Origin of the sequence: Streptomyces sp. NPDC021622 (assembly GCF_040640795.1) — a bacterium.
Taxonomy (GTDB): Bacteria; Actinomycetota; Actinomycetes; order Streptomycetales; family Streptomycetaceae; genus Streptomyces.
In genome coordinates this window covers 225681-281894 of sequence record NZ_JBFACK010000009.1, presented here as the reverse complement: position 1 = coordinate 281894, position 56214 = coordinate 225681, and the positions used below count along the sequence as shown (strand labels likewise).

Genomic DNA, 56214 nt, shown 5'->3' with positions numbered 1-56214 from the left:
AGCAGCATCCTGCGCGGCTTCCACCGCATCATCAGGAGGGCGCCGCCGACCGTGCCCGCGCCGAACGCGCCGAGCGCCAGGCCCCAGGGCCCGGCGCCGCCCAGTTCGTCGCGGGCCACCAGCGGTCCGAACACCGCCTCGGCCGCGCCGACCACCGCCACCACCACGGAGAACTGCGCGACGATCGCCCAGAGCCACGGCCGGCCGATGAACTCGCGCCAGCCATCGCGCAGATCCGAGAGCAGCCCGCCGCCCGGCTCGCGCGCCGGTATGTGGCTCACGTCGAGGAACGACCGCATGGCGCCCGCGATCGCGAACGCGGCCGCGTCCACCGCGAGCACCCAGCCGGGCCCGAGCGCGGCCACCATCAGACCGCCGAGCGCGGCGCCGCCGAGCCCCGCGCCCTGCATCGCCATCCGGTACAGCGCGAAGGCACGGCCCGCCTGCTCGCCGCTGACCGTCGATATCAGCATGCCCTCGGCGGCCGGGCCGAAGAACGCCTGGCCGACGCCGCCGAGCCCGGTGAGCAGCATCATCGACCACAGCGGGGGAGTGCCGGAGATGACAAGGACCGCGAAGACGGCCTGGGAGAGGCAGTTGAGGGCGTTGGCCGCGACCATCACTTGGTGGCGCGGCAGCCGGTCGGCGACGGCACCGCCGATGAGCAGGAACAGCATGAGCGGCAGCGTGCGCGCCGCCGCCACCAGACCCACGTCCCCGCCGTCCCCACCCGCGTCGAGAACGGCGAACGCCGCCGCGATCAGGGCGCCGTGGCTGCCCAGGTTGGTCACGATCGCGGCGGCGGTCAGCAGGGTGTAGTTGCGGCCTGCCCAGGTGGGGCGGCGTGCGGCGGCGGGAGCGGTCACCTGGGGACTATCGCCGCCCGGACACCGACTTGCCAAACGGATTCAGCGCGGGAGCCGGTGGTTCAGGACTCCTCGGGGTCGCCGTGCAGACGTACCGTCTTGAGGATCTTCTGCACCGTCGCGTCCGGGACCTCGTCCTTGACGCCCTTGGCGCCGTACAGGGTCCACGCCACGTACTCGCCCTCGGAGTTCTTGAAGGCGAACGTCGTGGCCTTGCCGTCCGAGTCGCACTTGTCGTTCTTGGCGACGCCGGCGGTCGTGGAGGTCGCGACGCTGCCCTTGATGCCAGAGGTTGTGGTGAACGACTCGATCTTGCCGATCTTGATCTTCTTCTTGTCGGCCTTCTTCTGGTCCGTGTAGCCGCCGAAGACCCACCACGCGGAGTCGTTGCGCGCAACGTCCTCGGTGTTCTTGGCGCCATTCTGGCCCTTTGTGCCGACCGCGGCGAGGGACGTGTCGTCCGACGAGCCGTCCTTGTCGTCGTCGGACGTGCACCACTTCTCTTTGTAGATTGCGGGCGCCGACATGCTGATGAGGGGCTTCAAGCCGTCGCCCGCGCTGTCCTCGAATCCGATCATGGTGTCAGGCGTCTGGACGGCCCAGTCCGCGGGAACGTCAAAGGCCGTGCCCCACTTGGGGTTCACCACGACCTGCCAGCCCTTGATCGTCGGCTTCGGGCCGTTACCCGTGCCGCGCTCGGTGCCGCCCTCTTCGGTCGGGCTCGGCTTCTTGGACGCGGACTTGGAAGGTGACTTCTTCGGCTTCTCGTCCGCCTCGTCGTCCTTGTCGCCGCCGAGGACCAGGAAGCCGGTGACACCGGCGGCCACCACGACCGCGACGGCGGCGACGATCGCGGTGATCTTCGTCTTGTTCCCGTCCCCGCCCTGGCCGCCGCCCTGCTGGGGCGGCATCGGCGGCGGAGTGGGCGCGGCCCACTGCTGCGGCTGCTCGGGCTGCGAGTAGGCACCCGCTTGCGGCTGCTGCTGCTGATACCCGGGCTGCTGATACGGGTTCGGCTGTTGGTACCCCGGCTGCTGGTACGGATTGGAATTCGGGTCCTGCGGGTTCTGCTCGCCCCCGGGCGGCTGCTGTCCTGGCCACATGGGCAGTAACCATAGAGGGGCTTGTGGCCTGATGTCATCGCTGCCCTCGCGGAGCGGCCGACACATCTGGGCACAAGCCCCAGTGGCGTACTAAACGACTCAGGACAACGGCTCAGGACTCCGTGGGATCGCCGGCCAGTCGCACCGTATTGAGGATCTTCATGATCGTCGCCTCCGGAATCTCCTCCTTGACGCCCTTGGCGCTGTAGAGGTTCCAGGCGACGTACTCGCCCGCGGAGTTCTTGAAGCCGAAGGTGATCGCCTTGCCGTCGGAGGCGCACTTGCCCTTCTGGGGCGTGTTCTCCGAATGGGCACGGGCGAGGCTGCCCTTGATGCCCGTCTTCGTGGTGAAGGGCTCCGCCTTCTCGTCGAACTTGAGGCTCTTCTTGTCGGGCTGGGTGTAGCCGCCGAAGACCCACCAGGGCACCTGGTTCACGGCGACCTCGTCGGTGTTCTTCGCGCCGTTCGCCCCCTTGGTGCCGACGGCGCCGAGCGCGGTGTCGTCAGAGTTGCCGTCCCTGTCCTCGTCGTCGGAGCACCACTTCGACTTGTAGTAGGCGGGCGCCGACATGGTGATGAGGGGCTTGCCCTTGTCGTCCTCGAAGGCGATCGCCGAGTCCGGCGACTGCACCTCCCAGTCGGCGGGGACGTCGAACGCGGTGCCCCACTTGGGGTTCACCACGACCTGCCAGCCCTCGACCACCGGCTTCGGGCCGTTGCCCGTGCCGCGCTCGGTGCCGCCGCCGTTCGCCGGGTCGCTGCTCGGCTTCGACGCGGACTTCGAGGGGGACTTGGACGGCTTCGAGTCGGCCTCGTCGTCCTTGTCGCCGCCAAGGACCAGGAAGCCGGTGACACCGGCGGCCACCACGACCGCGACGGCGGCGACGATCGCCACGAGCTTGGTCTTGTTGCTGCCGCCACCGCCACCGCCACCACCGCCGCCGCCGGGCGGCGGCTGCGTGACACCCATCGGCGCGGTCGGAGCGCTCCACTGACCCTGTTGCTGGCCCTGCTGCTGATACCCGGGCTGCTGATACGGGTTCGGTGCCTGGTACCCCGGCTGCTGGTACGGATTCTGGTTCTGCGGGTTCTGCTCGCCCCCGGGCGGCTGCTGTCCTGGCCACATGGCGGGCAACGATACGGGTCTTGACGCGCGGTCAGCACGGCAACCCCAGGTGAGAGGGGCTGCGGCGGGGCGGTTGCTCAGGACTCGGGCCCATTGTCGTATTCGCGCACCGTACTGAGCATCTTCTTGACCGTCGCCTCCGGCACTTCACCGCTCACGCCCCGGGCGCCGAAGAACGACCATGAGACCAACTTCCCCTGGGAGTCCTTGAATCCGAAGGTGGTCGCCTTGCCGTTCGTCCGGCACTTGTCGTCGGCCTTCTTGACGCCGGAGACCGAGGAACTGGCCAGGCTGCCCGTGATGCCGGACTTGGTGGTGTACGACTCCACCGCGCTGGTCCGGATGTTCTTCCGGTCGGGCTGGGAGTACGCGCCGTACACCCATGTCGCCGAGTCCTTCTTGGCGATCTGCTCGGTGCTCTTCGCGCTGCGGTTGCCCTTGCTCCCGGCCTCCGCGAGCGGCCTGTAGTCCTTGGTGCCGTCCCGGTCGGGGTCGCTCGCGCACCACTGCTCCTTGAGCACGGCGGGTGCCGCCATCCCGATCAGGATGCTGTCGGGGTCGTCGGCCTCACCGACGGCTTCGACCCAGTCCTTCGACTTGAGTGCCCACCCCGGGGGCGCGTCGAAGGCGATGCCGCGCTCGGGGTTCACGACCGTCTGCCAGCCGGGGATCGTCGGCTTGGGCCCGCGGTCGTTGCCGCGTGGGTCGGACTTGTCGGATGCGGCGGGACTCGGGGACGCGGAGGCGGACCGCGTCGGGTCCGGCTTAGCCGTGTCGTCCTTGTCGCCGCCCAGGACGAGAAAGGCGGTGACGCCCGCGGCCACCACGACCGCGGCGGCCGCGACGATGGCGACGATCTTGGTCCTGTTGCCGCCCCGGCCGCTGCCGCCGCCGTCGTCGTGCGGGGCCTGCGCCGGGCCGCCGGGGACGGTGGGCGCGTTCCAGGAGGCCGGCTGCTGGTGCCCCTGCTGCTGCCCTTGCTGCTGGTATCCCGGCTGGTGGTAGGGATTCGGCTGCTGATTCGGCCCGCCCCCGGGCTGCTGCTCTCCTGGCCACATGAGCAGCAACGATAGGCGACCGTGATCCACGTCGAGTCAGTTCCTGGCCAAAGAACGCTACTCGTGGGTAACATCGCTGCCATGAGCGCAGACCAGATGTCGATCGGCGAGATGCTCGCCGCCACCGTGCCGATGGCCCGGACCCTGAACCTCGAGTTCCGTGAGACCACGCCCGAGAAGGCCGTGGTCGCCCTGCCCGACCAGGGCGACTACCACAACCACGTCGGCGGGCCGCACGCCGGAGCCATGTTCACGCTGGGCGAGTCGGCGAGCGGTGCCATCGTGCTCGCCGCCTTCGGGGAGCAGCTCTCGCGGGCCGTGCCGCTCGCCGTGCGCGCCGACATCGCGTACAAGAAGCTCGCCATGGGTCCGGTGACCGCCACCGCGACCCTCGGCCGTCCCGCCGCCGATGTGATCGCCGAGCTGGACGCGGGGGAGCGGCCCGAGTTCCCGGTGGCGATCGAGATCCAGCGCGCGGACGGCGCCGTGACCGGCGAGATGACCGTCGTCTGGACGCTGCGGCCCAATAACTGAGTCGCGTCCGGGCGTTCGTTTACGTACGTTCGTCGGGCGAACGGCGTCGCGCCGGTCGGGCACGGGGGTGCCGGCCGGTACGACGCCGTTTCCCGTTCAACTCATTGACACGAGTCATCAGCGGTCGTAGTTTCCTCGCCGCCAGTGGGTCGACATCTGCAGAGGAGTCGCCGCATGAGGAGCTTGAGGAGAACGAGGGCAGCGGGAAGAGGCAGCGGTAGCGGCGGAGGCGGAGACAGCGGCAGGCCGGGGCGGGTGCGGGCCGCAGTGTCCGGCTTCCTCGCCGTCGCCGCGACCGCCGCGGCCGTGCTCACCCCGCAGGCCGCGCAGGCCGGTCAGCCCGCGGGGAGCGACCCGCCGACGAAGGGCGCGACGCTCGTCCGAACGGACGCGGGCTGGTTACGCGGTGAATCCACCGCCGAGGGGCGCCAGTTCCTCGGGATTCCGTACGCGCGCCAGCCGGTCGGCGCGCTGCGGTGGAAGGAGCCACGGGCAGTGAAGCCCTGGCACGGCGTGCGCGGCGCCACCTCCTTCGGCAACCGGTGTGTGCAGAGCGCCAGTTGGGATCCCGGCTATGAGAATCCCAGTCACACCGAGGACTGCCTCGACCTGAACGTCTACGCCCCCGATGGCGCCGACCGGCGCCAACGCCCCGTCATGGTCTGGCTGCACGGCGGCGGGCTGACCGCGGGAGCGGGCGAGGACGTCGTCCCGGACGCCTTCGCCCGGCGCACCGGCACCGTGGTCGTGACCGTCAACTACCGCCTCGGAGCGATGGGTTTCCTCGCCGGAGAGGGCCTCGACGGTGAGGCGTCCGATCGCGTCTCGGGCAACTACGGCCTGCTCGACCAGCAGGCGGCCCTGCGCTGGGTGCGCGCCAACATCGGCTCGTTCGGCGGCGACCGGCACCGCGTCACCATCGCGGGAGAGTCCGCGGGCGGCCGCTCCGTCTGCACCCTGCTCGCCTCGCCCACCGCAGAGGGCCTCTTCCGCGCGGGCATCGTGGAGAGCGGCGCGTACGGCGACTGCGCGGCCCGTGAGCAGAAAGAAGCCGGTGCGCAGGGCGCGGCGTTCGCGAAGAAGGCGGGCTGCCCCGACCCGGCGACCGCCCTCGCCTGTCTGCGGAAGAAGTCCTCAGCGGAGATCCTCGCGGCGCAGGCCGGCTTCGACTGGGGCCCGGTCGTCGGCGGCGACTTCCTGCCGGTGCAGCCGGAGGAGGCGTACGCGCGGGGGAGCGCGTCGGACGTGCCCGTGCTGAACGGGGCCAACAGCGACGAAGGGCGGCTCTTCGCCTACGCCCAGTTCGACGGGCAGGGCAGACCGCTCACCGCCGAGCAGTACCCCGGCGCGCTCACCCAGGCGTACGGCGAAGAGCTGGGAGCCAAGGTCCTCAAGCGCTATCCGGTGTCCGAGCACGCCTCGCCGACGCACGCCTACGCCGCCTCGCTCGGGGACCGGATGTTCGCCTGCACCGCGCTGCGCATGAACAAGGCGCTCGCGGACCGCGGGCCCGTCTACGCCTATGAGTTCGCGGACCGCACGTCGCCGCCCTTCGCGTCGATCCGTGAGGCCGGCAAGACCTTCGATTTCGGGGCGACCCATGTGAATGAAGTGCAGTACCTCTTCAAGCACTTCGGGCTCGCGTCGCCGCTCAATGCCGAGCAGCAGTCGCTGGCCCGGCAGATGGTCCAGTACTGGGGCTCCTTCATCCACGGCGGGCCGCCGAGCGCCGACGGCCAGCCCGCAGCGCCCGATCAGCGCACGCGGCCCGGCCAGGTGCTCTCGCTGCGCACCGCCTCCGCGGGCGGCAACACGGTGAGCACGACACTGGCCGACGATCACCGGTGTGACCTGTGGGACTCCGCTCCGGCCGACGCCGGGTGAGCGGGTAGGCTGCCCGGCGTGCGCGAGCCAGGGGGGACCGCGCACGCCGGGTACAGGCACACCAGCACAGGAGGAACCGGCGTTGCACGTCCAGGAATGGCTGGAGACCGTACCGGCCGTCAGTATCTACGCGCTGGTGGGCGTGATCATCGGTCTGGAGAGCCTGGGCATCCCGCTGCCGGGTGAGATCGTCCTCGTATCCGCAGCGCTGCTCTCCTCGCAGCACGGCGAGCTCAACCCGGTGATCCTCGGGATCTGCGCCACCGCGGGCGCGATCATCGGCGACTCCATCGGATACGCGATCGGCCGCAAGGGCGGCCGGCCACTCCTCGCGTGGCTCGAAGGGAAATTCCCCAAGCACTTCGGCGCCGCGAACATCGCCACCGCCGAGCGGTCCTTCCAGAAGTGGGGCATGTGGGCGGTCTTCTTCGGCCGCTTCGTCGCCCTGCTGAGGATCTTCGCCGGGCCGCTCGCGGGCGTCCTGCGCATGCCGTACTGGAAGTTTCTCGTCGCCAACGTCCTGGGCGGCATCGTCTGGGCGGGCGGCACCACCGCCGTCATCTACTACATCGGCGTGGTCGCGGAGGACTGGCTCAAGCGGTTCTCGTACTTCGGCCTTGCCATCGCCGTCCTGATCGGCGTCGGTTCCATGCTGTTCGTCAAGCGCCGCGCCAAGAAGTCCGCGGAGCGCGCCGAGGCCGAGGCCGGGAGTGGCGTGCAGGCGGCCGAGCCGGTGCCCGTCCCGGCCGCCGACTGACGTCAGCCCGCGTGGGCGTCCTTGTGGGCCTTGGCCAGCTCGACGTACATCGTGCCGTTGAGGGTGATGCCCGCGCGCTCCTCGTCGGTGAGGGGCCTGCGCACCTTGGCGGGCACGCCCGCGACGAGCGAGCCTGGCGGCACGACCATCCCCTGCGGGACGAGTGCCTGCGCCGCGACCAGTGAACCGGCGCCGATCACCGCGCCGTTGAGGACCGTGGCGCCCATCCCGATGAGGCAGTCGTCCTCGACGGTGCAGCCGTGCAGGACGGCGTTGTGGCCGACCGAGACCCGCTCGCCGATGGTCATCGGGAAGCCCAGGTCGACGTGGAGGCTGCAGTTGTCCTGGATGTTGCTGTCGGCGCCGACGACGATCGGCCCGCCGTCGGCGCGGAGCACCGCCCCGTACCAGGTGCTCGCACCGGCGTGCAGGGTCACCTCGCCGATGACGACGGAGGTGGGCGCGGTGAAGGCGTCCTGATCGATCTTCGGGTGCTTGCCGCCGATCCCGGTGATGAGTGCCTCGTGGCCCATCGGATGTCTCCATTCGTACGTGTCTCGCGCCTGGCGGAACCGTACGGGACGACGGCGGGCGCGCCGCCGTGTGGGGTGAAGATCACAGGGGTCCGGGCCCACGCGTGGGCCCGTGGCTGAGTAACGTGAGCCCGTGCCGAAGAACAGGAACACGTTCTCATCCGCGGTCGCCGACTGGCGGCGCCGCGCGGCCCAGCGCGCCGTTCACGCGGGCTGGGCGTGGGTGCAGCGGACAGGCGCGGTCACCGCGCGGCGGCCGGGGCGGCTGCGGTTCGGCGCGCTCGGCGAGAACACGAAGCTCGCTTTCCCGCAGGGGACCGTCTTCGGTGAGCCGTGGATCCGCATCGGGGACCACTGCATCATCGGCGAGCAGGTCACGCTGACCGCCGGGATGATGCCCGATCTGGACCTCGGCCCCGACCCGATCCTGCGCATCGGCAACGGCGTCGTGCTCGGCCGCGGCAGCCATGTCATCGCCGACACGGCGGTGACGATCGGCGACGACTGCTACTTCGGGCCCAGCGTGTACGTGACGTCGACGAACCACTCGTACGACGATCCGCACACGCCCATCGGGAAGCAGTGGCCCCGTATGGAGCCGGTCGAGATCGGGCCCGGCTGCTGGATCGGCACGAATGCCGTGATCCTGCCGGGGGCGCGGATCGGGCGGAATGTTGTGGTGGCTGCGGGGGCCGTTGTCCGGGGTGACGTCCCCGACCATGCGGTGGTTGCCGGCGCGCCGGCGCGGGTCGTGCGGACGTGGGATCCCGAAGCGGGGTGGCAGCCGCCGTTGCGTACGCCTGCGCCGGTTCCTATTCCGGATGGGGTTACGCCGGAACAGTTGCTTGCCCTGGGGGAATTGGGGGAGGGGTAGTTCCGGCTTCCCTCGTCTGCGGGTTCGTTGGGGCTTGTCGCGCCCACGCGGCGGAGCCGCAAATGTCACAGCCCCGCGCCCCTTTCAGGGGCGCTTTCAGCTCGCCAGTAGGACCGTGCCCACCAAGGCCAGGCCTGCGCCTGCTGCTTGCACTCCGCGCAGGCGTTCCTTCAGGACCGAGCGTGCCGCCAGTGCTGTGATCACCGGGTAGATCGAGGAGAGTACCGCCGCCACCGTGATCGGGCCGTTCTGGGCGGCTGTCGAGTACGTTCCGTTGGCCGCCACATCCGCCAGGCCGACGAAGGCCAGTGCCGGGAGCGACGCCCAGATCACGCCCATGCCTGTGCCCTCGGGGAGTGCGACGCCGCCGCGCTTCACCGAGACGAACAGGGCCGCGCCGCCCGCCGCCACGTTGGTCACGCGCTGCACGAACAGGGCGAGGAACAGGCCGGTCATGGTGCTCGACGCCTCGGAGATGAGGGCCATCACCGCGCCGAATCCGAAGGCCGCGAGCAGGGTCAGCAGGACCGCCTGCCGCTGTACGGGCGCGCCGCGCAGCTCGGGCCCGCCCGCGAGCATGATGCCTACGACAGCGACGGCGATCCCGGCGAACTGCGGCACCCCGGGCCGCTCGCCCAGGAAGAGCCCGACGCCCACCGGTACGACGACGCCCAGGGAGCCGAGCGGCGAGACGACGCCCATCGGGCCGAGGGCGAGCGCCTTGTAGAAGGAGAGCATCGCGACCGGGCCGACGAGCCCCGCGCCCACCGCGAACCACAGTTGCGGGCCCCACTCCGTGAAGCCGCCGGTCGCGATCACGATCGCGCCGAGGACGATCACGGCGATGGCCTGCGAGGCGACGACGACCGTGAGTGCGGGGATGCGTCGGGTCAGCAGTCCGCCGCCGAAGTCGGCGAGGCCCCACAGGAGGCTGGTGGCCAGGGCGAACAGTGCTGTCATCGATGATCCTCGCAGTACAGTGTGGTGAACCCTTAGGTGCACCACACCGTAGTGCAGCATCGTGAACTCTGTCATCCAATATATTGGACGGAATGTGTCGGACCTCGACCAGCTCACCCAGTCGCTCGCCCGCAACCTCAAGCGCTGGCGCACCGAACGCGGCTTCACGCTCGACGCGCTCGCGGCCCGCGCGGGCGTCAGTCGCGGCATGATCATCCAGATCGAGCAGGCAAGGACCAACCCCAGCGTGGGCATCACGGTGAAGCTCGCCGACGCCCTAGGCGTCAGCATCACCACGCTCCTCGACTACGAACAGGGCTCGCACGTGCGGCTCGTGCCGCCGGAGCAGGCGGTGCGGATGTGGTCCACGGAGGCGGGCAGCAGCACGACGCTGCTCGTCGGGACGGAGGCGCGCGGCCCCTTCGAACTGTGGGCCTGGAAGCTGATGCCCGGTGAGGGCAGCGACTCCGACGCGCATCCGCCGGGGACCATCGAGCTGCTTCATGTCTCGGCGGGCGAGCTGACGCTCGTCGTGGACGGGGCGGAGCATGCCGTCGCCGCCGGGTCGGCCGCGACGTTCGAGGCCAACGTCCCGCACGGCTACCACAACAAGGGCGCAGAGCCGGTCGAGATGACCATGTCGGTGTCCGTGCCGCCCGCGCACGCCGCCTCCTACTGAGTGCCGCGGCGGGACGGTGCCCGCACCCTGAGACGGCCGAGTCGCCGCGTATGCGGCGCTGTTAGCGTGCGGGCATGCGTGCACCCATGGGAGATTTCGACGCCGTCCGTCCGGCCGCCGAGGCCCTCGACCTCCTGGTGACCCCCGTCGCCGACGCCGTGCGCGGCTGGGGCGGGGACGTCCCCGCCGAGCAGCTGATCCACGTCGACACCGACCCGCAGTGGGCCGACACCGCCACCTTCGTGGAGCACTACGGCCAAGACATCCTGGAGCAGTCCGCGAACTGCGTGGTCGTCGCCGGCAAGCGCGGCGGCGAGTCCACGCTCGCCGCCTGTCTCGTCCTCTCCTCGACCCGCGTCGACGTGAACGGCGTCGTGCGCCGCCAACTCGGCGCCCGCAAGGCCTCGTTCGCGCCGATGGACACGGCGACCGGCGAGACCGGCATGGAGTACGGCGGCATCACCCCGATCGGCCTGCCCGCCCACTGGCAGCTCCTGGTGGACGCGGCCGTCGTCGACCTGCCGTACGTCCTGATCGGCAGCGGCAGCCGCCGGGGCAAGCTCATCGTGCCGGGCAAGGTGTTCGTCGGGCTGCCGAACGCGGTCGTCCTCGAAGGGCTCGGCGTCGCCTGACCCGGCTCAGGGGCAGACACCTGCTGCACGCAGCCGGGCGATGTCGTCCGGGCCGCGGCCCAGCTCGGAGAGGATCGACTCGGTGTGCTCGCCCGCTGCCGGTACGGGATCCATGCGCGGGCTCACGCCGCTCAGATGCGCGGGCGGCAGCAGGGCCTGCACGGGCGAGGACGTGCCGGGCACGGCGACCTCCCGCCAGCGGTCGCGCTCGCCGAGGGCGGGGTGGTCCAGGAACTCGGTCACTGAATTCACTCCTGCATTCGCGATGCTGGCCTGGTCGAGCAGCTCCATCGCCTCCTCGCTGCCGAGCTCGGCGAAGCGTACGGAGATGATCGCGTCGAGCTCGTCGCGGTGCGCCACACGGTCGGAGCCGGTGGCGAACCTGGGGTCGTCGGTCAGCTCGGGGCGGCCGATGACCCGCTCGCACAGGGCCGCCCACTCGCGTTCGTTCTGCACGGAGAGCAGTACGTCCTTGCCGTCGGACGCGGTGAAGGGGCCGTACGGCGCGACCGTCGCGTGCCGGGCGCCGACCCGCGGCGGCTGCGTGCCGCCGTAGCGCGTGTAGTACGCGGGCTGGCTCATCCACTCGGCCAGTGCGTCGAAGAGGGAGACCTCGACGGCCGGGGCGCGCCCTGTCGTCGCCCGGGTGAACAGCGCGGACAGGACACCGCTGTAGGCGTACATGCCGCCCGCGATGTCGGCCACCGAGATGCCGGCCCGCACCGCCTCGTCGGGCGTGCCGGTCAGCGAGAGCAGGCCCGTCTGGCACTGCACGAGCAGGTCGTACGCCTTGCGGTCCGCCCAGGAGCCGCTCGTGCCGTAACCGCTGACCGTGCAGGGGATCAGCGACGGGTAACGGGCCTGGAGCTCTTCGGCGCCGAGCCCGAGCCGGTCGGCCGCGCCCGGGGCGAGGTTCTGCACGAACACATCGGCGCCCGCGAGCAGCTCGTGCAGGATCTCCAGGCCCTCGTCGGACTTGAGATCCAGGGTGAGGGACTCCTTGGAGCGGTTGAGCCAGACGAAATAGCTGGCCTGGCCGTGCACCGTGGTGTCGTAGCGGCGCGCGAAGTCTCCGCCGCCGGGGCGCTCCACCTTGATGACGCGGGCGCCGAGATCGGCCAGCTGGCGGGTGGCGAAGGGCGCGGCCACGGCCTGCTCAAGGCTGACCACGGTGATGCCCGCCAGGGGGAGCGGGCCGGGTGTCTGTCGTGCGGTCGCCATGACTGCCTCTCGTTCGGCGCGTGCGGGGGCCTGCGTAGGTGAGTCTGTACGGTCGCGGTCACGTTCCCGACACCGGCCGGTGGCCCGGCGGCCGGTTCATTGAACGCGACGGTCGATTGTGTGAAAAGACCGGGTCAGGGGTTTGCGGGCGTCGTTCATCTGTTGCTCATGAGGGTCCTGACCACCGGCCTCGCGGCCATCGTGCGCAGTTCAGCCGGCGCAAGGACCGTGCGGGCATGCCCTCGACACCGCTTGCTTCGGCCGCCGCCTCGACGCCCGCCGCCCCCGGCGCCGTCACCGGCTCGTACGTCACCTCCATCGCCGACTCCGAGAGCCAGATAAGGGCCGCGCAGCGCCTGCGGTACCGCGTCTTCGGCGAGGAGATGGGCGCCACCCTCCACACACCCCTGCCCGGCCACGACGTGGACGACTACGACGACCTCGTCGACCACCTGATCGTCACCGACACCACCACGGACGAGGTGGTCGGCACCTACCGCCTGCTGCCGCCCGGACGGTCCGAGCGGTCCTACTCCGACGGCGAGTTCGATCTGCGCGCACTCGCGGACCTCCGCTCGTCCACGATCGAGGCCGGGCGCTCCTGCGTGCACCCGGATCACCGCTCCGGCGCGGTGATCAACCTGATGTGGTCCGCGCTCGCCCGCTACGTCCTGCTCTCCGGTCACCGCTATCTGGCCGGCTGCGCGTCCGTGCCGCTGTCCGACGGCGGGAAGGCCGCCTCCAGCGCCTGGCTGCTCGGCACGTCCAAGCACGCGTCGCCGCCCGAGCTCCGGGTGCACCCCCGGCGGCCCTGGACACCCGCCGAGCCGACCGTGGAGCGCCCCACCTACGCCGACCTTCCCCCGCTGCTTCGGGGCTACCTCCGGCTCGGCGCCTGGATGTGCGGGGCGCCGACGCACGACCCCGAGTTCGATGTCGCCGACTTCTTCGTCCTGCTCGACATGGAACGGCTCAGCGACCGCCACCGCCGCTACTTCCTGAGGGAGACGCCATGAGCTCCTGGGCCCCGGCGAGTCTGTGCACCCCGGCCTGCGCCACCCGGTCGGCGCCGCCGGTGCCGCCGGTTCCGCCGGGCGAAGTGGCCCGCCGGTACGCCGCGTTGGCGTACGAGATCGGCAAGGGCGCGGCGCAGGGCGGCCGCCTCGCCGAGCCCGGCGCGCTGCGGGCGCGGGCCAGGGGCGTGCTCGCCGCGCTCGGCGTACGGCCGGCGGCGGACCTCGACCGGCTGACCGTCGGCGGCGGCCCCACCGGCACCCTGATCGTCGCCAACCACATCTCCTGGCTCGACGTCGTCGCCCTGCTCGCCGTGGAGCCGGTGACGGTCCTCGCCAAGCGGGAGGTGGGCCGGTGGCCGGTCGTCGGCACGCTCGCCCGGCGCGCCGGGACGCAGTTCATCGACCGTGACGGCGTGCGTCAACTGCCGCACTCCGTCGCCGAGTTGGCGGCGACCCTGCGCTCGGGACGCTCGGTCGCCGTCTTTCCCCAGGCGACGACCTGGTGCTCCGTGTCCGGCGGCCGGTTCCGCCGGGCCACCTTCCAGGCGGCCGCCGACGCGGGCGCCCCCGTACGCCCTGTCACCATCCGCTACGAACAGGACGGGACCCCCAGCACCGCCGCCGCCTTCCTCGGCGACGAGACCTTCGCGGCCTCGCTGCACCGGGTCGCCCGCGCGGGCGGCCTGACCGTGCGGATCACCGGGCACGCGCCGCTGCACGGCACCGATCGGCGCGCGCTGGCCACCGAGGCGCAAGCAGTCATCAACGCCCGGGAGTTGGCCGCCCACGGGTGAGCCGTCACCACCCGGTATGCAGCAGGTGGTTGAGCAGCAGGGCCAGCAGGGCCTGTGCGGCCAGCCAGAAGCGCTGGGTGCGCGCGGGCAGGAACGCCGCCGCGGCGAGCAGCCAGGCCGCGAACGGCAGCCAGATGCGTTCCGTCTCCGCCTTGCTCATCCCGGAGAGATCGGCGGCGGCAAGGGCGAGCAGCGCGGCGACGACGAGCAGGGCGAGCCGGTCGATGGCCGTGTCCCCTCGCGTACGCAGCCGACGGCGGACGGCGCCCGGCGCCCGGGTCACGGTCCTGCCGAGCCCCGCGACCGTGGCGAGGCCGACGACAAGGACCGTGCAGGCGAGGTTGGCCCAGACCCAGTAGCCGTACGGACGGATGCCGCCCGCTCCCTGGTAGTAGCGCTCCACCAACAGCCGGTACGCCTCCCACCAGTCGAAGCCCAGCAGGGTGAACACCAGCGGCACGACCGCCGCCCCGGCCAGGAACAGGGGCAGCGGGCGCGCGGTCCTGGCGAGCAGCAGCACCGCGGCGGCGACCACCGCGAACAGCGTCAGGCCGTAGCTGAGGTAGCAGAGCAGCCCGAACAGCAGGCCCGAGCCGAGGGCGGCGGCCGCCGGGAAGCGGGCCGTGCGGGTCGCGGCGAGCGCGAGCAGGGCGATCGTCCACGCGGCGACCGCGGCGAAGTAGCCGTCCGCCGACGTGCCCATCCACACCGCGGCCGGTGCCAGGACCAGGAAGGGCGCGGCCCGGCGTGCGCTCGCCTCGTCGGTCAGGGCGCGCACGGTGACCAGCACGGCCGCCGCGACGGACGCGCCGAGCGTGATGCACCAGACGCCTGCCCAACCACCGCCCCCCAGGCCGATGCGGTCGAGGACGACGAAGGTGAGCGTGGCGCCGGGCGGATGTCCCGCCGTGTGCGGGGGCCAGTGGTCCGGAGCGTCGATCAGGATGTGCCGGGTGAAGTCCCGCAGCGCGGCGGGGATGTCGTCGAAGCGGTCGATCACCTGGAGGTACTCGTACTTGGTGGTCAGCCGCCGGGCGATGCCCTGATGCCAGCCGTCGACGAGTGCGAGGGACCAGATCCAGGCCATGGACGCGCCCCAGCTGCCGAGGACCAGCGCACGCCACGGCAGGCGTGCGGCGAGCGCAGGGCCGTAGGCGACGGTCGCGGCGGCCACCGCGAGCGCGGCCGGGGTGCCCGGGCCGATGTGCGGGGACCATTTGGCGTACAGCGGGGGCCAGTTGACGTGCAGGGTGCCGTACTCGTCTTCCATGTACGTGCCGACGGCGACGGCCAGGGCGACGAGCAGTACGCCGCCCCCGGCGGTGAGCAGATCGCGGCGCGGCGGGGTGGCGCGTCTTTCTCGGGGGATCACCTCTGCACGCTAGGCCGGGATGCCCCGGTCAGGGGCGCTGGACGGGGCGGTGTCATCGATCTGTCAGATCTTGCGCCGCGGTACCGCAGGGCTGCACCGCTGCCTTGCGCCGTCAGAGTTTCGTCATGAGTCGCGGGCCCGTCCGGGCAGGTCGCGCGGCTTACCGTCGGCTCAGAGCGGTGGATCCCGCCTCCGCTCATGACCGCCGAGGACGCATCATGGGCGACACGACACGGACCAGGACACCCACCGGATCCCCGGGACCGCCGGGCTTCTGGCGCAGCCCGCTGCGGGGCACCTGGTTCACCTCCGTACTGGGCGCCGTCCTGCTCGTCGGGATCCCGCTGCTCTTCGTGACCGGCCTGCTCTCGTACGCCGCGTACAACCCGAACCTGTCGCCGGTGAACGACAAGACCCCGGACAAGGGCCTGCTCGGCTTCTATCTCTTCTCCTGGCCGACCGATCCGCACTGGCTCTACCGCCTCAACCAGGGTCTGCACGTCACCGTCGGCATCGCGCTCATCCCGGTGCTGCTCGCCAAGCTGTGGTCGGTGATCCCGAAGCTGTTCGAGCTGCCGCCGGTGCGGTCGGTCGGGCACGCTCTCGAGCGGCTCTCGCTGCTGCTCCTGGTGGGCGGTGCGCTGTTCGAGTTCGCCACCGGGGTGCTCAACGTCCAGTTGGAGTACCTCTTCCCGGGTTCCTTCTATCCGCTGCACTTCTACGGCGCCTGGGTGTTCTTCGGCGCTTTCGTGGCGCACGCCGCGCTGAAGCTGCCGCGGGCGGTGCGCACGCTGCGGGAGCGCGGGCTGCGCGAGCAGCTGCGTACGCACGACAAGCCGTCGGAGGCGTCGACGATGTCCCGGCGGGGTGCGCTCGGCCTGGTCGGCGGGGGTTCGCTGCTGCTGCTCGCGACGTCGGCGGGGCAGAACTTCGACGGCGCGGCGCGGCGCACGGCGCTCCTTGCGCCGCACGGGGGCGGTGAACCGGGGACGGGGCCGAACGGCTTCCAGATCAACAAGTCGGCCGCGGCGGTGGGGATCAGATCGGCCGACACGGGGCTGTCGTGGCGCCTGGTCGTCAGCGGCCGCGGTCGCGAAGTGAGCCTGAACCGGGACGACTTGCTGGCGATGGCCCAGCACAGCGCGGCGCTGCCCATCGCGTGCGTGGAGGGCTGGTCGACCTCCGACCAGTGGTGGCGCGGGGTCCGGCTGCGGGACCTGGCGGCGCTCGTCGGGTACGAGGACAGGGCGACGGTGCCCGGAGTGTTCGTCGATTCGCTCCAGCGGCGCGGCGCGTTCCGCCAGGCGGCCCTGCGCGACAACCAGGTCCGCGACCCGCGCTCGCTGCTCGCGCTCCGGGTGAACGGCGAGGACCTGTCGCCCGACCACGGCTATCCGGCACGGATCATCGTCCCGGCGGCGCCCGGTGTGCTGAACACCAAATGGGTGGCACGCCTGACCTTCGGGGAGCTGTGATGACGGGCGCCACGCTCCAGGACCGCTTCCGCCGCTTGTACGGCGAGAGCCCGCTCCAACTGCTCCTGCTGCTCGCCTCGTTCGCCCTCGCGGGATACGCGGGCGTGCGGCTCCTCGCGGACGACTGGCTCGCGGTCGCGGCCTGGTTCGTCGGTGCGGCGCTCCTGCACGACCTGGTGCTGCTTCCGCTGTACGCGATCGCCGACCGGGCCGTGCAGCGGGCGCTCGGCGGGCGCCGCCGGGACCTGGTCAACTTCATCCGGGTCCCCGCGGCGCTGTCCGGACTGCTCCTGCTGGTGTGGTTCCCGCTGATCGCCCGGACGGTGCCGCGCTACGAGTCCGCCACGGGCCTGCCGGCCGGGGTGTTCCTGACCCGCTGGCTCCTGGTGACGGCGGCGCTCTTCGCGGGTTCCGCGCTCTGGCTGCTGCTGCGGGCGCTGCGTACGTCGCGTCGTCGGCGCAGTGCGACGAAGGAGCGGCCGCCGACGCTCCACTGATCTGCCGGGCGCAAGGCCGTCGGGCGGGCGTGGCGCAGCAGCGCCGGGGTGCCGAGCCGGGCCCAGGGGAAGGTCTCCCCGGCCGCGCTCCGGCCCCGGCCGTCGTCCACGCGGACCTGGACCCGCTCGTCGACGTCCACCGGCGCGGTCTCCGCGATGAGGAGCCCGCCGGGGGCGAGCAGCCGGGCGGTCCTCGCGAGCAGCGCGCCGGGGTCGCCGCCGATGCCGACGTTGCCGTCGATGAGCAGAGCCGTGCCCCAACTCCCCTCGTCCGGAAGGGAGTCGAAGACGGAGCGGCGCAGGGCCGTGCCGCCGAGGCGGCGGGTGTGGGCGACGGCCGCCTCGCTGATGTCGATGCCGAGGGCGCGGTGGCCGAGGGCGGTCAGCGCGGCGACCAGGCGGCCGGGCCCGCAGCCGATGTCGAGCACCGCGCCCGTGCAGCGGCGCAGCGCGGAGAGGTCCGCCGCGTCGGCGGCCGCACACCAGCGTTCGACCTCGAGGGGCAGCAGCCAGCCGTCGGTGCGCCGCAGGAACAGCGGGCCGTGGCCGTTGCGCAGGGCGTCGGCGTACGGGTCGGCGCTCCACGCCACCGCGGTGCTCATCGGCGGCCGGCCGGAGTGAGGCGGGCGAGGGCATCGGCGAAACGGCTGTCCGGCGCGTCGGCGGCGACCAGCGAAGCGTCCTCTGCGGTGTCGACGTCACGGAGCACCGGCAGGTCGCGCACCCGCAGGCCGGCCGCGGTGAGGCGGTCCCGCTGGGCCGCGCCCGTGGTGGGCGTCGACATGGGGACGCCGCGCAGCAGCTCCGGGTCGGGCTCGGCCAGGCCGAGCGCCCAGAAGCCGCCGTCCACGGCCGGGCCGAACCAGGCGTCGGTGTCCCGCCAGGCGCCCGGGCCCAGGGCGGGGGCGAGCAGCGCGGGGGTCACCTGCGGGGTGTCCATGCCGATCAGGAGCGCGGGCCCGGCACACCCCGCGAAGGCCGCGGCGAGCCGCTCGTCAAGGCCGCCCACGCACTGCGGTACGACGTCGAACCCGCCCGGCAGCCACGGCCCCGCGTCCCCGGCAAGCACCAGGACGCGCCGCCGTGCGGGCGCCGCGAGCACGGCATCCAGGGTGTCGCACAGCGCGGCCTCGGCGAGGCGGGCGGCTTCCTGGGGCGTGTAAGGCGGGGTGAGGCGGGTCTTCACGCGGCCGGGGATGGGCTGCTTGGCGATGACCAGGAGGGTGGTGGTTCCCCGCCCGGGGTCGGACGGCCGCTTCGGGTGATGCCTCATCGCGCGTCCCCCGTCCCGTGCGCGGCCGCCGTCCCCGGATGAGGAGCGGCCACCGGACGCTCGGCGAGCACGCCCCGCATGTCGCGGACCGCGTGCCACGTGCCGCGCCAGGTGCCGGTGACCTTGGACTTGCCGGTGCGCGGCAGATACGGCACGTCCCGCTCCTCGATCCGCCAGCCCGCGTCGGCGGCCCGTACGACCATCTGCAGCGGGTAGCCGCTGCGGCGGTCGGTGAGGGCGAGGGCCAGGAGGGCCTCGCGCCGGGCCGCCCGCATCGGGCCAAGGTCGTGCAGGCGGACTCCGGTGCGCCGGTGCAGCATCCGGGCCAGTACGGCGTTGCCGACACGGGCGTGCGGCGGCCATGCGCCCCGGCTCCGGGGGCGGCGCCTGCCAAGCACCAAGTCGGCGCGGCCCGCGTCGACTTGACGTACGAAAGGTTCGAGCAGGCCCGGATCGAGCGAGGCGTCGCAGTCGCAGAAGCAGACGACGTCCGCGGTGGCGGCCATGAGACCGGCGTGGCAGGCGGCGCCGAAGCCACGGCGCGGCTCGTGCACGACGGTCGCGCCGAGCGAGCGGGCGATCTCCGCCGAGCCGTCGGTGGAGCCGTTGTCCACGACGATCGCGCGCCAGCCCGCGGGGATCCGCCGCAGCACCCAGGGCAGGGCGGCGGCCTCGTCGAGACAGGGCAGCACGATGTCGGCCCGCGGGGCCGGTGGGCCCGGCGGGTCTTCGGGGGAGTGGGAGGAGTGCGTCACGCCCTTCACCCTACGGAGAGAAATGGGGCATATCAGACTTCAGGTTCTTACGAAACGGGGACGTCGGCCAGTGCGGCGGGCCGGGACGCGGCACTCGCCCGAGCGCGGTGCGAGGCTTGCGGCATGGAGACACCACCGCAGGGCGGCGCGCCGCGCGTACTCGTCGTGGACGACGACGTCACCGTTGCCGAGGTCGTCAGCGGCTACCTCGAACGTGCCGGGTACGCCGTCGACCGCGCCGAGGACGGCCACACGGCGCTGGAGCGTGCTGCGGCCTGCCGCCCCGACCTGGTCGTCCTCGATCTGATGCTGCCCGGCATCGACGGCCTCGAGGTCTGCCGCAGGCTGCGCGCGCGGGGTCCCGTGCCGGTCATCATGCTCACGGCGCGGGGCGACGAGGACGACCGGATCCTGGGCCTTGAGATAGGCGCGGACGACTACGTGACCAAGCCGTTCAGCCCCCGCGAACTGGTCCTGCGCGTCGAGTCGGTGCTGCGCCGCACGGGCTCCGCCGCGGGCGGCCGCGCGGGGGCGGTGCTGAGCACCGCGGGGCTGACCGTCGACCCGCCGGCCCGCCGCGCGGCCAAACACGGCACCGAACTCGCCCTCACCGTCCGCGAGTTCGACCTGCTTGCCTTCTTCATGCGCCATCCGGGCCGCGCGTTCGGCCGCGAGGAGCTGATGCGGGAGGTCTGGGGCTGGGACTTCGGCGACCTGTCGACGGTCACGGTCCACGTGCGGCGCCTCCGCGGCAAGATCGAGGACGATCCGGCGCGGCCGCGGCTGATCCAGACGGTGTGGGGGGTGGGGTATCGCTTGGCTGTGTCGGACGGCGTGGCATCGGATGCCACCGCCCCGGCCGCCACCGACCCGGAGGCCACAGCGTCGGCCGCCACCGCCTCGCACACCGCCGACTCGTGCGCCACCGACCTGGAGGCGGTCGCGCCGGAGGCCGTTGCCCGAGAGGCGGCCGACGCGGAGACGCGAGCCCCGGAGCGGGGTGCTCCAGAGATGGCCGTTCCAGAGGCGGCCGTTCCAGGGAGGGGCGCCCCAGAGACGGCTGCCCCGGAGACGGCCGCTCCCGAGGCGGCTGCCCCAGCGACGTTCGCCCCGCAGGCCGCGGCAGCGGAAGGCGGCCCCGCACCTGCGGCCGCAGGGCCCGAGACGGCGGCGGCCCCGCATGCGTGACACCCTCCTCATCGCGCTCTACGCCTTCCTCGGTGCCGCCGCCGCTGGGCTGCTCGGGGCGGTGCTCCTGCGGGTGCTGCGGCGGCGGTCGCTCGTCGTGTCGCTCGCCGTGGTCGCCTGTGTCGCGGTGACCGCGATGCTCGCCGGCACGCTGGTGGTCGCTTGGGCGATGTTCCTGTCCCCGCACGATCTGAGCGTCGTCACCACCGTCGTCGCCATGGCCGCGGTCGTCTCCCTGGTCACCGCGCTGCTCCTTGGGCGCTGGGTGGTGGCCCGCAGCAAGGCGCTCACCCTCGCTGCCCGTTCCTTCGGCGACGGCGGTGACTTCGCGGCGCCCGGCGTGCCCGCCACCGCGGAACTCGCCGCCCTCACCCGCGAGTTGGAGTCCACCAGCGCGAGGCTCGCGGAGTCGCGGGAGCGGGAACGCGCCCTGGAGACATCGCGCCGCGAACTCGTCGCCTGGATCTCGCACGACCTGCGCACCCCGCTGGCCGGCCTGCGCGCGATGAGCGAGGCCCTGGAGGACGGGGTGGCCGCCGACCCCGATCGCTATCTGCGGCAGATCCGCACCGAGGTCGAGCGCCTGAACGGCATGGTCGGCGACCTCTTCGAGCTGTCCCGCATCCACGCGGGCGCGCTCGCTCTCACGCCGTCGCGGATGTCCGCGTACGACCTGGTCGGCGACGCCATCGCGGGCGCGGACCCGCTCGCCCGCGAACACGGCGTACGCCTCGTGGGCGACCGGATCGACGCCGTGCCGGTCGAGGTCGACGGCAAGGAGATGAGCCGGGTGCTCGGCAATCTGCTGATCAACGCCATCCGCCGGACCCCCGCCGACGGCACGGTCGCCGTAGCCGCCCGGCGTTCGACGGACGGCGTGGTGCTGTCCGTCACGGACGGCTGCGGCGGCATCCCCGAAGAGGACCTGCCCCGCGTCTTCGACACGGGCTGGCGCGGCACCCACGCGCGCACACCCCCGGCGGGAGCGGGCCTGGGCCTGGCCATCGTGCGCGGCATCGTCGAGGCACACCAGGGCCGAGCGGACGTACGCAACGTGACGGGCGGCTGCTGCTTCGAGGTGGTGCTTCCGGAGGCGGGAGCGTAACGGGGCAGGGGGGCGGGTGGGTCTGTGGCGGCTCGGGGTGTGCCTGCGACGGGGGCCGCCCGTGGCGGGGCCTGTGACGGGCCCGGCAGACGCCGTGTCTTTGCACGGGACGCCCTGCACGGGATGGGGGGCCTGCGGCGGGGTGTGCCCGCGAGGGGCACCGCTCGGGGACGGGCCCTGCGCTGGGGTGCGCCCGAGATGGGCCCGGTACTGGACGTCGCCCGCCCCTCCTACCCCCGCATCCCCGCCCCAGCGAACTCCCGCATCCCCGACTGGAAGTCCACCTCCGGCTTCCAGTCCAGGTCGGTTCGCAGGCGGGTGGAGTCCGCTGTCACATGGCGGACGTCGCCCAGGCGGTATTCGCCGGTCACGACCGGTGCCGGGCCGCCGCACGCGTCGGCCAGGGTCCGGGCCATCTCGCCGACCGTGTGGGGGTCGCCGCTGCCCGTGTTGTAGGCCGTGAACTCCCCGTCGGCGCGGTCCCGCAGCGCCTCCAGCGTCACGGCGTTGGCCGCCGCCACATCGCGTACGTGGACGAAGTCCCGGCGCTGGCCGCCGTCCTCGAAGACGCGCGGGGCGCGGCCCGCGGCCAGGGACGAGCGGAAGAAGGACGCGACGCCCGCGTACGGGGTGTCGCGCGGCATTCCCGGGCCGTAGACGTTGTGATAGCGCAGCGACACCGCGCGGCCGCCGGTGGACCGTGCCCAGGCCGCCGCCAGATGTTCCTGGGCGAGCTTCGTCGTCGCGTACACATTGCGCGGATCGACCGGGGCGTCCTCCGTGACCAGGCCCGGCGTCAGCTCGGCGCCGCAGGAGGGGCAGCGGGGCTCGAAGCGGCCCGCCGCCAGATCGGCCGGCGCGCGCGGCCCCGGGCGCACCACGCCGTGCCGGTCCGCACAGGTGTAGCGGCCCTCCCCGTAGACCACCATCGAGCCGGCGAGCACCAGATCCTGCACCCCCGCCCGGGCCATCGCGGCCAGCAGCACCGCCGTGCCCAGGTCGTTGCAGGCGACGTACTCGGGCGCGTCCGCGAAGTCCTTGCCGAGGCCCACCATCGCCGCCTGATGGCACACCGCGTCGACGCCGCGCAGCGCACCGTCCACCGCTTCCGGATCGCGTACGTCGCCGACGATCAGCTCCCCGGCGACGCGTGGCCGCTCCGTCCCGGAGTGCGCCGACGCGAGCAACGCGTCGAACACCACGGGTTCGTGTCCGCGCGCCGCGAGCGCGTCGACGATCTGTGACCCGATGAACCCGGCGCCGCCGGTGACCAGTACACGCATGCCGCCCACGCTAGGCCGCCGCCACCGCTTCATCGATGCGTCGGGGCCTCATGTCACCGGTCCGTAAGAACCTGGCCTTTGTGAGGTAGTCGGGGCGATGCGCCGTCCAGTTCCCGCCAACTGGTGTGGTGTGGCTCACAAGAGGGGATGTGTGGGCGGGGTGAGTGGAAAGGGCGTACCCCTCCGTGAAGAGAGTGACGCGGATGTAAGGATGAGCCGCCATGAGTGCTGGATGGTGTTGTCGAGCGGGACGGGCCGCGGTGTTCGCCGCCGTCTGTGTACTGCTCGCTGCCCTGGGGCACGTCATGATGTCCGGAAGCCCGGTGTCCTGGTGGGCGCTGGGCGCCGGAACCGTCGGCGCCGGCGGCGGTGCGTGGGCGCTGGCCGGGCGTGAGCGAGGGCTGCCGGCCGTCGTCTCCCTCGCGGTGGCGGCGCAGGCCGCACTGCACTCGGGGTTCTCCCTGGCACAGACCCTCGCCACGCCACGGACCGGTGGCACGTCCCTCGTCCGGCAGTGGGTGCGCAATGTGCTGTGCCTGCCGTCGGCGGACATGGGGTCCATGAACATGGGCTCCATGGGCCGGGGGACGGGTGACGGCTCGGCGATGTCGTCCGCCATGACCGGCATGCAGCACATGCAGCACATGCAACACGGTGAGCCCATGCAGCACATGGGCGATGCGGGGCAGGCCGCCGCGCACATGCACCACATGGGCGGCATGTCGCCCACCGGGATGCTCGCCGCCCACCTCCTGGCCGCGCTCCTGTGCGGCCTCTGGCTCGCGCACGGCGAGCGTGCCGTCTTCCGCATCGCACGTTCCTTCGCCGGCTGGCTCGTCGCCCCGCTGCGGCTGCCCGTCGCGGCTCTCGTGCCGGCCCCCCGGCCGCGGGTCCGCCCGCGCCGCAGTCGTTCGGTGCGCACACCGCGGCAGTTCCTCCTCGTGCACGCCATCACTTCTCGGGGTCCGCCCGCGGGAACCGCTGTCGCCTGACAGCCGGTTCCCCGACGCCGTCCGCGCGCCGCGCCCCGCGCCGCGCGCCCCGGTCGGCTCGGGCATCGGCCGTACGCATCCGTACGGCTGTACCCCCAACACCGGACCCGCACCGGACCGGCACCGTGCCCGCCGACGCGCGCACGGCCGGTCCGCTGCACGGAATCCCGGATCTCCGGACTCCCGAGAAGGACACCAGGTGATCATTCCTGCCTTGCCCGGCTCACCCGACGAGTCGATAACGGCCTGGGCGCTCGCCGCCCGCGGCGGCGACCCGGAAGCCATCGAGCAGTTCGTGCGCGCGCTGCACCGCGACGTCCGCCGGTACGTGACGTACCTGGGCGGCGACCCGCAGGCCGCCGACGACCTGACTCAGGACACATTTCTGCGGGCACTCGGCAGCCTGCACCGTTTCGAGGGGCGCTCGTCCGCCCGTACGTGGCTGCTGTCCATCGCCCGCCGCGCGGTGATCGACAGCCTCCGGCACGCCGCCGCCCGGCCGCGTCTTTGCGACACGGACGACTGGCAGGCCGCTGCGGAGCGCGCCCAGCCCATAGGTCTTCCGGGCTTCGACGACGGCGTGGTCCTCGCCGATCTGCTCGCGGAGCTGCCCGACGAGCGGCGTGAGGCCTTTGTCCTTACCCAGCTCCTGGGGCTGCCCTACGCGGAAGCCGCGCTGCTCACCGGCTGTCCGGTGGGCACGGTCCGTTCGCGGGTGGCGCGTGCCCGCCTCTCGCTGATGGAACGGCTGCGGGACGCCGAACGCCCCGCGCTCGCGGGCGCGGCGGCCTGACGGGTCGCGCGTGTTCGCGCCGCGGCCGCCCGGCAGTCACGCCGGGCGGCCGCGGCACCCGAAGGACCTACCTGTCAGGGGTGCATCAATGTCCTCGTGACGGGCGCCAGAGTCGCGTCAAGGGCCGTGTCCACGGCGCCGGGAGGGCGTTCGGTGGAGGAATCTCCCCGAGGGCACTTCCCCCGCTCCCGCGGAAGGCGCCCCGAGCCATCACCCAGGGGAGAAACAGGAGTTGAGCGCGAGCCCATGAGCGGCGTACGGCCCGGACAGTTAAAGGTCTACCTCGGGGCGGCCCCCGGCGTCGGCAAGACCTACCGCATGCTCGACGAGGGCCGCCGCCGCGCAGCCCGCGGCACGGACGTGGTGGTGGGCTTCGTGGAGTGCCACCGGCGCCCGCGGACCGAGGCGATGCTGGCGGGCCTGGAGGTCGTCGAGCGCCTCGACTGCGGCTACCAGGGCGGCGGCACATTCCCGGAGATGGACCTGAAGGCCGTCCTCGCCCGGCGCCCGCAGGTGGCGCTCGTCGATGAACTCGCCCACACGAACGTCCCCGGCGGCGGCCGCAACACCAAACGCTGGCAGGACGTCGAGGAGCTCCTCGCAGCCGGGATCGACGTCGTCTCGACCGTCAACATCCAGCACCTGGAGTCCCTCAACGACGTCGTCGAGAAGATCACCGGCGTGCCGCAGAGCGAGACCGTGCCCGACGACGTGGTCCGCCGCGCCCAGCAGATCGAGCTGGTCGACATGGCGCCCGAGGGCCTGCGCCGCCGCATGGCGCACGGCAACATCTACGCCCCGGCCAAGGTCGACGCCGCCCTCGCCAACTGCTTCCGCCCCGGCAACCTCACCGCGCTGCGCGAACTCGCCCTCCAGTGGGTGGCGGGCCAGGTCGACGTGGCCCTCCTGCGGCACCGCTCCGAACAGGGCATCGCCCGCGTGTGGGAGGCCCGCGAACGCGTCGTCGTCGCGCTCACCGGCGGCTCCGAGGGGGAGACCCTGATCCGCAGGGCCGCCCGCATCGGCGCCCTGCCCCGGGCGCTCACCTTCGTCCGGGCCGGGCAGACCGCGCCGGCCCGCGGCGATCTGCTGGCCGTGCACGTCACGCGCAGCGACGGGCTCGCCGCCGGGGCCTCGCACTCCGCCCTGGTCCGCCAGCGCCGCCTCGTCGAGAGCCTCGGCGGCAGCTATCACTCGGTCGTCGGGGACGATGTGCCCACCGCCCTGGTGGAGTTCGCCCGCGCGGAGAACGCCACCCAGCTCGTCCTCGGCACCAGCCGGCGCGGCCGCCTCGAACGGTTCCTCACCGGCAGCGGCATCGGCGAGACAGTGGTCGCGCTCTCGCGGGACATCGACGTCCACATGGTCACCCACGAGCGGGCGGGCCGCGGCAGGCTGCTGCCGTCCCGCCGCCGTACGCTGCCGACCTCGCGCCTGGTCGCGGGCCCGATCGCCGGTCTCGTCCTGCCGGTGCTGCTGACCTTCGGGCTCGACGGTCTGCGCGGTCCGCTGAACCTCACCAGCGAGGCGCTGCTGTATCTCCTGGCCGTGGTGGGCGTGGCCTGCATCGGGGGCGTCGCGTCGGCGGTGGTCGCATCGCTCACCGCGTCGCTGCTGCTCAACTACTGGTTCATGCCGCCGGTCGGCGAGTTCACCATGGCCGACGCGAACAGCATGCTCGCGCTGGGTGTCTTCGCCGTCGTCGCGGCGACGGTCGCGGCCGTCGTGGACCGGTCGCTGCGGCTTTCGCGGCGCTCGGCCCGCGCCACGGCCGAGGCGGAGACGATGTCCTCGCTCGCGGGCAGCATCGTCCGCGGCGACGAGGCGATTCCGGCACTCCTGGAACGTACGCGGGAGACCTTCGGCATGGAGTCCGCCGAGCTCGTGGAGGAACCGCCGGGCGCAGCTGCGTCGGGGACGGGCGGCACCCTGTCCGTGCCGGTCGGCACCGGCAACTGGCTGCTCCTTCGCGGCCGTACGCTGCCGTCGTCCGAGCGCCGGGTGCTTGCCGCGTTCGCGGCGCACGTCGGCGCCGCCGTGGAGCGGGCCCGGCTCGCCGAGCGGGCGGCCGAGGTCGAACCCGTCAAGGCCGCCGACCGGATGCGCACGGCGCTGCTGAGGGCCGTCGGCCACGATCTGCGGACTCCGCTCGCCGCGGTCATGGCCGCCGTCAGTTCGCTGCGCAGCCGTGACGTGGACTTCTCCGCAGAGGACCGCGACGAACTGCTCGCCTCCGCCGAGGAGTCCCTGGCCAAGCTGGACCGGCTGGTGGAGAACCTCCTGGACCTGAGCCGTCTTCAGGCGGGCGCACTCACCCTCAAGACGCGCGCCACAGCTCTGGAGGAGGTCCTTCCGCTCGCCCTGGACTCGCTTCCGGGGCACACGGCGGACATCGAGGTGCGGAGCCTGGAGGAGATCCCGGCGGTGCTCGCCGACCCGCCGCTCCTGGAACGGGTCATCGCCAACCTCGTGGGCAACGCCGCCCGGCACTCGCCGCCCGGCGCACCGGTCCTGGTCTCCGCGAGCGCCCTCGGCGGCCGGGTCGAACTGCGCGTCGTCGACCGGGGCCCCGGAGTGCCGCCCGCCGACCGGGAGCAGGTCTTCGAGCCGTTCCAGCGGCTCGGCGACACGGACAACACCACGGGCCTCGGCCTGGGGCTGGCCCTGTCCCGAGGACTCACCGAAGCGATGGACGGCACGCTCACCCCGGAGGAAACCCCGGGCGGCGGACTCACGATGGTCCTCTCGCTGCCGTTCGCGGGGGCCGCAGGGAAGGGGGTACACCGATGACGCGGGTGCTTGTGGTGGAGGACGACGTCCAGCTGGTCCGGGCGCTCGTGATCAACCTGCGGGCCCGCGGGTACGGGGTCGAGACCGCCCCCGACGGTGCGACGGCCCTGCGGATCGCCGCGGCGCAGCGGCCCCACGTCATCCTCCTGGACCTGGGCCTTCCGGACATGGACGGCATCGACGTACTCACGGGTCTGCGAGCCTCGACCCGGGCGCCGATCCTCGTGCTCACCGCGCGGCGTGCCGCGCCGCAGAAGGTCGCGGCGCTCGACGCGGGAGCCGACGACTACGTCACGAAGCCGTTCAGCATGGACGAACTCCTGGCCCGTCTTCGCGCCGCCGTCCGCCGCACCCGGGCCGTGCCGGTCACCGGCGACGCGGTGGTCGTCACGACGGACGAGTTCACCGTCGACCTGGCCGCCAAGAAGGTGCGCAGGCACGGACACGACGTACGGCTGACGCCGACCGAATGGCAGCTCCTGGAAATACTGATCTCCCACCCCGGGCGGCTCATCACCCAGCGCCAGCTCCTCGCGGACGTATGGGGCTCGTCCCGCAGCGACAAGACCAACTATCTCCGCGTCTACATGGCCCAGTTGAGACGCAAACTCGAAGCGGACCCGTCCCGCCCGCGGCACCTCATCACGGAACCGGGCATGGGGTACCGCTTCGAGAGCTGAGAGCTGGAGGGCTGACGGCTCAGAGCTGAGAACCGAGCGCCGCGCGCTGGGCCGGCGTGAGGCGGTCCGGTCCGGCCTGCCGCAGGGCCTCGGCGACGCGTGACGGGGGCCAGTCCAGGGCCGCCGCCAAGTGGTCCGCGGTGGGCGGCGCGGTCGAGTGGAGCAGGGCGGCGAGCACGGTCAGGGCGTCGTCGACGGCCGTGGGGCCGCCGCTCATGTCGTCGCTGAGCGTCGCGAAGAATCCGCTCATCTGGGCCAGGCGCGCCCCCGCCGGTGTGGCCGGGTCGAGGAGATCGACGCCCCGCAGCGCGATGTCCGCCCACTGCGCGTGCGTCTGGGCGCTGGTCGTCCAGGCCCGCAGCCACACGTCGTCGTCGACGACGTACCGCTCGCGCCGCCGTCCGGGCTCGCGCACCCGGCGGATCACGCCGAGGGACTCCAGATAGGCGACGGCCTTGGACACCGACGCGGCGCTGACCCGCAGCCGCCGGACGAGTTCGGCGGCGGTGAGACTGCCGGAGTCGTCCGTGATCAGGCGGGCGAGCACCCGCGCCGGCATCCGCGGCAGCCCCGTGCCGGCCATCAGCGCGGCGAGCTGCTCGGCGAAGCCGGCGACGACGTCGGGGTCGCGGCCGTGGGCGTCGGGCGTCGCCGAGGGGTCAAGGCGCGGGCGGGGCGTGCGCCGCCGGGCGCGCCGTTCGGTGGCCAGATGGGCGTGGTCGACGCGGTAGGCGGCGGGTCCGCCGTTGCGGGCCACCTCCCGGCTGACGGTGGACGTCGGTCTGCCGAGCCGCCGCGCGATTTCGGCGTAACCGAGCCCGTCGGCGAGGCCCGCGCCGATGTCCCCGCGGTCCTGGTGGGTGAGCCTGCCTCCGGGCACGCGCACCGCCTCCTTGCGTTTTGCGGCAATGCTATTGCAACGAATGCCGTGAAATCCCTTGTTGGGGCAGCTTACTTGGCGGCTTCTTCTTTAATGACCCACTGAACGCAACGTAGCTTCGCGGCTGTATCAAGCGATCCGGCGATGACTTGAGGAGCTGACGTGACGACGACCGGCAAGGACGTCGTGCTCGATGTCGAAGGGCTGCGCATGCGGTACGGCGCGACCGACGTCCTGCACGATGTGACGTTCCAGGCACACCACGGAGAGGTGGTGGCCCTGCTCGGGCCGAACGGTGCGGGCAAGACCACCACCATCGAGATCCTGGAAGGGTTCCGCCTCCGCTCGCGGGGGCGGGTCGCGGTGCTCGGCACGGACCCGGCGGACGCCTCCGAGGCCTGGCGTGCCCGGATCGGTGTCGTGCTGCAGTCCTGGCGCGACCACGGCAAGTGGCGGGTGCGGGAGCTGCTCGCGCATCTGGGCACGTACTACGCCCCGTACTCCACCGACACGCGCCGGCGCCCGTGGGACACCGACGAGCTCGTGGCCGCGGTCGGGCTCACCGCCCACGCGGGCAAGAAGATCAAGACGCTGTCCGGCGGGCAGCGGCGCAGGCTCGACGTGGCGATCGGCATCGTGGGCCGCCCCGAACTGCTCTTCCTCGACGAGCCCACCGCGGGCTTCGACCCGCAGGCGCGCCAGGAGTTCCACACCCTCGTGCACCGGCTCGCCGCCGACCACGAGACGACGGTCCTGCTCACCACGCACGACCTCGACGAGGCGGGGAAGCTCGCCGACCGCATCATGATCCTGTCCGGCGGGCGCATCGTCGCGGACGGTACGGCCGACGATCTCGCCCGGCGGATCGCGGGCGAGGACGAGGTGCGCTGGACGCACGACGGGCAGCGGTGCGCCGCGTCCACGGCCGACTCGACGGCATTCGTACGCGGCCTCTTCGGGCGGTACGGCGAGGCGATCGGTGAACTGGAGGTCCGCCGGGCCTCGTTGGAGGACACCTACCTGGCGCTGGTGCGCGAGGGCGAGGTGGCGGCCCGATGAGCGGCACGCACGCGATGGCGACGAAGGCGGCGGGCGCGACGGGTCCGGCGGCCGTGGCGCTGCGCGCCGGCTGGACCCGCGGCCTGATCGAACTGCGGCAGTCGTTCACCAACGGCGCCGACCTGCTGTCACATCTGCTCTGGCCGGTGTTGATGCTGATCGTGCTGTTCTTCCTGCGGGACACGACCTTCGGTACGAGCGGACTCCTGCTCGGCACCCTCGCGCTGCCCAGCATCCTGGGGATGAACGCCGCGATGGGCATGGTCACCATGAGCCAGGTGCTCACCGCCGAACGCGAGGACGGGACACTGCTGCGGGCCAAGGCGACGCCGAACGGGATGCGGGGCCACCTCATCGGGAAGGTCATCTCGGTGGCGGGCGGACTCCTGGCCGACCTCGCGATCCTGCTGATCCCGGGCGTCCTTCTCATCGACGGCCTCGCGGTGGGCGGCGCGGGCGCCTGGCTGACACTGACCTGGGTGCTCGTCCTCGGCATGGTGGCGACCCTGCCGATCGGCGCCGTCCTCGGCTCGGTCTTCACCAGCGCGCGCAGCCAGGGTCTTGTCCAACTGCCGGTCCTCGGCCTGATCGCGGTCTCCGGCATCTTCTACCCGGTGACCGCGATGCCGCAGTGGGTGGAGTGGCTCGCCCAGTCGTTCCCCATCTACTGGCTCGGCCTCGGCATGCGCTCCGCCCTGCTTCCGGACGGCGCGGCCGCCGTGGAGATCGGGGAGTCCTGGCGGCACTGGGAGACCGCGGGGGTCCTCGGCGCCTGGGCCGTGGCGGGTCTGCTCGTGGCACCGGTCGTCCTGCGTCGCATGGCCCGCAGGGAGTCGGGCTCGAGCGTGGCGGAGCGGCGGGAGCGGGCGATGCGGAGGGTGGGGTAGGCGCCCCCGAAGGGGCGCGGGGCTGCGACATGTGCGGCTCCGCCGCGTGGGCGCGACCAGCCACGACACAGCCGCAGCCGACCGACGGCACCCTCGCGCCCGGCTCTCGCTGATCGAGCGACCGCGGGAGGCCGAGCCCCCGGGGCTCGTGGACACCGCAGCCTGAGGGGGCCCGGCGGCCCTCAGCCCCGCCGGCGCCCGGCCAGCTCCGCGCGGGCCGCGCAAACCTCGTCCACGGCCTGCCGGTGCCCTCCCTCGTGGGCACAGCGCTCGGCCCGGTCGAGAAGCGAGCGGGCCGAGTCCGGATCGGTGGCCGCGCGGACGCGGGCCAGCGCCGTGAGTGCGAAGGCGAGCACCGTCCCGCCGAACGGCTCGGCGAGCCCGACGGCCGCGCCCGCCAACTGCTCGGCCTCGTCCGCCTCGCCGAGCAGCAGATGAAGCTCGGCGAGGTTGGCGCGCTCGAAGGCGGTGGCGGTGGGCCGCCCTGCCTGCTCGGCGAGCGTGAGGGCGCGCCGCCCGTGCTCCAGCGCCTTGCGGTGCCGCCCCGAGCGGCGGGCGTTCTCGCGCAGCACGGAGAGGACCGTGGCGAGCAGCGCCGGGTCACCGGACTCCTCGGCCGGCGCGAGAGCCCGCTCGGCGGGTGCGATCGCTTCCTCATTGCGCCCCAACAGGCCGTGGCAGGCGGCCTGTTGGGCGAGGGACCTGGCGAGGAGGGCGGCGTGTTCGGCCTGCCGGTCCGGACGCCGCTGCCCGGCGGCTTGCGCCAGGCGTCCGGCGGTCGCGGCGTCAGCGGCCCCGGGCGGTGCGCTCGCCCACGGCGGCCCCGGACGGGCGGGCAGCGCCTCCCGGCCGTCCGCGCGCAGCAGCTCCTCCGCGCCCCGCGCCGCCGCGAGCCCGGCCTCGTACTCCCCGTCGTTGAACAGGATCACCGACTCCGCCATACGGTGCGCGGCATGCACGTCCGGTGCGGCGTCCGGCCGCGGTGGATGGCCCGCGAGGGTGGCACGCGCCTCGTCGGGCGTGGTGGCGCGGGACAGGACTTCCGCGAGCCGCGCGGCCGTCAACGTGCAGGCGTCGGGGCTGTGTTGGAGTTCGTACGACGCCAGCGCTTCGCGCAGTACGTGCACCGCGTCGGCGTAGCGGCCCGAGCGCTCCAGGGTGCGGGCCAGGGCCACCCGGACCCGCGCCGCGTCCGCCTCCGGCTCGGGCTCCGGCGGGTGGCCGAGCGCCGCGCGGTACAGGCGGGTCGTCTCCGGGGCGGGGCGTGCCCCCAGGTCGGCGAAGTCCATGGCCGCCGCGCACTGCTCGTACTGGCGGGCCGCCGCACTCCGCATCCCTTGCCGCAGGTAGGCCCCGATCAGCACGCGGTGGGCCCGCTCGTCGGCGGGTGCGGACTCCAGGACGAGGCGTGCGACGGCCGCCGCCCGCTCCGCGTCGCCCGCGTCGAGCCGGGCCCGCGCGAGGGCGAGGGCCACCCGGACCCGCAGCTCGGCCAGGCGGGTGCGGTGCGGCTCGGCCCAGGGCGCGTAGCGGTCCTCGGGGAGCAGGTCTCCGGTGAACGCGTCCAGGGCGGCGGCCAGTTGGGCGGTGTCGCCGCCCGAGAGCGCACGCTCCGCCAGGGTCCCCGCCCGGTCCGCGTCGACCACGACCCTGCCGGGCGCCAGGCGCAGCAGCGACCCGTCGGCCACCACGTAGGACGATGCGGCCCGTGGTGTCAGTTCGGGCTCCAGGGCGTGGCGCGCGGCGTGCAGCGCCACCCGCAGGTTGCGCTGTGCGGCGGGCAGTTCGGCATGCGGCCAGCACTCCGCCATGAGGTGCTCGCGGTGCAACTGGTGCCCCGGGGCGAGGGCGAGGAGTTTGACCAGGGTGCGGGCGCCCGGCCGCGGCCACCGCTCGGCGGGCGGCACCCCGGTGGGCCGTTCCGTGCGGAATCCGCCGAGCAGCCTGATGCGGAGTGTTGGAGGAGCGCCCATGGGAGCAGCACTGTAACCGCTTGCCCCCACCGGCCTGTTACCGGTGAATTACTGGCCGGATCTCGCCCCTCGTAGCGGCACGTCAGACGAGTGCCGCGTGCCTGATCGCGTCGACTTCACACCGGCGGGAGGGAGCCCCGGAGAACGCGTTGACCTGCGCAAAGGGCCTCCCGAAGATAGGTGCCGAGCACCGCCGCCATCCCCGTGTCCCCTCTGGAGGAAGCGTGAAGCGTTCCCAAGCCCTCGCCGTGGGCGTCGCGTTGCTGCTCTCGGGCAGTGTCGTGGCGGCCAACGCGGCCGATGACCCGGCCGCCCCCGCGGCCGGGCACTCCGCCAAGCGCCCGTCGGCCGACGCCACTTGGTGCACCGAGCAGGGCGGCTCCCCGCAGCAGCAGGTCCCGTACTACACCAAGACCGGGACCCAGATCGTCCAGCTCGGCGGCGAACGCGAGATGTGCGTCTTCACCGGCGAGGACGGCACGAAGATCACGATCGGCGCCGACACCCTGGCCGCCGACAAGCCGACCCTGGCCGCACTCGCCTACGTCCACAAGCCTGCCGACCCGGGCGGCCACCCCGGCAACCCGTCCATCGGCTACTGCAAGTCCATCAACGGCACCGCCATGTACGGCCCGAAAGCGACGGACGGCGGCGGCTGGGCCGAGAAGGACGAGACCGACGCAAGCAAGGTCGTCGCCGCCTGCATGTTCGGCGACGGCTCGGTGATCGACGCCTGGGGCCTCAAGTACCACACGGGCGGCGTGATCCGCGGCGCGGACCTGACGAAGAAGTTCCGTGCGGACATCCCGTAGGGGACGGGCGGGCCTCCCGGGCGCCACCGGAAGCGGCGGTGCGGCCGGGAGGCCCGTGGCCTAGCGCAGCATGGGCAGTTCGATCGCCGGGCAGCGGTCCATGACCATCTCCAGGCCCGCCGCCCGCGTCCGTTCGTACGCGGACTCGTCGATGACGCCCAGCTGGAACCAGACCGCCCGCGCGCCGATCTCGACGGCTTCGTCGGCGGCCTTGCCGGCAAGCCCGCTGTTGAGGAACACATCGACGACGTCGATCTCGAAGGGCACGGCGGAGAGGGACGGGTAGCCCTTCTCGCCGTGCACCGTCTCGGCCTTCGGGTGGACGGGGACGATGCGCTTGCCGTACCGCTGCAGCACGCCGGCGACTCCGTACGCCGCTCGTTCCTGGTTCGAGGACAGGCCCACGACCGCCCAGGTGTCTCCGAGCTCCGTCAGTATCTTGCGCACTGTTGCCGGATCGCCGTACACGTCCTGCTCCTTCACCGATGGCCGGGTGACTACGGGATGCGTACGTCAGACATTGACGCCGAAGTCCGACGCGATGCCGCGCAGCCCACTGGCATAACCCTGGCCGACCGCGCGGAATTTCCACTCCGGGCCGTGGCGGTAGAGCTCGCCGAAGACCATGGCGGTCTCCGTGGACGCGTCCTCGGAGAGGTCGTAGCGGGCTATCTCCACGTTGTCCGCCTGGTTGACCACGCGGATGAACGCGTTGCGGACCTGGCCGAAGCTCTGGCCGCGGTTCTCGGCGTCGTGGATGGACACCGGGAAGACGATCTTCGTGATCGTGGCGGGGACCTGCGCGAGGTTCACCTTCACGGCCTCGTCGTCGCCCTCGCCCTCACCGGTGAGGTTGTCACCGGTGTGCTCGACGGAACCGTCGGGGCTCGTGAGGTTGTTGTAGAAGATGAAGTGCTGGTCGGAGACGACCTTGCCCGACTCGTCGCAGAGCAGGGCGCTGGCATCCAGGTCGTAGTCCGTGCCGGTGGTCGTGCGGACGTCCCAGCCGAGACCGACCAGGACGGCGGTGAGGCCCGGCGCCTCCTTGCTGAGCGAGACGTTGCCGCCCTTGGCCAGGGAAACTCCCACGATGTCCTCCTGAGTCCTGAGGTGTAGTGCCGACCGGCCGTGGTCAGGGCCGGAGGGGTAAAATCTACAGCACTGTAGAAGCTCGCGGGGTGCCGCGTCCCGATACCGCGTCCCGATTCCGTGCCCCGTTACGATGTGGCGCTCCGTGAGGAGCCGTCAAGAGAACCGTCGGCCGAGCCGTCGGGAACCGGCGTCGAGGAGGAGACGAGCATGGCGCAGCATGAGCGCGGGGAGCGGCGACCGCGTCTTCGGCGGCGCGCGCAGGGCGAGTTGGAGGCGCAGGTGCTTGCCGCGCTGCACAGTGCGCAGGGCCCCGTGAGCGCGGCCTGGGTCCAGGAGCGGATCGGCGGCGACCTCGCGTACACCACGGTGATGACGATCCTGACCCGCCTCCTCGCCAAGAACGCGGTGACCCGCGAACGCGCGGGCCGCCACTTCACGTGGACGTCGGCGGCCGACGAGGCGGGCCTGGCGGCACTGCGCATGCGCAAGGTCCTCGACGGCGAACCCGACCGCGAGGCGGTACTCGCCAGCTTCGTCACCACGCTGTCGGCTGATGATGAGCAGGTGTTGCGGGGGTTGCTGGGGGCGGCGGGGGTTGTGGGGGTCGCGGGGGTGGATGTGGCGCGTGCTGCGGGTGCGGAAGCGGGCCATGTCGCGGGTGCGGGTGCGGGTGTGGCTGATGGTGCGGGCTGGGATGCGGCTCGTTCTGTGGGGTTGGGCGCGGTCCATGGCGCGGGTGCGGAAGCGGACCTTGTCGCGGGTGCGGATGTGGCTGATGGTGCGGCCCCGGATGCAGTCCACGCCGCAGGGTCGGATGCGGACCAGGCTGCGGGCCCGGGTGCAGTCCACGCCGCAGGGTCGGATGCGGACCAGGCTGCGGGCCCGGGTGCAGCCCATGCCCCGGGCCCGGATGCGGACCGTGCCGCCCGCCCGGGCGGCGCCGGCGCTGCCGGGGCGGGCTCGGGTGGAGTGGAGGGCTGACCGGCGATGGGGGTCTTTGTTTTTCTGCCGTTGGTGTTGCCCTTGAGCGCGTGGCCGATAGCGCGGCTTGCCGAGCAGCATCTGCATCCGCGGACCGCGACCCGGCTGCTCGGCGCCGTCGCCGGAGTGATGGCCGTCTGCAGCACGCTGTGCCTGGCCCTCCTGATGGTCGTGGGAACCGCCCAACTGCCGGGCAACCCGCTGCCGGACGGCTGGTCGGACCCCGAGGTGCGGGCGGCCGTGCCGTACGACGAGTTCGCGGGGAAGGCGGCGATTCCCGCGCTCATCGTGGTGGGCGTGGCCTGCTCGCGGGCGATCCTGAGTCACTTCCGGGTTCGCCGGCGGAGCCTGCGGGCGCTTGGCGGACTGCCGGATTCGTCGGTGGCCGTGCTGAACGACGACGTCCCGTACGCCTATGCCCTGCCCGGCGGGCTCCGTGGCGGGCGGCGCGGCGGCCGGATCGTGGTCAGCACGGGGCTTCTCGGAGGCCTTCAACCGCCGGAGCGGCGTGCCCTGTTCGCCCATGAGCGGGCCCATCTTGCCGCCCGGCACCACCGTTTCCTGCTGGCCGCCCAACTGGCCGCGCGCGCCAACCCGTTCCTGCGCCCGCTGCGCACCTCCCTGACCTTCACGACCGAACGGTGGGCCGACGAGGACGCGGCCCGCGCCGTGCGGGACCGCACGGTCGTCGCGCGCGCCATCGGCAAGGCGGCGCTGGCGTCCGGGGCGGGATCCGGGGCGGGCGCGACTCCGGCGCCGACGCTCGCGGGGCTCGCCGCGCCGGGACCCGTGCCGCGGCGGGTCGCCGCGCTCCTCGCGCCCGCGCCCACCGCCCGGATCCGGCCCGCGATGTTCACGGGGGTCACCGGGTTCACCGGCGTGGGGCTCGCGCTGTCGTGCGCCGCCGTGGGGACCGTCGTATCGGCGATGTCATCGGCGAACTCCGCGGTCACGATGGTCCTGATCCTCCGGGCGGCCACGCCGCTGTGACCGGCCGGGCCCGCAGCGCCCGCTAGAGGTCGAACTCGTGCGGCGGCAGGTCGAGCGCGAAGCACGCCTCCCGCACGACGGCCTGCTCGGTCTTGTCGAAGTCGCCGTCGGCGCCGCCGATGACGATGCCGATCTGGATCACGGCACGGGCCTCGGCGGGCTTCTTCTTCGCCTTGGCCACCTCCTGCAACACACTGACCTTGCCGAACGCGAAGTCGGCCGTCAGCTTGGCGATGTTCTCGTCGAAGCGGCGCCGCAGATCGTCCGCGTCGAAGTTCTGCAGTACGTCGTTGGTGGCGATGAGCTGGGCCACCCGCTGCCGCTCGGACGGGTCGATGGAACCGTCGGCGGCCGCGACCAGGGCGCACATCGCCATGCTGGAGTCACGGAAGGCGCCGCTCTTCAGGTCGTTCTTCTTCGCCATGAGCTGGGTCTGCATCGTCGATGCGGATTCCTTGACGCGGTCCCACAGGGCCATGAGAACTCCATACGTTGTCTTACGTTGTCATACGTGCCCGAGGTCCCGGCCCGCTGTGCCGGGGCCGGCGCCTCGCTTACTTCTACAGCAATGTAGAAACTAACAGAGGTGCCGAGAAGTTCCGCCGAACCCCCCAGGAGGCCGGACCATGACGCGGACAGCACAGGAACTGCTCGATGCCGTACGGGCGGAGCTCGCACCGGACCCGTCGGCCAACCCGCTCGTGCCGAGGCTCGCCGACGGCGACGCCGACCCTTCCGCGATCACCGCTCTCGCTCTGGAGCAGCGCTCCGTGATCCCCGCCGACCGCCGTTCCTTCGCGCATCTGGCCGCACGCTCGGCCGCCGCGGGCGCACCCGGGTGCGCGGACTTCTTCCGCGGCCTCACCGAAGGCGAGACGCTCGCCTTCGACCGGCTCGGCGCGCTCGTCACGGCCTGCGGCGTGGACAAGGCCGCCGCGGAGGCCTATGAGCCGCAGGCCGGCTGCCAGGCCTATCCGGCGTACGTCGCCTGGCTCGCCCTCAACGGCGAACCCGTCGACGTGGTCCTCGCCCTCACCGCCAACTTCACCGCCTGGGGCGGCTATTGCGCCATCCTCGCCCGGGCGCTGCCGGCCCACTACGGCTTCAGCGACGAGGCGTGCGCGTTCTTCGCCTTCTTCGCCGAGCCCGCACCCGAACTCGAACGGCAGGCCCTCGTGGCGGTACAGGAGGGCCTCGACCGCGGCCCGGGGGTGACGGGTCAGGCCCTGCGCCAAGGGAAGCTGCTCCAGCGCTACGAGGCGATGTTCTGGGAGACGCTCGCCACCCCGGACCGCAGCCGCTGACCCCTACTCCCTCGTACCTCTACTACTCCCTCGTACCTCTACTCCCCTCGTACCTCCGCGAGTTGGGCCACGAGCCCCCGGATCAGCGCGTCGAGCCCCGACGCGAACGCCTCATCGGCCCGCCCCGCCTTGCTGCCGCCGACGGCGCTCTCCAGCGCGGCCGCGAGGACGGGGACGCGGGGCGCGTGTCCGGCCGGGTCGATCATCAGCGGGGGCGCGACCAGGTCCAGGGCGGAACCGAGCAGGAACGACTCGACGCTGGTCAGCGTCGCGACGAGGCGATCCTGCGGCCAGCCGCCGCGGGCAAGGGCGGTGACCACCGCCTCGTACATGGTCAGAGTGGCCGGTGAGCTGATGGTCGTCGTGGCGAGCAGGTCGATCGAGTTCGGATGGCGCGCGAACGCGTCGCGGTAGGAACGCGCCCAGGCCGCAAGGGCGTCGGGCCAGGGCAGCCTGTCGAAGGCGGAGACGTCCATCTCCTCGACGACCAGGCGGCGCACGCCCTCGATGACCTCGGCGCGGCCGTCCAGATGGTTGTAGAGCGAGGCGGTCTTCACGCCGAGCCGCGCGGCGAGCCGGGGCAGGCTGAACGCGTCGGCGCCCTCCGCGTCGATCAGGGCAAGGGCCTCCCGCGCGATGAGTTCCGCGCTGAGCACCGGTATGCGAGGTCGCCCTCTGCTCATGGTCTGGTGACTCCCGTCTGCGGATGAGGTCTTCACAGTGGCCCGTGTGCAGAGTACGGTCCTGCCCAGCCGCAACTAAAGGCTTTAGTTTACGTCTCTCCGGAACCTGAACTCGGGAAAACCTGAACTCGGGAGTACGCGCGTGACCGCACCCACCCCCAAGTCCACGGCGCCGCCGTCGTCCGACCCCACCGTCAAGGGGCTGAGCGGCGGCGCCGTCGGCACCGGTGACCTGGTCTTCTTCGTCGTGGCCGCCGCCGCGCCGCTGACCGTGATGGCGGGCGTGGCCCCGCTGGCGATCGGCATGGCAGGCGAGGCGGCGCCGCTCGGCTATCTGATGTCGGGGCTGCTGCTCATCGTCTTCGCGGCCGGCTTCACCGCGATGAGCCGTTTCGTGCGCAACGCCGGTGCCTTCTACGCCTACATCGGCCGGGGGCTCGGCCGCCCCACGGGAGCCGGTTCGGCGTACGTCGCGCTCTTCTCGTACAACGCCATCGAGGTCGGACTCCTCGTCGCCTTCGGCTGGTTCACCGAGTCGGGGTTCGAGGACCTGACGGGTATTCATGTCGCCTGGTGGACATGGGCGTTGGCGGGACTCGTCGCCATCGGCGTGCTCGGATATCTGAAGGTGACGCTGAGCGCCAAGGTCCTCGGCGTGGCCCTCGTGCTCGAAGTCCTCGTGCTGCTGGTCTTCGAGGCGGGGGTGCTCGCGCACGGCGGCGGTCCGCGAGGACTCGACCCCGGCACGCTCTCGCCCGAGCAGCTGGGCGCGGCGGGCGTGGGCGGCATGTTCGTGCTCGCCATCGGCGCCTTCGTCGGATTCGAGGCGACGGCGATCTACGCCGAGGAGGCGCGGGAGCCGGAACGCACGGTGCCGCGCGCCACGTACATCGCTGTCGCGTTCCTCGCGCTCTTCTACACCTTCACGGTCTGGATGATCATCAACGCGTACGGCTCCGACCGGGCCCAGGCGGTCGCCGACGGCGAGGGTGGCGCCGACATGGTCTTCACGGCCACCGAGCGGTTCGCGGGGGCCTGGGCCGCCGACTCCATGAACGTACTGATCATCACCAGCGCCTTCGCGGCAACCCTCGCCTTCCACAACGGCGCCGCCCGCTACTTCTACGCCCTGGGCCGCGAAGGCCTGCTGCCGCGCCGCCTGGGCACCGTGTCCGCGAAGACGCGCGCACCCGCCGCCGCGGTCGTGGTCCAGTCGGCACTCGCGCTCGCCGTGGTCGTCGTGACCATGGTCAGCGGCGCCGATCCGTACACGGTCACGTTTCTGTGGAGCAACGGCTCCGGAATCCTCGGCGTGATGCTGATGCAGGCGCTCGCCGCGCTCGCCGTGTACGGCTTCTTCCGCCGCGACCGCAGGGGCATGCCCGCCTGGCGGGTGATCGCCGCACCGCTCGTCGCGTGCGCGGGGCTTGCCGTACTGATCGTGCTCGTGTGTGCCAACCTCGACCTCCTGACGGGGGCTTCGGGCGGCGTGAACGTGGCGCTGATCGCGCCGCTGCCCGTGCTGTTCGTGGCGGGCGCGGTGCTCGCGCTGCGAATCAGAGGGCGCGATCCGCGGGCGTACGAACGACTGACCACGGTGGACGCGGAGAACGTGTGACGGGGCAGGACAAGGACAAGCGTGTGACGGAGGAGAACAACCGCATGGTGAAGGCAGTGACGACGAGGGTCTTCCTCGGGGCGGTCCGCACGGGGAGCGAGACCTACGGGGACACCACGGCGCTCGCCGTGCGCGACGGCCGTGTCGTCGCGCTCGGGGGCGAGGCCCGCGCGCTGGCCGAAGTGGCCGACGAGGTCGTCGAGTTGGGGGACGGGCTGCTGCTGCCCGCCTTCGGGGACGGCCACGCGCACCCGCTCTTCGGCGGCCTGGAGAGCTTCGGGCCGCAGATCAAGGGCCTGGCATCGGTCGACGCGATCGTCGCGGAGGTCGGCCGGTGGGCCGCCGAACACCCGGATGCGGAGTGGATCGTCGGCGCTTCCTACGATCCGGCGCTCGCCCCCGACGGGGAGTTCGACGCCCGCTGGCTGGACGCCGCCGTGTCCGAACGGCCCGTCGTGCTGCGCGCCGACGACTACCACACGGTGTGGTGCAACACGGAGGCGCTGCGCAGGGCCGGGGTGCGCGACACGACCCCGGACCCCCGCCTCGGCTGGATCGTCCGGCGGCCCGACGGCTCCCCGCTGGGCACCCTGCGCGAGTGGCACGCCTGCGACCTGGTGCTCGACCAGGTGCCGTCACGTCACGAGGACGAACTGGTCGAAGCCCTGCGCCGAGCGGGCAGCGTGTACGCGAGCGCGGGCATCACCTGGGTCCAGGACGCCTGGGTCGAACCCGACATGGTGGACGCCTATCTCGCCGCGGCCCGGCGCGGCGCGCTCGGCTTCCGGGCCGACCTGGCCCAGCGCGCGGACCCCGACCGGTGGCGCGAGCAGCTCAAGGCATTCGACGCGGCACGCGCGCGGGTCGCGGCCGAAGGCGCCCCGCTGCTGTCCGCGCGGACGGTCAAGTTCTTCAGCGACGGCGTCATCGAGGGCGGTACGGCCGCCATGCTCACCCCGTACCTGGACGCGCCGCACAGCTGCGGCATGCCCGTCTGGGAGCCGAAGCAACTCGCCGAAGCGGTGCGGGAGTTCGACGCCGACGGCTTCCAGACGCACATCCACGCCATCGGGGACGCGGGTGTACGGGCCGCGCTCGACGCGGTGGAATCCGCGATCCGGGCCAACCCCGCCCGGGACCGCAGGCCCGTGATCACCCACGTCCAGGTCGTCGACCCCGCCGATCTGCCGCGGTTCGCCGCGCTCGGCGTGATCGCCAACTTCGAACCCCTGTGGGCGCAGCCCGACCCGCTGCAGACCGAGCTCTCGCTGCCCCGGATCGGCGTCGAGCGCTCCGATCTGCAGTTCCCGATGGGGCAGTTGGCGCGCGACGGCGTGCGTCTTTCCTTCGGCAGCGACTGGCCCGTGAGTTCGCACGAGCCCCTGGAGGGCATCCAAGTCGCCGTCACCAGGCGGACGTTCGACGGGGAGCCGCGGGAAGGCTGGCTCCCGCACCAGCGGCTGACCGTCGAGCAGGCGCTCGCGGCGGCCACCAGCGGCGTCGCCCACCAGGCGGGCGCAGACGACCGGCTCGCCCTGGAGCCCGGCGCGCCCGCGGACCTGGTCCTGCTCTCCGCGGACCCGCGCACCGTCGACCCGATGGCGATCCGGCACGTGCGGGTGCTCGGCACCTGGCTGGCGGGGACGGCCACCTACCGGGCGGGCGCCGGGACGGCTACGTACCGGGCGGGGGAGGAGTGACGGGCAGGACGATGGCGGTGACGGCGATCCCGTCGCGTATCAGCCAGCGCCCGGAGAAGCCGGTGACCTCCTCGCCCGCGACCGTCGGCCCCGGCACGAGGAGCGCCGCGCTGAACGTGCCGTCCGGTGCGAGCTCCACCCGGGCGTCCTCGAAGCCGAGCCAGCGTCCGGTGAGCGGGAACCACGTCTTGTAGACGGACTCCTTGGCGCTGAACACGAGCCGGTCCCAGGGCACGTCCGGATGCCGCACACCGAGACCCGCAAGGGCCGCGCGCTCCGTCTCGTCGGTGACCAGCCTCAGCACATCGGGGTCGGCGAGCGGGGCGGCGGGCTCCGCGTCGATGCCGACCGATGTGACCTCTGCGGCGCGGGCCACCACGGCGGCGCGGTAGCCCGCGCAGTGCGTCATGCTGCCGACGATGCCGTCGGGCCAGCCGGGCGCACCCTTGGGTCCCGGCAGGATCGGCACGGGCGGCACCCCGAGGCCGGCGAGCGCCGTGCGGGCGCACTGCCGGACCGTGGCGAACTCGCGGCGCCGCTTCTCGACGGCCTTCGCCACGGCGTCCGCCTCCTCGGGGAAGAGGAACGGATCCGCGGGGTCCTCGCGGGTCTCCACGACGGTGACCGGCGCCGCCGCGAGCAGAGACTCCAACACGTCGATACCGCTCGGGACTTGGGGCACGCTCTGGGTAAAAGATGTCACAACGGATCACCGTACCGGGGTCGCGGCCCGAACGGGGGCGCGGTTCCCGGGGCGGACGGCCACGGCATCCGCGGTCGGCCCGTCCGGGACGAGCGCCTACCCTGGCACGATGCAGGACGAGTACCGCACAGTGGCCCGCGAGGCCGTGCACGAGACCGAGATCAACCACTCGCGCTTCCTGTGCGCGCTCGCGCCCGCGGCCACCGAGGCCCAGGCGCAGGCCTTCGTCGCGCGGATCCGCAAGGAGCACCCGTCGGCGTCCCACAACTGCTTCGCGTACGTCATCGGGGCCGACGCCGGGGTGCAGAAGGCCAGCGACGACGGGGAGCCCGGCGGCACGGCGGGTGTGCCGATGCTGCAGATGCTGCTGCGCCGCGACATGCGCTACGTGGTCGCGGTCGTGACCCGCTACTACGGCGGGGTCAAGCTCGGCGCCGGCGGTCTGATCAGGGCCTACGGCGGAGCGGTGGGCGAGGCCCTCGACGCGGTCGGCACGCTGACCCGCAGACGCTTCCGGCTCGCCACCGTCACCGTCGACCACCAGCGCGCGGGCAAGATCCAGAACGATCTGCGGTCGGCGGGACGCGACGTGCGCGATGTGCGCTACGGCGACGCGGTGGCCATCGAGATCGGGCTCCCCGAATCCGACGTCGAGACCTTCCGGGCCTGGCTCGCGGACGCGACCGCGGGCAGCGCTTCGTTCGAGCTCGGGGGCGAGGCGTACGGCGACGCCTGAGGGGCCGTGGAGGGCCCGGCTTCCAGGCCGCGCACAGGCGTGAACATGTCCGAATAGGTAGAATTCGGGGCATGGGAGAGCGGTCCGTCACCCCGACTGCGCCCGAACTCGTCCTAGAGACCGACACCGGCTCCACGGTGATGAGTCCGAGCCGGGACTATCACGTGGGCCGCGACCCGCTGAGCGACATCTTCATCGACGACGCCCGCGTCTCGTGGCACCACGCGGTCCTGCACGCCGAGCGCGACCACTGGACGATCGAGGACGAGCACAGCACGAACGGTACGTACGCCGACGGGCATCGCATCCACGAGTGGGGCGTCGGCCCCGGCAGCGTCATCCGCTTCGGCAATCTCGCCGACGGGCCGCGCGCGGTCCTCGTCGGCCGCGAGCCGCCCGCCCCGGCCGCTCCCGCGGCCCCCGAGCGTCCCTCCGCCGTCCGCACGCCGTCGGCCACCGGCACCTTCCGGCAGCCGACCACCGTGCGCCCGCTGCCCGCCCGCACCGTCCGCATCGGCCGCGCCCACGACAACGACCTGGTCATCGACGAATTGATCGTCTCGCGCCGGCACGCGGAACTGCGGGTCCTGCCGGACGGTACGTACGAGATCGTCGACCTCGGCAGCCACAACGGCACCTACCTCAACGGCCAGCCGGTCGCCCGTGCCCCGGTCGTCCAGGGCGACATCATCGGCGTGGGCCACAGCGCGTACTGCCTCATGGGCGACGAGCTGCAGGAGTTCGTCGACACCGGCGAGGTGTCGCTCGACGTGCAGGAGCTGACGGTCGTCGTCGACAAGGGCCGCAAGCGGCTGCTCGACAAGATTTCGTTCCCCGTCGGCGAGAAGTGCCTGCTCGGCGTCGTCGGCCCGAGCGGCGCGGGCAAGTCCACCCTGCTCAACGCCCTCACCGGCCTGCGCCCCGCCGACGAGGGCACCGTCCTCTACGACGGCCGCGACCTCTACCGCGACTACGCCGAGCTGCGCAGGCGCATCGGTCTCGTGCCGCAGGACGACATCCTGCACTCCCAGCTCACCGTGCGCCGCGCCCTTGGCTACGCCGCCGAACTGCGCTTCCCGCAGGACACCGAGAAGGCGGAACGCCGGGCCAGGGTCGACGAGGTCATCGGTGAACTGGGCCTCGAGGAGCGCGTCGACCAGCCCATTCACAGCCTCTCCGGCGGGCAGCGCAAGCGGGTGAGCGTCGCGCTGGAACTCCTCACCAAACCGTCGCTGCTCTTCCTCGACGAGCCGACGTCGGGGCTCGACCCCGGCATGGACCGCTCGGTCATGCACATGCTGCGCGGCCTCGCCGACGACGGCCGTACCGTCATCGTCGTCACGCACAGCGTGCTCAGCCTCGACGTGTGCGACCGGCTCCTCGTGCTCGCCGCGGGCGGCCGGATCGCCTACTACGGGCCGCCCCGCGACTCGCTGCCGTTCTTCGGCTACGAGGAGTGGCCGGAGGCGTTCGAGGCCTTCGAGGGGGATCACGAACGGGACTGGGCCGGGGACTACCGCAGTTCGCCGTTCCATCAGCAGTACATCGTCAACTCCTCCGCGCAGCCGTATCAGGAGCAGGCGCGGGGCGGCGAGTCCCCGGGTGTCGCCTTCGCGGCGCCGCCCAAGGCGCAGAGCTGGGGTTCTCAACTGCGTACGCTGGTGCGGCGCTACGCGGCCGCCCTTGGCGCCGACCGGACGTTCCTCGCGATCATGATCGCGCTGCCGTTCGTGATGGGCGCGATGGCCCGCGCGCTCGCTGGCGGCAAGCTGACCCAGGAAACGGCGATGAACGCGCTGCTGATCCTCTGCGTCGGCGGAGTCCTGACCGGCGCGGCCAACGCGGTGCGGGAACTGGTCAAGGAGCGCGTCATCTACCGGCGCGAACGGGCCGTCGGGCTCTCCAGATCGGCGTACCTGATGTCCAAGGTCGTCGTGCTCGGCACGATCACGGTGCTGCAGGCCGTCGTGCTGACCCTGGTCGCCCTGCTCGGCGTCGACCTCAACGCGCCCGGTGGCGAAGGCGTGTTGATGCCACCCCTTGTCGAGATCACCCTGGCCGTCGCCCTGTTGTCGTTCACGGCCATGATGCTCGGGCTCCTCGTCTCGGCGCTGGTGCGCAAGGAGGAGGTGACGATGCCGCTGCTCGTGCTCCTCGCCATCGTCCAAGTCGTGTTCTGCGGGGCACTCCTGAAGCTGCACGGCGTGCCCGGGGTCGAGCAGCTCGCGTGGCTCGTGCCGTCGCGCTGGGCGCTCGGCGCGATGGCGGGCACGATCGGCCTCGGCAGGATCGTGCCGGGTGACTTGACGACCGATCCGCTGTTCCGCCACTCCGCGAGCATGTGGCTGATCAACATGGGGATGCTGGTGGTCCTCTCCGTCGTCTTCGGCTTTGTGGTCGCCAGGCTGCTGCGCCGGCACGAACCCGCCGTCATGCGGAAGTAGGAGGAGTACATCCGATGCCCGCCCCCGTGGACTTCCGCCCCACCCACGTCGTCCCCCAGGACGGGCTGCCCGCCTGGGAGACACCGGACGTGAACCGGCCCACGACCCCGCTGGACGCGCTGCTTCCCGTCCAGCTGGTCGACCGGCTCGGCGACTGGGGGCAGATCGTCTGCGCCAACGGCTGGTCGGCCTGGGTCGACGGCAGGCTCCTCGTCTCCGTCCCCAGCGCCCCGCCCGCCGCGGGCCACGCCCTGACCCGCACGGCGGACCCGCGCCCGCTCCTTGCACGGGCGGAGGACGCGCTGGGCCGCTACCGACGCGCGGCGGAGGAGCTCGCGAGCGGCGCCGGCGACGGCGAGACCTTCCGGGGCAGGACCCACGGCTTGCGTGTGGGCATGGTCGTGGACGGCGAATCGGTCTGGCTGTACGACGCCGAGCACGAGCGGTGGGTGTACTGCGACGGCACCCGCTTGAGCACGTTCGCGGCGGAGGGCGGGCCGAGTGTTCATGGTGGTGGGGAGGGCGGGCCAAGTGTCGGCGGTGGTCCGGCGGCTGAGCCGGGTGTCCGCGGTGGTGCGCCGGCTGGGCCGGACGCCGGGGGCGGTGCGCCGGCTGGGCCGAGTGCCCGCGGTGGTGCGGTCGGCAGCCCGCCCGCGAACGGCGCCGTGGTGGACGGGCGGTCGGCGAACGGTGCCGTGGCGGGTCCGGAGTCGACGCGGGTGGTCGAGGCGGCGCGGCCGGGTGGGGCTCCTGCGCACGCCCCGCCGGGAGGAGTTCCGGACGGTTCGCCCGTGGATGGTGCCGCTGCGGAGCCGGAGCCGACGCAGGTGGTCGAGACTGTTCCGGAGGCCGGTCCGGCGGCCGCCCCACAGGGGGAAGCTTCGTACGGCGATGCCTCGCACGGTCACGCTCCGTACGGCGAGGAACCCACCCGCAGGGCCTCGCCGGCGACGGCCGATTCCGCACCGCCGTCCGGGCCGAGTGCTCGTCGCGGCGCGGCGGACGCGGTGGGACCGGAGCCGACGCGGGTCGTCGAAGCTGTCCAGGACGGCGAGGAACCCACCCGCATCGCCTCGCCGGTGACCGCCGATTCCGCACCGGCGTCCGGGCCGAGTGCTCGTCGTGGCGCGGCGGACGCCCCGCAGCCGACGCGGGGCGTCGAAGCCGTCCCGGACGGCGAAGAACCCACACTGATGGTCCCGCCCGTGACCGTCGATCCCGCGCCGCCGTCCCGGCCCGGTGACGCCTGATGGGAGCCGCACCGCGCGAGACGAGCCGGAGCGTGCACTCCGGGCGGCCGTCGGAGCTGATCGGCAAGCAGATCGCCGGCTACCGCATCGAGGGCGAGGTCGGCCGCGGTGGCATGGCCGTCGTCTACCGGGCCAAGGACCTGCGCCTCGACCGCACCGTCGCGCTCAAGCTGCTCGCGCCCGAACTCGCCCGCAACGACACCTTCCGGAAGCGCTTCACGCACGAGTCGCGCGTGGCCGCGTCCATCGAGCACCCGCACATCGTGCCGGTCTTCGAGGCGGGCGAGACCGACGGGGTGCTCTACATCGCCATGCGGTACGTTCCCGGGCTCGACCTGCGTCACCTGCTCGACACATCGGGGCCGCTCCCCGTCGGGGCCGCGCTGCGCATCGCCGTGCAGGTCGCCTCCGCGCTCGACGCGGCCCACGACCACGGCCTGGTCCACCGCGACGTCAAACCCGGCAACATCCTCGTCGCCAAGGGGACGGACAGCGACCATCCGGAGCATGTCTATCTGACGGACTTCGGGCTGACGAAGAAGTCGCTCTCGCTGACCGGGTTCACGACCGTGGGCCAGTTCGTCGGGACCCTCGACTATGTCGCCCCGGAGCAGATCTCGGGGCGTCCGGTGGACGGCCGGTGCGATGTCTACAGCCTCGCCTGCGTCGTGCACGAGACCATGGCCGGCGGCCCGCCGTTCCAGCGCGACGACGACATGGCCCTGCTCTGGGCCCATCAGTACGACCAGCCGCCCCGCCTGAGCGAGCTGCGGCCGGATCTGGCCGGGGGCCTTGACGAGGTCTTGGCGAAGGCGCTGGCGAAGAGTCCCGAGGATCGGTACCGGTCCTGTCTGGGGTTTGTGGCCGCCTTGCGGGCGGCGGCCGGCGGGGGCGCCGGGCACGCGCCGACACGGGTTGACGTCCCGGCCGAGGGGGCACCGGCGGACCCCGGGGCGCCGCCGGAGCCGCCCCGTTGGGCGCGGGCGGTCTTTCGGCGGCTGTCGGGCTGAGGGGGGCGTGGGGCCCGTGCGTACCTGCGGGTGCGTCGTGGCCGGTCGCGCCCACGCGGCGGAGCCGCACATGTCATAGCCCCGCGCCCCTTCGGGGCGCCCCCCCCGTCAGCCATTCTCCGGATTCGTCTCCACCTCGCCATGCCTCCGTACCCGCCGTGCCAGCAAGCTCCCGATGAAGCCCGTGACCAGGCCCCACGCCAGGGCCAGGCCCAGGGCGGTCCACAGCTTGGGGGTCAGCAGGACCACGCCGGAGAGGCCGCCGCCGAGGTCTCCGATGCCCAGGAGCGAGAGGCCGTAGTGCGCCGAGACGCGGGCCAGCAGACAGACCGTGAGCACCGTAAGGATCAGCGCCACCGCCATGTGCACGGCGTGCTGCCAGGCCCGCATCCGCGCGGGCGAGCGCGCCGCCATCAGGAACGCGGCCCACAGCACCAGGACCGCGGCGACGGCCAGCAGCCACCACACCCGGCCGTCGTACTCGGCCAGCGTGCTCAGATTGAGCGTCGAGTTCTCCGGCGTACGCAGGACGTCGTCGAGGACCTGTGGCATGGGCAGCCCGAAGGGTCCCTCCACGCGGCCTTCCCAGGACGCGCCGAGCCCGAGCGTGAAGGCGAGCCAGACGAGATTGGGCAGCCCGAGCAGGAGCACCGCGAGCGTTTCGGCGGCATGCCCCTGTGTCGCCGCCACGACCAGGCCGATGACAAGCCCCAGCACGACGTACGAGAGCAGAAGCACCACCATCGCGAAGGCCGCGGGCCGCACCGACTCCTGGAACCGCAACAGCCGGGCGGGGAGCGGCGCCCCGCGCGAGACCAACAGGGCCACGGCGAGGACGCCCGCCAGCCACAGAAGACCGAAGACAAGGGTGAGGGGCACCTCCGTCTCGAAGCCGACCTTGGGCGAGGCGTCGAGCAGCTCGCCGATGTCGGAGACCTGCCCTTCGGGGAGCGAGACGGCGAACTCGTGGCCGGCCGTGAGGCCGAGGCCGATCAGGAGCAGCACCCACAGCGCCGCGATCCGCCCGGCCCAGTCGGCCAGCTCGCCCGCGCCCGCGACCGCCCGGTGCCGCAGCGGCCTGAGGAATCCGGCGGCGATCACCAGCGCCCCGGCGAGGCCGACGGAGAGGGGGACCACCGAGAGGTCCGCGTTCGTCTCGGCGATCGCACCGGCGTCCCCGGACAGCTTGACGGAGCCGCCCACCGCCATCACGACCACGGCGGCGACGACGCTCGGGAACGCGCCACCCGGCAGATCGGCGGCGCCCGCGGCCCACAGGCCGAGCGCGGCGACGACGGCCATGACCAGCAGCGCGGCGAGCACGGCCACAAGGGCGTGCAGCCATCCGTGGGGGGCCCGCCTGGACGGTTCCTGGTCGCTCACGTTGTCACGCTAAGCAGCGCTTCGTCGGCCCGCCCCTCGGGAGGGGCCGACCGCGTCAGCTTGCGGGCCGCCGGGAAGCGGAGCACACAATGGGCGCATAACGGTCAAGTGGGTGTGAGTACGTGCGCACTCTCTGTAGGCCCCGCAGATCCCCTACGCAGGGAAGAAATCGTGAGCGTCGAACCGCCGTCGTCCGGCCGCCCCACCGGGCCCCCGTCCGGCCCGCTCTCGGGCCCCTCGCAGCCGGGCGCCACCCGGCCCGGAGCGACCACCCCGTCGGCAGACCGGCCGTCGGGCCCTCCTGACAGTCCGCCAGGAAGCGGTGGCCAGGGCGGGGGGCCGGGCGGCGGATCGGGCGGCGGATCGGGCGGTCCTTCCGGCCCCGGCGGGCCGGCCGGGGGAGCCACCGGTCCCGGCGAGGGCCCCGGAGAGAAGCCCGAGCGCCCCTGGTGGAAGTCGGCGCCGCGCGTGGCGATCATCGCCGCCGCCATCGTGGCCGCGGTGGTCCTGACCGTCGTCCTCACGCGCCCCGACGGCACGTCGGACACCGCGGGCGAGGTGCTCCTCCAGCCCGCGGCCAAGAAGGGTCCTGATCCCTTCACCGAGTCGACGGCCCGTGACGACGACACGCCGCCGTCCCCGACCGCGCTGCCGAGCTCGACGGCGTCCGCCAACGTGACGCGAGGCGTCGACGGATCGGCGCCCGGTCTCTACGGAGGCACGCGCAAGGTCAGCAGCTGCGATGTGGAGAAGCAGGTCTCCGTACTCCAGAAGGACGCGGCGAAGAACAAGGCGTTCGCCTCGGTCCTCGACATCGACCCGTCCGCCGTGCCCGCCTACCTGCGCTCGCTCACCCCCGTACAGCTGCGCGTCGACACCCGCGTGACCAACCACGGCTACCGCGACGGCGCCCCGACCGCCTACCAGGCGGTCCTGCAGGCAGGCACCGCCGTGCTCGTCGACGACCGCGGCGTACCGCGCGTGCGCTGCGCCTGCGGCAATCCGCTGACGCCGCCGGTCGCCCAGAAGTCCCCGAAGCAGACGGGCGACACGTGGCCCGGCTACCGGTCGTCGAACGTCGTGGTCGTGGCGCCCGCCGTCCAGGTGGTGAACGTCTTCATCATCTTCGACCCGCACAGCGGCGAATGGTTCGAGCGTGACAAGGGCGACACGGGCGCAGGCGACGAGAAGACCACGCCGCCGAAGACCGAGCCGACGCCGACCGCGTCCGTGTCCCTGTCGCCGTCCGAGTCCGGGAGTCCCAAGCCCTGTGTCTCGGCGCCCGCCGACGGCACCGGTCCGCCCGCGCCCGACGGCTCGGCCAGTCCGTGCCCGTCGACGTCGGCCCCGTCGTCCCCGCCGGTCACCCCGCCCTCGTCCGATGTGTCACCGCCCCCTTCGGAACCCGTGCAGCCGCCCGAGTCCGACGCCCCGCAACCGGAGTCGGCACAGTCGGCTCCGGTGACGGATGGAGGTTCGTGATCGGAGGGGTGCGATCAGGCGCTAGCGTGGTGGGTGCTGTCGGCGAGGCCCGTCCTGTGCCGGTGCTGGCTCCGGCGGCGTAGGAGGGGAAGAGCATTGCGGGCCGGAGCGGCGTCTTGAGAGTTCTGCACACGTCCGACTGGCATCTGGGCCGGGCGTTCCACCGGGTGAACATGCTCGGGGCCCAGGCCGACTTCATCGGCCACCTCGTCGCCACGGTGCGTGAGCGCGATGTGGACGTCGTGGTCGTGTCCGGGGATGTGTACGACAGGGCGGTGCCGCCGCTCGCCGCCGTAGAGCTGTTCGACGACGCGCTGCACCGGCTCGCCGACCTGGGCGTACCGACCGTGATGATCTCCGGGAACCACGACTCGGCGCGCCGCCTCGGTGTCGGCGCCGGTCTCATCGGCCGTGCGGGCATCCATCTGCGGACCGCGCCCGCCGCCTGCGGTGAACCGGTGGTTCTGGCCGACGGCCACGGGGACGTGGCGTTCTACGGCCTGCCCTACCTTGAACCGGCCCTGGTCAAGGACGAGTTCGGGGTGGCGCGCGCCGGGCACGAGGCGGTCATCGGTGCCGCCATGGACCGGGTGCGGGCCGACCTGGCCACCCGCGCACGGGGCACCCGTTCCGTCGTCCTCGCCCATGCCTTCGTCACCGGCGGCGAGGCAAGCGACAGCGAGCGGGACATCACCGTCGGCGGGGTCGCCGCCGTACCGTCGGGCGTCTTCGACGGCGTCGACTATGTGGCCCTCGGCCATCTGCACGGCAGCCAGGCGATCAGCGAGCGGGTGCGCTACTCGGGCTCCCCGCTGCCGTACTCGTTCTCCGAGTCCGCCCACCGCAAGACCATGTGGCTCATCGACCTGGGGGCGGCGGGGGAGATCGGCGCCGAGCGGATCGACTGCCCGGTGCCACGGCCGCTCGCCCGCGTCCGGGGACGGCTCGACGTGCTGCTCGGCGACCCGGACCTCGCCCGCCACGAGGATTCCTGGATCGAGGCGACGCTCACCGACCCGGTGCGGCCCGACGACCCCATGGCCCGCCTCTGCGAGCGCTTCCCGCACACGCTCAGTCTCGTCTTCGACCCGGAACGGTCCCCGGAGGACCCGGACGTCTCGTACGCCCAGCGCCTCAAGGGCCGCAGCGATCAGGAGATCGCGGAGGACTTCGTGACCCATGTGCGCGGCGCCGGGCCCGATGTGCGCGAACGGGCGGTCCTGGAGGCGGCGTTCGACACCGTCCGTACCGAGGACACCCTGCGGGAGGTCGCCCGATGAGGCTGCACCGGCTCCGGATCACCGCCTTCGGTCCCTTCGGCACCACCCAGGACATCGACTTCGACGAGCTCTCCGCCGCCGGGCTCTTCCTGCTGCACGGCCCGACCGGCGCCGGGAAGACCTCCGTCCTGGACGCCGTCTGCTACGGCCTGTACGGCTCGGTGCCGGGACCCCGGCAGGGCGGCGGCCAGGGCGTGACCCTGCGCAGCGACCACGCGCAGGCCGGCGCGCGCACCGAGGTGTGCCTCGAACTCACCGTCGCCGGACGCCGGTTGGAGGTCACCCGGCAGCCGCCCTGGCAGCGTCCGAAGAAGCGCGGCACCGGTACGACCATGGAGAAGGCGCAGAGCTGGCTGCGCGAGTACGCGGCCGCGGACGCCGGGCACGATGGCGGATGGAAGGACCTCAGCCGCTCCCACCAGGAGATCGGCGAGGAGATCAGCCAGCTCCTCGGCATGAGCAAGGAGCAGTTCTGCCAGGTCGTGCTGTTGCCCCAGGGCGACTTCGCGCGCTTCCTGCGGGCCGACGCCGAGGCCCGCGGCAAACTCCTCGGGCGGCTCTTCGACACCCGCAGGTTCGCCGCGGTCGAGCAGCGCCTTGCCGAGCAGCGGCGCGAGGCCGAGGGTGCGGTGCGCGAGGGCGACGCGGAGCTGCTCGCCGACGCGCACCGGATGCAGCAGGCGGCGGGCAGTGACGCCGCCGAGCTGCCGTTGCCCGACCTGTCGCCCGGCGACCCGGGGCTCGCCGATGCCGTTCTGACGTGGGCCGCCGTGGCCCGCACGAGCGCCCGTGAACGGTGCGCGATCGCGCGCTGCGCGCTCACGGCCGCCGAGTCCGGGCAGGCCGCCGAGGCGCGCCGGCTCGACGACGTACGCGAACTCGACCGGCTGCAAGGGCGGTTCGCCCAGGCCAAGGAGCGGGCCGGGCGGCTCGAGGAGCGCGCGGACGATCATCGGCGGAACAAGGACCGCATGGAGCGGTCCCGTAAGGCCGAGACGGTCGCCCCTGCGCTTGGCCTGCGCCGGGCCACCGAGGAGGAACACCGGCGCGCCACCGCCGAGGAGGCCCGCGCACGGGGACAGCTGCCCGCCACGTTCGCGGACGCCGGGGCCGCGGGGCTCGCCGGCGCCGCACGCAAGGCGGCCGAAGAGCTCGGCGGCCTCGAATCGGCCCGGCGCGCCGAACGCCGCCTCGCCGAACTCGGCGCGGAGCGTGTCGCGTTGGAGCGCGAGGAACGCGCCGACGACGAACTGCTGCGGGAGGCCGCGGGCTGGCTCGACGGCTGGGAGGCCACCCGCGCCGGACTCCAGGGGCGCATCGAGTCCGCCCAGGAAGCGGCCACGCGGGCGGAGCACCTTGCGGGCCAACTGGAGCCCGCCCAGGGCAGGTTGGCCGCGGCGCGGCGCCGCGACCGGCTCGCCGGGGAAGCGGCCCGCGCACACGAGAGCGCCCTCGCCGCGCGGGAGCGCGCCACCGCCGCACACGAACACTGGCTCACCCTCAAGGAGCAGCGCCTGGGCGGCATCGCCGCCGAACTGGCCGCGGGGCTGACCGACGGCGCCCCGTGCGCGGTGTGCGGATCGGCCGAACACCCGGCGCCCGCACCCAAGTCCGCAGGCCATGTCGACCGCGCCACCGAGGAGGCCGCCCTCGCCGCCTACCGGCAGGCGGTCGAGCTGCGTACGCAGGCCGATGGGCACCTCGGTGAGATCCGGGAGGCACTGGCCGCCGAGGGCGCGGCGGCATCGGGCGCGTCGCCCGCGCCGGACGGTTCGCGGGCCCTTCCCCGGCCGCTGAGCAGCCAGGCCGAGCGGCATTACGGCGAGATCCCGGGAGCCCTTGCCGCCGAGGGCGCCGCCGCATCGGGTGCGGCGAGTGCGCCGGACGGTTCGCGGGCTCTGCCCGAATCCCCGCAGGGCCCGTCCGTCGAGGAAATCGCCGCATTTGTCGATAGGTTGCGGCACGAACACGCCGAGGTGCGAGACCGCGCCTCCGGTCTGCGCGCCGCCCGGGAAGCTCTCGACAAGGCCGAGCGCGAGCACGACCGCAGGGTCGCCGCGCGGCACGAGGCCGCGCTCAGGGCCTCATCGCGCGCCACACGGCGCGAGGCGCTCGACCGTGAACAGGAAGCCCTTGAGGCCGAGTTGACCCGCGCGCGGGGCGCCAGCGGCAGCGTCGCCGCCCGTGCCGCGCAGCTGGAGCGGCAGACGGCGCTCCTGACCGAGGCCTCGGAGGCGGCCCGCACCGCCGACGACACCGCCCAGCGGCTCAAGGACGCCGACGCGCGACTCGCCGACGCCGCCTTCCGCGCGGGGTTCGACACGCCGGGGGACGCCGCCGGCGCACTCTTGGACGACGAGCGGCACCGCGCGCTGCAGCACCGCATCGACGCGTGGCAGAACGAGGAGGCGGCGGTGCGTTCCCTGCTCGCCGAACCGGACGCGGCCGCCGCCGCACAGCAGCCGCCAGCCGACCTGCCGGCGGCCCGTGATGCGGCCGAACGGGCCGACGCGCGGGCCCGAGCCGCCGCGTCGGCGCTCGACGCGGCGGAGCGGCGCCGCGCCGAACTCGACCGGCTCTCCGGCAGGTCGGCCGCGGGCGCCCGCAGGATCGCCCCGCTGCGCGCCGAGTACGACCGCGTGGCGCGGCTCGCCGGACTCGCCGCGGGCACCTCGGCGGACAACGAACGCAAGATGCGTCTGGAGTCGTACGTCCTCGCTGCCCGCCTCGAACAGGTCGCGGCCGCCGCGACCGCACGGCTGCAGCGCATGTCGTCGGGCCGCTACACCCTGGTCCACTCCGACGACCGCACCGGCCGTGGCCGCTCCGGCCTGGGACTGCACGTGGTCGACGCGTGGACGGGCCGCGAGCGCGACACGTCGACGCTGTCGGGCGGGGAGACGTTCTTCGCCTCGCTCGCCCTCGCGCTCGGCCTCGCCGATGTCGTCACCGACGAGGCCGGCGGCGTACGCCTCGACACGCTCTTCATCGACGAGGGCTTCGGCAGCCTCGACGATCAGACCCTGGACGAGGTCCTCGACGTACTGGACTCGCTGCGCGAGCGGGACCGCAGCGTCGGCATCGTCAGCCACGTCGCGGACCTGCGGCGCCGGGTGCACGCGCAGCTGGAGGTCGAGAAGGGACGTGCGGGGTCGGTCGTGCGCCAGCGGGGCGGGGTGTGAGGCGGGTGCCGTCTCAGCGGCCCAGCGGGCGCCTCGGCAGCGGCGACGAGTAGACGACGCTCGTGGTCACCGACCCCAGCGCGCCGATCCGCCCGGCGACCTCCTCCAGGTGGTTCATCGAGCGCGCCGCGACCTTGATCACGAAGCAGTCGTCGCCCGTGACGTGGTGCGCCTCCAGGATCTCCGGGGTCACCTCCACCAGGTCGTGGAACGGCTTGTAATTGCCGTTGGGATAGCGCAGGCGGACGAACGCGAGGATCGGCAGGCCGAGCCGCTCCGGGTCCACCACGGCCGCGTACCCCTGGATCACGCCCGCCTCCTCGAGCCGGCGGACCCGTTCGGTGACGGCGCTCGGGGACATGGCGACGGCCCGGGCCAGCTCGGCATAGCTGGCGCGGCCCTCGCGCTGGAGGACGTCGAGGATGCGCCAGTCGGTGGCGTCCGTGGAATAACCGGTCATGAGGGAGAGGTAACAGGGGATTTCCCGGCCGATCAAGGGGTTGACCGGGGATCGGCTTTCTGCGG

General features: G+C 72.8%; 48 protein-coding genes and 3 pseudogenes (1 of these 51 cut by a window edge). 30 read left to right on the top strand and 21 right to left on the bottom strand.

Going from position 1 to position 56214, the window contains the following annotated elements:
• From AB0G47_RS20185 to AB0G47_RS20170, 4 genes are all read right to left on the bottom strand, one after another.
• Positions 1-866, bottom strand: the 5' portion of a protein-coding gene (locus AB0G47_RS20185) for an MFS transporter (RefSeq protein ID WP_360771515.1). It extends 442 nt beyond the left edge of the window; 866 of the gene's 1308 nt are visible here — the first part of the coding sequence; the start codon lies at positions 864-866; its stop codon lies off the left edge, out of view.
• Between the two features lie 62 nt (positions 867-928).
• Positions 929-1969, bottom strand: coding sequence for a hypothetical protein (locus tag AB0G47_RS20180; RefSeq protein ID WP_360771513.1), 1041 nt, complete (start codon positions 1967-1969; stop codon positions 929-931).
• 112 nt (positions 1970-2081) lie between these two features.
• Positions 2082-3095: a hypothetical protein gene (locus AB0G47_RS20175; protein WP_360771510.1), complete on the bottom strand. Its 1014-nt coding sequence runs from the start codon at positions 3093-3095 to the stop codon at positions 2082-2084.
• 77 nt (positions 3096-3172) lie between these two features.
• Positions 3173-4153: a hypothetical protein gene (locus AB0G47_RS20170; RefSeq protein WP_360771507.1), complete on the bottom strand. Its 981-nt coding sequence runs from the start codon at positions 4151-4153 to the stop codon at positions 3173-3175.
• Positions 4154-4234: 81 nt separating this feature from the next.
• Here AB0G47_RS20170 and AB0G47_RS20165 point away from each other — a divergent pair, with 81 nt between their 5' ends.
• From AB0G47_RS20165 to AB0G47_RS20155, 3 genes are all read left to right on the top strand, one after another.
• Positions 4235-4687 (top strand): DUF4442 domain-containing protein, encoded by a 453-nt coding sequence (locus AB0G47_RS20165; RefSeq protein WP_360771504.1) that lies wholly within the window; start codon positions 4235-4237, stop codon positions 4685-4687.
• A gap of 255 nt (positions 4688-4942) precedes the next feature.
• The gene (locus tag AB0G47_RS20160; protein WP_360771501.1) at positions 4943-6571 is read left to right on the top strand and encodes a carboxylesterase family protein; all 1629 of its coding nucleotides are present in this window, start codon (positions 4943-4945) and stop codon (positions 6569-6571) included.
• 82 nt (positions 6572-6653) lie between these two features.
• Positions 6654-7328 (top strand): DedA family protein, encoded by a 675-nt coding sequence (locus AB0G47_RS20155; RefSeq protein ID WP_360771498.1) that lies wholly within the window; start codon positions 6654-6656, stop codon positions 7326-7328.
• 2 nt (positions 7329-7330) lie between these two features.
• Here AB0G47_RS20155 and AB0G47_RS20150 read toward each other — a convergent pair whose 3' ends face one another.
• On the bottom strand, positions 7331-7861 hold the full coding sequence (locus AB0G47_RS20150; protein ID WP_360771495.1) for a gamma carbonic anhydrase family protein: 531 nt from the start codon (positions 7859-7861) through the stop codon (positions 7331-7333).
• 133 nt (positions 7862-7994) lie between these two features.
• On the opposite strand from AB0G47_RS20150, the gene AB0G47_RS20145 reads away from it, so the two are divergent.
• Positions 7995-8735: an acyltransferase gene (locus AB0G47_RS20145; RefSeq protein WP_360771492.1), complete on the top strand. Its 741-nt coding sequence runs from the start codon at positions 7995-7997 to the stop codon at positions 8733-8735.
• Between the two features lie 96 nt (positions 8736-8831).
• Here AB0G47_RS20145 and AB0G47_RS20140 read toward each other — a convergent pair whose 3' ends face one another.
• Positions 8832-9695: a DMT family transporter gene (locus AB0G47_RS20140; RefSeq protein WP_360771489.1), complete on the bottom strand. Its 864-nt coding sequence runs from the start codon at positions 9693-9695 to the stop codon at positions 8832-8834.
• A 94-nt stretch (positions 9696-9789) separates the two neighbouring features.
• On the opposite strand from AB0G47_RS20140, the gene AB0G47_RS20135 reads away from it, so the two are divergent.
• Together AB0G47_RS20135 and AB0G47_RS20130 are read left to right on the top strand one after the other, a co-directional pair.
• Positions 9790-10374, top strand: a complete 585-nt coding sequence (locus AB0G47_RS20135) for an XRE family transcriptional regulator (RefSeq protein ID WP_360771486.1) — start codon at positions 9790-9792, stop codon at positions 10372-10374.
• 74 nt (positions 10375-10448) lie between these two features.
• Complete coding sequence (locus tag AB0G47_RS20130) at positions 10449-11006, top strand: YbaK/EbsC family protein (protein ID WP_360771483.1); 558 nt, start codon at positions 10449-10451, stop codon at positions 11004-11006.
• A 6-nt stretch (positions 11007-11012) separates the two neighbouring features.
• On the opposite strand, the gene AB0G47_RS20125 is transcribed toward AB0G47_RS20130, so the two are convergent.
• Complete coding sequence (locus AB0G47_RS20125) at positions 11013-12227, bottom strand: CaiB/BaiF CoA-transferase family protein (protein WP_360771480.1); 1215 nt, start codon at positions 12225-12227, stop codon at positions 11013-11015.
• Positions 12228-12463: 236 nt separating this feature from the next.
• Between AB0G47_RS20125 and AB0G47_RS20120 the strand changes: the two genes are divergently transcribed.
• Together AB0G47_RS20120 and AB0G47_RS20115 are read left to right on the top strand one after the other, a co-directional pair.
• Entirely contained in the window at positions 12464-13243 is a 780-nt protein-coding gene (locus AB0G47_RS20120) for a GNAT family N-acyltransferase (RefSeq protein WP_360771477.1), read from the top strand.
• The gene (locus AB0G47_RS20115; protein WP_360771474.1) at positions 13240-14037 is read left to right on the top strand and encodes a lysophospholipid acyltransferase family protein; all 798 of its coding nucleotides are present in this window, start codon (positions 13240-13242) and stop codon (positions 14035-14037) included. The genes AB0G47_RS20120 and AB0G47_RS20115 overlap by 4 nt, the downstream gene beginning before the upstream one ends.
• Before the next feature lie 4 nt (positions 14038-14041).
• Here the strand turns inward: AB0G47_RS20115 and AB0G47_RS20110 are convergent, their stop codons facing one another.
• Positions 14042-15406: a hypothetical protein gene (locus AB0G47_RS20110; RefSeq protein ID WP_360771705.1), complete on the bottom strand. Its 1365-nt coding sequence runs from the start codon at positions 15404-15406 to the stop codon at positions 14042-14044.
• A gap of 221 nt (positions 15407-15627) precedes the next feature.
• On the opposite strand from AB0G47_RS20110, the gene AB0G47_RS20105 reads away from it, so the two are divergent.
• Positions 15628-16884: a molybdopterin-dependent oxidoreductase gene (locus AB0G47_RS20105; RefSeq protein ID WP_360771471.1), complete on the top strand. Its 1257-nt coding sequence runs from the start codon at positions 15628-15630 to the stop codon at positions 16882-16884.
• Positions 16885-17215: 331 nt separating this feature from the next.
• Here AB0G47_RS20105 and AB0G47_RS20100 read toward each other — a convergent pair whose 3' ends face one another.
• From AB0G47_RS20100 to AB0G47_RS20090, 3 genes are read right to left on the bottom strand one after another with little or no spacing between them, the layout of a single operon-like run.
• The gene (locus AB0G47_RS20100; RefSeq protein WP_360771468.1) at positions 17216-17983 is read right to left on the bottom strand and encodes a class I SAM-dependent methyltransferase; all 768 of its coding nucleotides are present in this window, start codon (positions 17981-17983) and stop codon (positions 17216-17218) included.
• Positions 17980-18654 (bottom strand): DUF2064 domain-containing protein, encoded by a 675-nt coding sequence (locus AB0G47_RS20095; protein WP_360771465.1) that lies wholly within the window; start codon positions 18652-18654, stop codon positions 17980-17982. Before AB0G47_RS20095 ends, AB0G47_RS20100 begins: the two co-directional genes overlap by 4 nt.
• Positions 18651-19409: a glycosyltransferase family 2 protein gene (locus AB0G47_RS20090; RefSeq protein WP_360771462.1), complete on the bottom strand. Its 759-nt coding sequence runs from the start codon at positions 19407-19409 to the stop codon at positions 18651-18653. Before AB0G47_RS20090 ends, AB0G47_RS20095 begins: the two co-directional genes overlap by 4 nt.
• Positions 19410-19532: 123 nt before the next feature.
• On the opposite strand from AB0G47_RS20090, the pseudogene AB0G47_RS20085 reads away from it, so the two are divergent.
• Both AB0G47_RS20085 and AB0G47_RS20080 read left to right on the top strand, forming a co-directional pair.
• Positions 19533-20225 (top strand): annotated as a pseudogene (locus AB0G47_RS20085) (response regulator transcription factor); the annotation flags it as partial.
• Between the two features lie 364 nt (positions 20226-20589).
• Positions 20590-21702: a HAMP domain-containing sensor histidine kinase gene (locus AB0G47_RS20080; protein ID WP_360771459.1), complete on the top strand. Its 1113-nt coding sequence runs from the start codon at positions 20590-20592 to the stop codon at positions 21700-21702.
• Between the two features lie 230 nt (positions 21703-21932).
• Here the strand turns inward: AB0G47_RS20080 and AB0G47_RS20075 are convergent, their stop codons facing one another.
• Positions 21933-22985 (bottom strand): NAD-dependent epimerase/dehydratase family protein, encoded by a 1053-nt coding sequence (locus AB0G47_RS20075; protein ID WP_360771456.1) that lies wholly within the window; start codon positions 22983-22985, stop codon positions 21933-21935.
• A 221-nt stretch (positions 22986-23206) separates the two neighbouring features.
• On the opposite strand from AB0G47_RS20075, the gene AB0G47_RS20070 reads away from it, so the two are divergent.
• The 4 genes from AB0G47_RS20070 (at position 23207) to AB0G47_RS20055 (ending at position 28240) form a co-directional block, all read left to right on the top strand.
• Positions 23207-23977, top strand: a complete 771-nt coding sequence (locus AB0G47_RS20070; protein ID WP_360771454.1) for a hypothetical protein — start codon at positions 23207-23209, stop codon at positions 23975-23977.
• Positions 23978-24191: 214 nt separating this feature from the next.
• Entirely contained in the window at positions 24192-24770 is a 579-nt protein-coding gene (locus tag AB0G47_RS20065) for a sigma-70 family RNA polymerase sigma factor (protein ID WP_360771451.1), read from the top strand.
• Positions 24771-25016: 246 nt separating this feature from the next.
• Positions 25017-27560 carry an ATP-binding protein gene (locus AB0G47_RS20060; RefSeq protein ID WP_360771448.1) on the top strand — a complete coding sequence of 848 codons (2544 nt, stop codon included), beginning with the start codon at positions 25017-25019 and terminating at the stop codon, positions 27558-27560.
• On the top strand, positions 27557-28240 hold the full coding sequence (locus AB0G47_RS20055) for a response regulator transcription factor (protein WP_360771445.1): 684 nt from the start codon (positions 27557-27559) through the stop codon (positions 28238-28240). Before AB0G47_RS20060 ends, AB0G47_RS20055 begins: the two co-directional genes overlap by 4 nt.
• Before the next feature lie 19 nt (positions 28241-28259).
• Here the strand turns inward: AB0G47_RS20055 and AB0G47_RS20050 are convergent, their stop codons facing one another.
• Positions 28260-29120 carry a MarR family transcriptional regulator gene (locus AB0G47_RS20050; protein WP_360771442.1) on the bottom strand — a complete coding sequence of 287 codons (861 nt, stop codon included), beginning with the start codon at positions 29118-29120 and terminating at the stop codon, positions 28260-28262.
• 210 nt (positions 29121-29330) lie between these two features.
• Between AB0G47_RS20050 and AB0G47_RS20045 the strand changes: the two genes are divergently transcribed.
• Entirely contained in the window at positions 29331-30179 is an 849-nt protein-coding gene (locus AB0G47_RS20045) for an ABC transporter ATP-binding protein (protein WP_360771703.1), read from the top strand.
• Positions 30180-30193: 14 nt separating this feature from the next.
• Positions 30194-31066 (top strand): ABC transporter permease, encoded by an 873-nt coding sequence (locus tag AB0G47_RS20040; protein ID WP_360771701.1) that lies wholly within the window; start codon positions 30194-30196, stop codon positions 31064-31066.
• A gap of 182 nt (positions 31067-31248) precedes the next feature.
• Here AB0G47_RS20040 and AB0G47_RS20035 read toward each other — a convergent pair whose 3' ends face one another.
• Positions 31249-33039 (bottom strand): BTAD domain-containing putative transcriptional regulator, encoded by a 1791-nt coding sequence (locus AB0G47_RS20035; protein WP_360771439.1) that lies wholly within the window; start codon positions 33037-33039, stop codon positions 31249-31251.
• Positions 33040-33263: 224 nt separating this feature from the next.
• On the opposite strand from AB0G47_RS20035, the gene AB0G47_RS20030 reads away from it, so the two are divergent.
• Positions 33264-33851, top strand: coding sequence for a hypothetical protein (locus AB0G47_RS20030; RefSeq protein ID WP_360771436.1), 588 nt, complete (start codon positions 33264-33266; stop codon positions 33849-33851).
• Between the two features lie 60 nt (positions 33852-33911).
• Here the strand turns inward: AB0G47_RS20030 and AB0G47_RS20025 are convergent, their stop codons facing one another.
• Entirely contained in the window at positions 33912-34319 is a 408-nt protein-coding gene (locus AB0G47_RS20025) for a CoA-binding protein (RefSeq protein ID WP_360771698.1), read from the bottom strand.
• A gap of 45 nt (positions 34320-34364) precedes the next feature.
• Positions 34365-34940 carry a TerD family protein gene (locus AB0G47_RS20020; RefSeq protein ID WP_360771434.1) on the bottom strand — a complete coding sequence of 192 codons (576 nt, stop codon included), beginning with the start codon at positions 34938-34940 and terminating at the stop codon, positions 34365-34367.
• Positions 34941-35150: 210 nt separating this feature from the next.
• Here AB0G47_RS20020 and AB0G47_RS20015 point away from each other — a divergent pair.
• Both AB0G47_RS20015 and AB0G47_RS20010 read left to right on the top strand, forming a co-directional pair.
• Positions 35151-35534 (top strand): annotated as a pseudogene (locus AB0G47_RS20015) (BlaI/MecI/CopY family transcriptional regulator); the annotation flags it as partial.
• A gap of 396 nt (positions 35535-35930) precedes the next feature.
• Entirely contained in the window at positions 35931-36914 is a 984-nt protein-coding gene (locus tag AB0G47_RS20010; RefSeq protein WP_360771431.1) for a M56 family metallopeptidase, read from the top strand.
• Between the two features lie 22 nt (positions 36915-36936).
• Here AB0G47_RS20010 and AB0G47_RS20005 read toward each other — a convergent pair whose 3' ends face one another.
• Positions 36937-37392 carry a TerB family tellurite resistance protein gene (locus AB0G47_RS20005; RefSeq protein ID WP_360771428.1) on the bottom strand — a complete coding sequence of 152 codons (456 nt, stop codon included), beginning with the start codon at positions 37390-37392 and terminating at the stop codon, positions 36937-36939.
• A gap of 148 nt (positions 37393-37540) precedes the next feature.
• Here AB0G47_RS20005 and AB0G47_RS20000 point away from each other — a divergent pair, with 148 nt between their 5' ends.
• Complete coding sequence (locus AB0G47_RS20000; RefSeq protein WP_360771425.1) at positions 37541-38218, top strand: transcriptional regulator; 678 nt, start codon at positions 37541-37543, stop codon at positions 38216-38218.
• 38 nt (positions 38219-38256) lie between these two features.
• Here the strand turns inward: AB0G47_RS20000 and AB0G47_RS19995 are convergent, their stop codons facing one another.
• A complete protein-coding gene (locus AB0G47_RS19995; protein WP_360771422.1) occupies positions 38257-38901 on the bottom strand; it encodes a TetR/AcrR family transcriptional regulator C-terminal domain-containing protein in 645 nt (214 codons plus the stop codon).
• A 142-nt stretch (positions 38902-39043) separates the two neighbouring features.
• On the opposite strand from AB0G47_RS19995, the gene AB0G47_RS19990 reads away from it, so the two are divergent.
• Positions 39044-40519: an APC family permease gene (locus AB0G47_RS19990; RefSeq protein ID WP_360771418.1), complete on the top strand. Its 1476-nt coding sequence runs from the start codon at positions 39044-39046 to the stop codon at positions 40517-40519.
• Positions 40516-42219, top strand: coding sequence for an amidohydrolase (locus tag AB0G47_RS19985; RefSeq protein WP_360771415.1), 1704 nt, complete (start codon positions 40516-40518; stop codon positions 42217-42219). Before AB0G47_RS19990 ends, AB0G47_RS19985 begins: the two co-directional genes overlap by 4 nt.
• On the opposite strand, the gene AB0G47_RS19980 is transcribed toward AB0G47_RS19985, so the two are convergent.
• The gene (locus AB0G47_RS19980) at positions 42194-42835 is read right to left on the bottom strand and encodes a 4'-phosphopantetheinyl transferase superfamily protein (RefSeq protein WP_360771695.1); all 642 of its coding nucleotides are present in this window, start codon (positions 42833-42835) and stop codon (positions 42194-42196) included. The genes AB0G47_RS19985 and AB0G47_RS19980 overlap by 26 nt on opposite strands.
• A 196-nt stretch (positions 42836-43031) precedes the next feature.
• Between AB0G47_RS19980 and AB0G47_RS19975 the strand changes: the two genes are divergently transcribed.
• From AB0G47_RS19975 to AB0G47_RS19960, 4 genes and pseudogenes are all read left to right on the top strand, one after another.
• Entirely contained in the window at positions 43032-43658 is a 627-nt protein-coding gene (locus tag AB0G47_RS19975) for a YigZ family protein (protein WP_266869262.1), read from the top strand.
• Between the two features lie 71 nt (positions 43659-43729).
• The gene (locus AB0G47_RS19970; protein WP_360771411.1) at positions 43730-46102 is read left to right on the top strand and encodes an FHA domain-containing protein; all 2373 of its coding nucleotides are present in this window, start codon (positions 43730-43732) and stop codon (positions 46100-46102) included.
• Positions 46103-46116: 14 nt separating this feature from the next.
• Positions 46117-46596 (top strand): annotated as a pseudogene (locus tag AB0G47_RS19965) (hypothetical protein); the annotation flags it as partial.
• 755 nt (positions 46597-47351) lie between these two features.
• Positions 47352-48362 carry a serine/threonine-protein kinase gene (locus AB0G47_RS19960; RefSeq protein ID WP_360771408.1) on the top strand — a complete coding sequence of 337 codons (1011 nt, stop codon included), beginning with the start codon at positions 47352-47354 and terminating at the stop codon, positions 48360-48362.
• A gap of 108 nt (positions 48363-48470) precedes the next feature.
• Here AB0G47_RS19960 and AB0G47_RS19955 read toward each other — a convergent pair whose 3' ends face one another.
• Entirely contained in the window at positions 48471-49745 is a 1275-nt protein-coding gene (locus AB0G47_RS19955) for a streptophobe family protein (RefSeq protein ID WP_360771405.1), read from the bottom strand.
• Between the two features lie 171 nt (positions 49746-49916).
• On the opposite strand from AB0G47_RS19955, the gene AB0G47_RS19950 reads away from it, so the two are divergent.
• The 3 genes from AB0G47_RS19950 to AB0G47_RS19940 all read left to right on the top strand — a co-directional run bounded on the left by AB0G47_RS19950 (position 49917) and on the right by AB0G47_RS19940 (position 55689).
• Positions 49917-51227: a DUF6777 domain-containing protein gene (locus AB0G47_RS19950; protein WP_360771402.1), complete on the top strand. Its 1311-nt coding sequence runs from the start codon at positions 49917-49919 to the stop codon at positions 51225-51227.
• Positions 51228-51343: 116 nt separating this feature from the next.
• Positions 51344-52507, top strand: coding sequence for an exonuclease SbcCD subunit D (locus AB0G47_RS19945; protein WP_360771399.1), 1164 nt, complete (start codon positions 51344-51346; stop codon positions 52505-52507).
• The gene (locus tag AB0G47_RS19940) at positions 52504-55689 is read left to right on the top strand and encodes an SMC family ATPase (RefSeq protein WP_360771396.1); all 3186 of its coding nucleotides are present in this window, start codon (positions 52504-52506) and stop codon (positions 55687-55689) included. The genes AB0G47_RS19945 and AB0G47_RS19940 overlap by 4 nt, the downstream gene beginning before the upstream one ends.
• A gap of 13 nt (positions 55690-55702) precedes the next feature.
• Here the strand turns inward: AB0G47_RS19940 and AB0G47_RS19935 are convergent, their stop codons facing one another.
• Positions 55703-56149: an Lrp/AsnC family transcriptional regulator gene (locus tag AB0G47_RS19935; RefSeq protein ID WP_135333921.1), complete on the bottom strand. Its 447-nt coding sequence runs from the start codon at positions 56147-56149 to the stop codon at positions 55703-55705.
• Positions 56150-56214 lie beyond the last annotated feature (65 nt).

What these genes read in the sequence shown, in the direction of transcription:
- AB0G47_RS20180 (WP_360771513.1), bottom strand. Translation starts at nt 1,969, where the DNA reads ATGTGGCCAGGACAGCAGCCGCCCGGGGGCGAGCAGAACCCGCAGGAC.
- AB0G47_RS20175 (WP_360771510.1), bottom strand. Translation starts at nt 3,095, where the DNA reads ATGTGGCCAGGACAGCAGCCGCCCGGGGGCGAGCAGAACCCGCAGAAC.
- AB0G47_RS20170 (WP_360771507.1), bottom strand. Translation starts at nt 4,153, where the DNA reads ATGTGGCCAGGAGAGCAGCAGCCCGGGGGCGGGCCGAATCAGCAGCCG.
- AB0G47_RS20165 (WP_360771504.1), top strand. Translation starts at nt 4,235, where the DNA reads ATGAGCGCAGACCAGATGTCGATCGGCGAGATGCTCGCCGCCACCGTG.
- AB0G47_RS20150 (WP_360771495.1), bottom strand. Translation starts at nt 7,861, where the DNA reads ATGGGCCACGAGGCACTCATCACCGGGATCGGCGGCAAGCACCCGAAG.
- AB0G47_RS20140 (WP_360771489.1), bottom strand. Translation starts at nt 9,695, where the DNA reads ATGACAGCACTGTTCGCCCTGGCCACCAGCCTCCTGTGGGGCCTCGCC.
- AB0G47_RS20130 (WP_360771483.1), top strand. Translation starts at nt 10,449, where the DNA reads ATGCGTGCACCCATGGGAGATTTCGACGCCGTCCGTCCGGCCGCCGAG.
- AB0G47_RS20125 (WP_360771480.1), bottom strand. Translation starts at nt 12,227, where the DNA reads ATGGCGACCGCACGACAGACACCCGGCCCGCTCCCCCTGGCGGGCATC.
- AB0G47_RS20120 (WP_360771477.1), top strand. Translation starts at nt 12,464, where the DNA reads ATGCCCTCGACACCGCTTGCTTCGGCCGCCGCCTCGACGCCCGCCGCC.
- AB0G47_RS20115 (WP_360771474.1), top strand. Translation starts at nt 13,240, where the DNA reads ATGAGCTCCTGGGCCCCGGCGAGTCTGTGCACCCCGGCCTGCGCCACC.
- AB0G47_RS20105 (WP_360771471.1), top strand. Translation starts at nt 15,628, where the DNA reads ATGGGCGACACGACACGGACCAGGACACCCACCGGATCCCCGGGACCG.
- AB0G47_RS20100 (WP_360771468.1), bottom strand. Translation starts at nt 17,983, where the DNA reads ATGAGCACCGCGGTGGCGTGGAGCGCCGACCCGTACGCCGACGCCCTG.
- AB0G47_RS20095 (WP_360771465.1), bottom strand. Translation starts at nt 18,654, where the DNA reads ATGAGGCATCACCCGAAGCGGCCGTCCGACCCCGGGCGGGGAACCACC.
- AB0G47_RS20080 (WP_360771459.1), top strand. Translation starts at nt 20,590, where the DNA reads ATGCGTGACACCCTCCTCATCGCGCTCTACGCCTTCCTCGGTGCCGCC.
- AB0G47_RS20075 (WP_360771456.1), bottom strand. Translation starts at nt 22,985, where the DNA reads ATGCGTGTACTGGTCACCGGCGGCGCCGGGTTCATCGGGTCACAGATC.
- AB0G47_RS20070 (WP_360771454.1), top strand. Translation starts at nt 23,207, where the DNA reads ATGAGTGCTGGATGGTGTTGTCGAGCGGGACGGGCCGCGGTGTTCGCC.
- AB0G47_RS20060 (WP_360771448.1), top strand. Translation starts at nt 25,017, where the DNA reads ATGAGCGGCGTACGGCCCGGACAGTTAAAGGTCTACCTCGGGGCGGCC.
- AB0G47_RS20055 (WP_360771445.1), top strand. Translation starts at nt 27,557, where the DNA reads ATGACGCGGGTGCTTGTGGTGGAGGACGACGTCCAGCTGGTCCGGGCG.
- AB0G47_RS20045 (WP_360771703.1), top strand. Translation starts at nt 29,331, where the DNA reads ATGCGGTACGGCGCGACCGACGTCCTGCACGATGTGACGTTCCAGGCA.
- AB0G47_RS20040 (WP_360771701.1), top strand. Translation starts at nt 30,194, where the DNA reads ATGGCGACGAAGGCGGCGGGCGCGACGGGTCCGGCGGCCGTGGCGCTG.
- AB0G47_RS20035 (WP_360771439.1), bottom strand. Translation starts at nt 33,039, where the DNA reads ATGGGCGCTCCTCCAACACTCCGCATCAGGCTGCTCGGCGGATTCCGC.
- AB0G47_RS20010 (WP_360771431.1), top strand. Translation starts at nt 35,931, where the DNA reads ATGGGGGTCTTTGTTTTTCTGCCGTTGGTGTTGCCCTTGAGCGCGTGG.
- AB0G47_RS20005 (WP_360771428.1), bottom strand. Translation starts at nt 37,392, where the DNA reads ATGGCCCTGTGGGACCGCGTCAAGGAATCCGCATCGACGATGCAGACC.
- AB0G47_RS20000 (WP_360771425.1), top strand. Translation starts at nt 37,541, where the DNA reads ATGACGCGGACAGCACAGGAACTGCTCGATGCCGTACGGGCGGAGCTC.
- AB0G47_RS19995 (WP_360771422.1), bottom strand. Translation starts at nt 38,901, where the DNA reads ATGAGCAGAGGGCGACCTCGCATACCGGTGCTCAGCGCGGAACTCATC.
- AB0G47_RS19975 (WP_266869262.1), top strand. Translation starts at nt 43,032, where the DNA reads ATGCAGGACGAGTACCGCACAGTGGCCCGCGAGGCCGTGCACGAGACC.
- AB0G47_RS19970 (WP_360771411.1), top strand. Translation starts at nt 43,730, where the DNA reads ATGGGAGAGCGGTCCGTCACCCCGACTGCGCCCGAACTCGTCCTAGAG.
- AB0G47_RS19960 (WP_360771408.1), top strand. Translation starts at nt 47,352, where the DNA reads ATGGGAGCCGCACCGCGCGAGACGAGCCGGAGCGTGCACTCCGGGCGG.
- AB0G47_RS19940 (WP_360771396.1), top strand. Translation starts at nt 52,504, where the DNA reads ATGAGGCTGCACCGGCTCCGGATCACCGCCTTCGGTCCCTTCGGCACC.
- AB0G47_RS19935 (WP_135333921.1), bottom strand. Translation starts at nt 56,149, where the DNA reads ATGACCGGTTATTCCACGGACGCCACCGACTGGCGCATCCTCGACGTC.